Raw genomic sequence first — 56977 nt, forward strand, 5'->3', positions numbered from 1 at the left:
CCACGTTACGGCGGCCCTGTCGTCGAGCCTGCTGGCGGCGCTGGCCATTGCCGAGCAGATGCGCCAGGAGCACGTCAAGCGCCTGGAGGTGCAGGCCCAGCTGCAAGATGCCTACGAGGCCATGCCCATCGGCCTGTTCACGCTCGATCTGCAGGGGCGCTTTCTGAGCGCCAACCCTGCGCTGGTGGACATGCTGGGCGACGGCCTGCTGGAGAACGGCGGGCGCACCTGGCGCGCGCAGTTCGGTGACGCGGCCTGGCTGCAGCTCGACCAGATGGTGCACAGCCAGTCCGAAACGGAAACCGAGTTTGCGGTGAACGGCCGCGATGATGGCGAACTGACACGGCGCTTCATGGTGCGTGCCACCCAGGCGCGCGGCCGCATCGAAGGCTCGCTGCAGGACGTGACCGAGAAATCGCGTGCCACCGAGAACCTGCGCGTGCTGGCCCACCACGATGCGCTCACGCGCGTGCTCAACCGCCGGGGCATCGAGCAGGTGCTCGAATCGGCCCTGGCGCAGCGCAACCAGGGCAAGCCGCTGGCGCTGGCCTACCTGGACCTGGACCGCTTCAAGCTCATCAACGACCTGTTTGGCCATGCGGCCGGCGACGATGTGCTGCAGCAGGTGTGTGCGCGCGTCTCGCAGATGCTGTCGGGCAACATGCAGATCGGGCGCGTGGGGGGCGATGAGTTCCTGATCGTCTTTCCGGACACCCACATCACGCTGGCCCGGCTCATCAGCCAGGGCATTGTTGCCAGCATCTGCACCAGCCCCTACCGGGTGGGGGCGCGCTCGTTCCACGTGCGCGGCTCCATCGGCCTCATCGAAGTGGCGCCGGGCAGCACCATCCGCGACGTGGTGTCCACCGCCGACCATGCCTGCCGCGATGCCAAGCGCGGTCTGCAGCAGGGCCTGGCGGTGTACGAGCGTGATGCGCCCGGCCTGATCGCCCACGAGACGGAGATGAAGCTGGTGGAGCGCCTGTCGTCCGACGAGCGCATCGAGGGCCTGTACCTGGAGATGCAGCCCATCATGTCGCTCACCGCGCCGACCGAGTCGCTCAACTTCGAGGTGCTGCTGCGCATGCGCGATGCCAGCGGCGCGCTGGTGCCCACGCCGCGCCTGATTGCTGCGGGCGAGCACAGCGGGCGCATGGGCGTCATCGACCGCTGGGTGCTGGGCACAGTGTTCGAGTGGCTGGGCAAGCACCATGGCCAGCTGGGGCGCACCCAGTTCGTGTGCCTGAACCTGAGTGGCGCTTCGCTCAACGACGAGGCTTTCATCGACGACGTGTTCGCGCTGTTCGACGAGCACCCCCACCTGGCCAGCTGGCTGTGCCTGGAGATCACCGAAAGCGTGGCCCTGCACGACCTGGAGAACACGCGCCGCTTCATCAGCCAGGTGCGCTCTTACGGCGCCAAGGTGGCGCTCGACGACTTCGGTGCCGGCTACACCTCGTTCTCGTACCTCAAGGACCTGCCGTCCGATCTGCTCAAGATCGACGGCAACTTCATCGTCAACATGAACCGCCACCCGGCCAACGTGGCCATCGTCGAAGCCATCGTGAGCCTGGCGCGCAACCTGGGCATGAAGACCATCGCCGAATGGGCCGAGGACCAGGCCACCGTGCAGACGCTGGCCGAGATCGGCGTGGACTACGTGCAGGGCTTCATCGTGGCGCGGCCCCAGTCGCCCGAGGTGCTGCTGACCGCATCCTCCGCCGCCAGTTTCATCGAAGACCCGCAGCTCCTGCAGTTCGTGCAGATGCTCGGTGCCGCGGGCCCGTCATCGGGGCAGGCCGGGTTGTTCGGCGAGCGCCGCTCCGACTCCTCTGGCCACTGACTCCCGCAGCTGCGGCGGTCAGGGCACGATCAGCCGCGCCACATCGCGCGCCATGCCCGCAGGCTCGCGCCCCAGGTGATCGACCAGGCTGCGCCGGTCGGCCTCGGTGCGCTGCTGCGACAAAAATCGCTTGCCTTCCAATGCCGTGATTTCGATCTCGAACCCCACCAGGTGCCGTGCGGCGCTTTCCACGTAGTCGGGTGCGGCCATGTCCAGTGACCACGGCGCGGCGCGGCCGGCCTCTTGTGAGGCGGTGAGGGCCGCCAGGTGGGCGAGTACCCATGCCGGGTCATCCTCCACCCAGCGCAGGCGCCCCCGCGCTTGCACGGCCACGTAGTTCCAGCTTGGGGCCAGGCGTGCGCTGCGCTGGCCATTCACGTACCAGCGCGGCGAGATGTAGGCGTTGGGGCCCTGGAAGAGCGCGAGCACGCTGTCGCCTTCGCCAACCTCCTGGTTCATGGGATGACTGCGTACCACGTGGCCCCGCAGGCTTGCCGTATCACCCTCAGGGGTGTGCAGCTCCAGCGGCAACAGGTGGACGTTGGTTGTACCTGGCGCGCTGGTAACCAGGGTGGCCAGCGGGTAGGCAGTCACCAGTGGGTAGAGGGTGGCCGGATCGTTCTCGGCGAAAAGGGGCAGGACGTGCATGGCGATGGAAAATCTGGCGTCAGTGGTGGCGCCCAGTATGGGCCGCCGCGCTCCCGGCGTATTGAACGTTGCGGCCAAGCCCGGATTGTGTCCCTCATGCCAGCACCAGCGTGCGCGCCAGGTGGGCATACACCGTGGCCACGCGGCGCAGGTGGCGCGACTCGGGGTGGGTGAGCAGCCACAGCCCGGTCTCGCACTCATCGAGCGCACCGGTCAGCGGCAGCAGGCCGGGGTGCGGCTGGGCCAGGAAGACCGGCAGCACGCCCACCCCCAGTCCCAGTGCCACGAGTTCCATCACGGTGAGGATGCTGTTCACACGGTAGCTTGCCACCGCCTTCGGAAAATGCCGCTTGCGCCACAGCACTGAGGGGTGGTCGGGCAGTGCATCGTCGGGCGCCACCCACAAGGCCTGTCCTGCCTGGACATCGGCATAGCGCTGCATGGGCCCCTGCCGGGCGGCGTACAGGGCCATGCGGATGGGGCCCACCTGCCGGCCCACCAGGTGGGGCGGTGGGCGGCTCGTGGCGCGTACGGCAATGTCCGTGTCGCGCCGGGTCAGGCTGGCAAGGTCGTTGCCGGCATGCAGTTCGAACTGAAGCAGCGGGTGCTGCCCCTGCAGCGCCGCCAGCGCAGGCGCCACCAGGCCGTGCAGGATGGTGTCGGTGGTGGTGATGCGCACGGTTCCCGACACACGCTCGGGCTGCGCCTGCGCGGCGGAGCGGGCCGATTCAAGGGCCGACTCCAGTTGCTCGGCATGCCCGGCCAGGGTCTGGGCCAGCTCCAGCGGCTGGTAGCCCGTGCGCGAGCGCGTGAACAGCGCCTGCCCCAGCCCGCGCTCGATGCGCTTCAGCGTGCGGAACACCGTGGACGGGTCCACCCCCAGGCGTTCCCCGGCACCTGCCAGCGTGCCGGCGCGCACCAGGGCCAGCACGTTCTCCAGATCGCTGGCAGCCAACTGGTACGGCGTGGCTTGTTGTTGCGTTGGTGCAATCATGGTTTGCGGTGCTGCGTATTTTGATTTCGTTGGCGCAATCATAGATTCAGTGCTCCCCACCCTTCAAGGACCGCCATGCCGCACCCACTCAGCCTCATCAGCCACCCCCTTTGCCCCTATGTCCAGCGGGCCGCCATCGCGCTGGCGGAAAAGGGCGTTGCCTTCGAGCGCATCGACATCGACCTGGCCGACAAGCCCGCCTGGTTCCTGGCAATCTCGCCACTGGGCAAGACGCCGGTGCTGCTGGTGGATGGCCAGCCGGTGTTCGAATCGGCCGTGATCTGCGAGTACCTGGAGGAGACCACCGCGCCCCCGCTGCACCCGCAGGACGCGCTGGCCCGGGCGCGGCACCGCGGCTGGATGGAGTTCGGCTCGGCCGTGCTTTCGGCCATCGGGTCGTTCTACAACGCCCCTGACGAAGCGGCGCTGGCCAGCCGGGCCGGGGAGATCCGGCGCCTGCTCGCACAGGTCGAGGTGCAGTTCGGCATGCACCAGCAAGCGGGTCCTTACTTTGCCGGAGAGACCTTCACGCTGGTCGATGCGGTGTTCGGCCCCGTGTTCCGCTACTTCGATGTGTTCGACCCGATCGGCGACTTCGGCGTGTTCACAGGCCTGCCGCGCGTGGCGGCCTGGCGCTCGGTGCTGGCGGCCCGGCCTTCGGTGCAGTGCGCCGTGGGTGCAGATTATGCGGACCGGCTGCGCGTGTTTCTGCGTGCGCGCCAGGGGGCGCTGGCCCGGCGGATGGAGCTTGCCAGGCCGCTTCCACCACCACCGGCACGGCTTCGGGCTGCGCAGGTGTGAAGCCACCGAGCCGGCGGAACTGGCGCGTCATGTGCGCCTGGTCGGCATAGCCCGCATCGTGCGCCAGGCCGGTGAGCGAGGGCGCTCGCCCCGCCTGCACCAGCGCCATGGCGCGCTGAAAGCGCAGGATGCCCGCCAGGCTGCGCAGCGGCAGGCCCACGGTGGCCAGCATGTCGCGGCGCAGGGTGCGCTCGGGCACTGCCAGGGCGCTGCACAGTGCCTGCAGGGGGGCGCCAGGGTGCATGCGCCACCAGCGCAGGGCCCGCAGTGCGCGGGCCTGCATCGGCCCGGGCGGACCCGCGCGCTGCGACAGGCGGTGCGCCGCCTGCACCAGGGCGGCCTGCAGGGCAGAGGTGTCGGTGGCGGCCAGCAAGGCAGACGCCAGGTCGTCGCCCAGTGCGCTCAGGTGGCGCTCCACCGCCGCGCCGGTCATTACCTGGTTGAGCAAGGCGGCCGGGTCCAACGCCAGGCAGGCGCCGCCCCAGCCGAGCTGGAAGCGCACACCCGCGCTCCAGACCGGGGCGCGGTGGGCCACGGTGCCAGGGCGGTCCGCCGGGCCGGCGATGGCCAGGCGGACGGTGGCGATGCGGCCGTTGGCATCCAGCAAGGCATGGGCCACCAGGTCCATGCGCCCATCGGGCAGCACGGTCTGCCGGCGGGGAGCGCCGGGCCGGTAGCACCACATCGCCTCGACCCGCTCCGGATCCAGCGGGCCCAGAGGCAACTCTTCGTAGGGCAAGGGTTCCTGCGACGGGCGGCGCATGGTGTTGCGTCAGGCGCTTGCCTGCCGACGCAGGGGCGGCTTACATGCCCAGCGACTTGAGCAGCTCGTCCGTGGCGGAGTCGCCGCTTGGGGCCGCCGGCGCGGGGGCCGGGGCGGTCGCGTTCTGCGTGCCCTGGGCGTTCTGGGACATCAGTGCATCGGCGTCGGGCGTTTCCTGCGCCTCGAAGTCCACCATCTTGATGAACTCGGTGCGGTCGATGGCCAGCTCCAGGTAGAAGATGTTGTTGCTGGCGGTGTAGAAGGTCACGCGCCGGGCCTCGGGCTTGTCCAGGTTGGCGTCCACGCTGAGCATCACCTGCTTGTTGAGCACCAGCATCTTGGGCTGGTTCTGGGTGATGTGGGTCTGCAGCTCGCGCCGCACCTTGCCGGTGAAGTCGCCTACCACCTGGTTCATGAGCTCGCCCATCACGTTGCTCACCTCGTCCGAGGTGTAGGAGGAAACCAGGTCGTCCTTGGACATGCCCATGTTCAGCAGGTAGCTCGAATACAGCTCCATGGCCGCCTGGGCCGAGAAATTGATGATCACCAGCCCCGAGAAGCCGCCGTCGAACAGCACGAAGCAGCCGATGTCGGGTTTCAGGCAGGTCTTGCTGATGCGCTGCACCATGCCCGAGTAGTGGATCTGGCTGTGGGTGGCGACGTTGAGCACGCGGGTGACCGAGTTGCACAGGCTGATCAACAGGTCTTCGGTGCCGTAGATGACGGAGGTTTCGGTGTGGCTCATGGTGTTCGCGGGGGTGCGCTCGGGAAAATGGGGCTGTACAGAGCATAGGCGATGCGGCCGCACCCGGCCAGAGTGCTTTCCAGGCGCTGTGGCGCCGCTGTATGCTGCGGGTTGACAACCAGACGGCATGGCGTATCGTGCCAGCCATTCAAAAGGGAGGATTGCAATGGGCGCCGTGTATACCTATGGACTGGACGATCTGGAGGCCATCGCAGCGGGTGCTGCAATTCTTGCAAGTGGCGGCGGGGGCAGTTACGGCGACGCCTGCACCATCCTCGGGCAGCTCGCGCAGCAGGGCACCTTTACGCCGGTGACCGTCAAGGACTACGATGGCGCCACCCCTGCCTGCGTGCTGGCCATCATGGGCTCGCCCGATGCCGCCGACGGGCTGACCCTCGCTGCCATCCAGAACTCCATCACCAACACCTCGCAGGTGTTCGAGCAGGCCACGGGATGGCCGCTGGGTTGCGTGATTCCGGTGGAAATCGGCCCCATCAACTCGCTGGTGCCCCTGATCGGGGCCGGAATGTCGCGCGGCATGATCTACGTGGTTAATGGCGATGGCGCAGGCCGCGCGGTACCCGAGCTGCCGCAGACCACCTTCACGGGCAGCCCGCAACTGGCACCCTGCCCCTGCGCGCTGGCCAGCGACGCACCCCCTTCGCCGCTGGTCGAATCGGCCGTGCTGGGTGCGCCCACAGCGGACAAGGTGGAAACGCTGGCGGGCGGGGTGGTCGGCGGCTTCGGGGGGTACTCGGGCATTGCCATGTGGCCGTCCAACAAGGGCAATGGCTATGCGCTGTCGGGCAACTACATTCCCGGCACGCTGGAGCAGGCGCGCCAGCTGGGGCTTTCGCTGCTGAAGGCGCAGACACCGCCTTCCACTGCGGCAGTGGCCGCCAACATCACCCAGCTGACCGGGCGCGCGGCCCAGGCGGTGCTGACCAATTTCTACATCACGGCGGTCACGCAATCCACCTCCAGCACGTCCTCGCTGGACTCGGGTGTCATTCGCCTGGACAATGCCCAGGATCCCAGCCAGAGCACGGCAACACACTACCTGTACAACCTCAACGAGAACCTGATCATGTACAGCACGGCGAGCACCTCGCCCGACATCATCGCGCCCGACTCGATCTGCTATTACTCCGAAAGCACGGGCCGGGGCTTCTCCAACGCCAGCGACGACCTGGCGATCTACTTCAATGCCGCCACCGGCCAGAGCACAGGCAAGCAGGTCAGCGTGATCCAGGTGGCCACGGCGCAAGAGCTGTACAACACGCCGGGCGTGGTGGCATCGTTTGCAGCGCTGCTGCGCAACATCGGCTACGCAGGCGCGATGCCTTCGGCCTGAACCGACTGGCTGTCATGGGTGAAGCAGACCTGAACCGGGAGCGGCTGGAGCTGGCCCTGGAAGCGGCCGGCCTGGACCTGTGGGAGAACGACCTGGTCACCGGCAACGTGACCCGCAAGGCCACCAAGACCTTCCTGGAGCTGGGCTTCACCGAGGAGGAGATCGTCTCGGGCCTGCAGGACGTCTACGGCCTGTTCCACCCCGATGACCTGGGGACGGTGCAGCAGGCCGTGTCCGACCACATGTCGGGTGTCACGCCGCAGTACCGCTGCGAGTTCCGGCTCCGCGCCAAAAGCGGTGAGTGGGTCTGGTATGCCAACTACGGCCGCATCATGGACGGCCATACCGATACCCCGGGCAAGCGCCTGATCGGCGTGACCTTCAACATCGACGACCGCAAGCGCAAGGAAGACGAGATCGCCCAGATCAACCGCCAGTTGCGCGAGCAGAACGCCCTGCTGCAGCAGCTCAACACGGCGCTGGAGCAATTGGCCGCCTGCGATGCGCTCACCGGCCTGTCCAACCGGCGCACGCTGATGGACCTGGGCGCCCGCGAGTGCCTGCGTACTGCCCAGCTGTGCCAGCCGCTGTCGCTGATGGTGGTGGACATCGACCATTTCAAGGCCGTCAATGACGCCTGGGGCCATCTGGCGGGCGACCGGGTGATCTGCGCGGTTGCCCAGGCCTGCCTGGCGCGCTCGCGCATGGCGGTGGACATCGTGGCCCGCTACGGGGGCGAAGAGTTCGTCATCGTGCTGCCGGGCATCGATGCCCCCGGCGCCCTGCGCCTGGCCGAGCTGCTGCGCCAGGGCGTATCCGACCACAACGTGCCCGTGGATGCGGAGGGTGCCTGCGTCACCGTCACGGTGAGCATCGGCTTGGCCACCCTGTACGCCGAGCCCGGCGCGGGCTTCGAAGAGCTGGTCAACACCGCCGACAAGGCGCTCTACCGGGCCAAGCAGGCGGGCCGCAACAACGTGCAGGTGGCTCCACCGGCGCCCCCCGCCCGCGCTGACCTTCTCATCGTGCTCGATCCCGATCCAGACCCCGCCCAGGGCCGGGCGCTGGCCAACTAGTCCGCCTTGCCGCCAGCGGCCTGGTGGATCGCCGCGCGGATGCGCGGATAGGTGCCGCAGCGGCAGGCATTGCCCGACATGGCTGCGTCGATGTCCGCGTCGGTGGGGCGCGCGGTCTTGCCCAGCAGCGCGCAGGCCGACATGAGCTGGCCACTCTGGCAGTAGCCGCACTGGGCCACGTCCAGCGCAATCCAGGCGTTGCGCAGGGCTTCGGCCTGGGGGCCGACCAGGCCTTCGATGGTGGTCACGTCGGCCTCGCCCACGGCCGACAGCGGCGTGGTGCAGGCGCGCGTGGGCTCGCCGTTCAGGTGCACGGTGCAGGCGCCGCACAGCGCCATGCCGCAGCCGAACTTGGTGCCGTTCATATGCAGTTCGCCGCGCAGCACCCACAGCAGGGGCGTATCGGGCTCGGCGTTGACGGAGACGGCCTTGCCGTTGATGCGAAGGGTGGTGGGCATGGATGGGGCTCCTGTAAGGGGGTCAGGCCAGGCGCAGCGGCAGGCTGCGCAGGCGCTGGCCATTCAGAGCGAAGAGGGCATTGGCCACGGCGGGGGCGATGGGCGGCACACCCGGCTCGCCCACGCCCTCGGGCGGCTCGGCGCTTGGCACGATGTGCACCTCGATGCGCGGGCACTCGGCCATGCGCAGCAGCGGGTAGTCGTGAAAATTGGCCTGCTGTACCTGGCCCTTGTCCACGGTGATCTCGCCATGCAGCGCGGCCGTGAGGCCGAAGACCACGGCGCTCTCCATCTGCTGGGTGATGAGGTTGGGGTTGATGGCCGCGCCGCAGTCGATCACGCAGACCACGCGGTGCACGCGGATGGCCTTGCCGTCCGCCGCCACCGACACCTCGGCCACCTGCGCCACGATGGAGCCGAAGGACTGGTGCAGCGCAATGCCGCGTGCGCGTTTCGCGCCCGATGCATCGGCTGCCAGCGGCTGGCCCCAGCCTGCCAGTTCGGCCGCCTTCTTCAGCACATGCAGGTGGCGCGGGTGCTTTTGCAGCAGGCTGGCACGAAAGGCCACCGGGTCCTGCCTGGCCGCAGCGGCCGCCTCGTCCATGAAGCTTTCCTTGAAGAAGGCCTGGTGCGAATGCCCGACCGAGCGCCAGAAGCCCACCGGCAGCGGCAGCGCGATGATCTCGTGCGCAATGCGTGCGTTGGGCCATTCGTAGGGCTGGTCGAAGGCGCCTTCCGAGGTGGTCTTGTCCGGCCCGGCCCCGGGAAGGCCGAAGATGCGCCCGAGCACCTGCGGCACGATGGCCTGGCCCACCGAGAGGTTGTCCCAGGCCACCAGCCGGCCCTCGCCATCAAAGCCGGCCTTGAAGCGCGCCATGCACGCGGGTCGGTAGAAGTCGTGCTGGGTGTCCTGCTCGCGCGTCCACAGCGTCTGCACCGGCGCGCCTCCGGCCTCGCGCGCAATGGCAGCGGCCTGGGCCACGTAGTCCACCTCCAGCCGGCGGCCGAAGCCGCCGCCCAGCAGCAGTTGCTGCACGTCCACCTTGTCTTCGGCGATGCCCAGCAACTTGGCCGCAGCCGTGCGTGCCAGGTCGGGCACCTGGGTGGAGGTCCACACCGTCGCCGCTCCGTCCTTGAACTGCACCGTGCAGTTGATGGGCTCCAGCGCCGCATGGGCCAGGTAGGGCGCGCGGTAGTCGGCCGTGAGAGTGCGGGCTGCGCCCTGCATGGCCACCTCGGCATCGCCGCTCTGGTGGTAGCCAAAGCCCTTGGCCTGGTCCAGCGCCTGGGCCAGCTGCGTATATACCGCCGCGCTCGACAGGGCGGCCGCCGGGCCGTGGTCCCACTCCACGGTGACGGCGGCCACGGCCTTGCGCGCATGCCAGGGCGTGTCGGCGATCACGGCCACGGCGCCGGTGCCGCCGTTCAGTGCATTTACGGCCAGCACCTTCTTCACGCCGGGCAGCTTCTCGGCCGCCGCGCCGTCCATGCGCGCCACCTTGCCGCCGCGCGTGGGGCACATCACCACGGCGGCATGCAGCAGACCGGGCGGATTCGCGTCGATGCCGAACACCGCGCTGCCGTCGAGCTTGCTGCGCGCCTCGATGCGCGTGAGCGGCTTTCCGATGAGGCGGAACTGCGCCGCCTCCTTGAGCGCCACCTTGCCCGGCAGCGGCTGCTGCGCCGCCAGGGCCGCCAGTTCGCCGAAGCTGGCGCGCTGGCCAGCGGCATGCTCCACCACGCCGGCCTGCACGCTGCACTCCGTGGCCTGCACGTTCCACTGCGCGGCCGCCGCCCGCACCAGCATGGCCCGGGCGCTGGCCCCGGCCTGGCGCATGGGCAGCCAAAGGTCCTTGATGCTGGAGGAGCCGCCGGTCATCATCACGCCCACCTCGCGCATGGTCTTGGCGGTTAGCCAGCCGGCCACGGCCTTCATGGAGCCATCGTTGTCGGGGTGGAAGGGCAGGCCGTCGACCACCGTGGCCAGGTTGTTGTAGATGTCGTCGATGGGCGCCATCTCCAGCCGCACCTGGGCCCATTCGGCATCGAGCTCTTCGGCCAGGATGGCGGCCAGCCCGGTGTGCGTGCCCTGTCCCATCTCGGCCTTGGCCATCATGACTGTGACGGTGTTGTCGGCCCCGATCTTGAGCCAGCCATTGAGCGCCGCCTGGCCGCCCGCCGTGGGCAGCGGCGCGCCCGTGCGCAGTCGCTGGCGCGGGGGCATCGCCCCCCAGCCGATCACCAGCGCGCCGGCTGTGGCGGCGCCCCCCCAGAGCACTGTGCGTCGTTTCACCATGGTTGTTGCCTGCCTCTCGTCGGAGCTATGGGTATGGGGCCATCGTATACCGGCGGGGTGTCGGGCGCGATGCGCCCAGGCGCCACACGGGTCCGATTCAGCGCGCAGGCAGTGCCGCAAAGGCCTGCAACCGCTCCGCCTGCTCTGCATAGGCGGCCAGCGCAGGGTAGCCCGCTGCCGCTACGGTGTCCGGCACCATCATTTGCATGAAGCCCCAGGCCACGGCGCTGGTGATGCCCGCATCGCCGATCTCGTTGGCGGGTGCAGGCAGCGGTTCGCGCACCAGTTCGGCTTCTAGCAGGTCGCAGGCGGCCAGCAACTGACCGATCACGCGCTCCAGCCAGGGCGTATGCAGCTTCTCGGCGGGCCGCAGCTGGTGCTCGTAGACGATCTGCACCGCCTTTTCGCATGCGGCCAGCGCCAGGCCTGTGAGGTGCAGCGCGCGCTGCAGCCCCGGGCCGCCTGCGGGCTGCAGCCGGTGCGCTGACAGCGTGGCCGCCCACTGAAGTATCAGCGTCGAATCCATGAGCACGCCCCCGTCGCCGCAGACCAGGGTGGGCGCCTTCACCACGGGGTTGATGCGGCCGAACGCTTCGAAGGTGCTGAACACCGATAGCGGCAGGTGCGTGAACGGCACATCGAGCACCGTGAGCGCGATGGCGACGCGGCGGACATAGGGCGAATCGAGCATTCCAACCAACTGCAGCATGGGTTTGTTTCCTGAAAAGACCGTGAACACGCTCCAGACGATAGGCCTCCACGCGCTGCACGAGAAGGGCAGGGCATCGGAATAATGGGCACCAAACCGATGGATGATCGGCCCCGGCGCAACCCCTTTTTAGCCCGCAGCACCATGCAACTCGACAAGAAAGACTGGCTCATCCTCGAAGCCCTGCAGACCGACGCCCGCCAAAGCCTGGCTGCCCTGGGCAAGCGCATCGGCCTGTCGCAGCCGGCCATGAGCGAGCGCGTGCGCAAGCTCGAAGACGCGGGCGTGATCGAGGGCTACGGCGCCCGGGTCAACCTGCGCGCCTTCGGCGTGCGGCTGCAGGCCCTCATCCGCATACAGACCACGCACGCCGGTATCGCGCCCTACGTGAAACTGTTCGAGGCCATGCCCGAGGTGCTCGAAGCCGACCGTATGACCGGCGAAGACTGCTTCTTTGTGCGGTGCGCCATTGCCGAGCCCGAGGACCTGCAGCGCGTGGTCGATGCGCTGGCCCGGCACGGCGGCGTGACCACCTCGCTGGTGCTCTCCAGCCCGGTGCGCAAGACCACCACCGTGCACGCGCTCAAGCGGCCGGCGCGCTGAGCGGGTGGCCGCGCGGCCTGTGGCGTATGCGGTGGATACGAATTTCACTCACTTTCTGATAGCTGAAACCGACCGCCTCGCATGGGTCAGGAGGCGTTCTTTGGCCTGCATGTAACCGGCCGTGTACGCCACCCGGCGTATTTCCCATCCGGTGGGCTGTCTCCAGAATCCATTCCATCGACCGATCCATCAGCCCCACAGGGCCATTCGGGCGAAGCGGTTTGAACCCCTCTACTGGAGAAGCACACATGCAACGTCGTTATTCCCTCAAGGCCCTTGCGGCCGTCGCTGCGCTCGCTGGCCTGTCTGCCCTGCCAGCCCATGCCCAGGACACCATCAAGGTCGGCATTCTGCACAGCCTGTCGGGCACCATGGCCATCTCGGAAACCGTGTTGAAAGACACCGTGCTGATGGCCATCGACGAGATCAACGCCAAGGGCGGCGTGCTCGGCAAGAAGCTCGAACCCGTGATCGTCGACCCCGCCTCCAACTGGCCCCTGTTCGCCGAAAAGACCAAGCAGCTGCTCGGCCAGGACAAGGTCTCGGTGATCTTCGGCTGCTGGACCTCGGTGAGCCGCAAGTCGGTGCTGCCCGTGGTCGAGGAAATGAACGGCCTGTTGTTCTACCCCGTGCAGTACGAGGGTGAAGAACTCTCCAAGAACGTGTTCTACACCGGCGCCGCGCCCAATCAGCAGGCCATCCCCGCAGTGGACTACCTGATGAGCAAGGACGGCGGCAGCGCCAAGCGCTGGGTGCTGCTGGGCACCGACTACGTGTACCCCCGCACCACCAACAAGATCCTGCGCGCCTACCTCAAGTCCAAGGGCGTGAAGGACAGCGACATCGACGAGAAGTACACCCCCTTCGGCCACGCCGACTACCAGACCATCGTCGCCGACATCAAGAAGTTCAGCCAGGGCGGCAAGACGGCCGTGGTCTCCACCATCAACGGCGACTCCAACGTGCCCTTCTACAAGGAACTGGGCAACGCCGGCCTCAAGGCCAAGGACGTGCCTGTGGTCGCCTTCTCGGTGGGCGAGGAAGAGCTGCGCGGCGTGGACACCAAGCCGCTGGTGGGCCACCTGGCCGCCTGGAACTACTTCCAGTCCATCAAGAGCCCGGCCAACACCGAGTTCATCAAGAAGTGGGGCGACTACGCCAAGGCCAAGGGCATCGCCGGCCACAAGGACAAGCCGCTGACCAACGACCCGATGGAAGCCACCTACATCGGCATCAACATGTGGAAGCAGGCTGTCGAAAAGGCCAAGAGCACCGATGTCGACAAGGTCATCGCCGCCATGGCCGGCCAGACCTTCAAGGCACCGTCGGGCATCGTCTCCAAGATGGACGAAAAGAACCACCACCTGCACAAGAGCGTGTTCATCGGCGAGATCAAGGCCGACGGCCAGTTCAACGTGGTGTGGAAGACGCCCGGCCCGGTCAAGGCCAAGCCATGGAGCCCCTACATCGAAGGCAACGACAAGAAGCCTGACGAACCTGCCAAGAAGTAACGGCATCGCCCAAGGCGGACAGGCGCCTTGCAAGGGGAGGGGCGCTGCCGTGCCCCTCCCTTTTTTCTTTCCGGGCGCGCCCCGCCTTGCGGGGTGCCTCCACAGGCATTGACTGACGCACTATGTTCAGATTTCTTTCGATGGCATGGCTGTGCCTGCTCGCGTGGGCCGGCCCCGCGCAGGCACTCACGGCCGAGCAGGCGCTGGCCATGGCGGCCGGCGACACCGACGAGCGCGTGGCCGCCGTGCAGCAGGCCATCGTGCAGCCCGACGAGCGCATCGCCGACTTCCTGAAGGCCCTGGCCGCGGATGAGGTGAAGATCGCGGCAGGCAAGGCCATCGTCGTGCGTGACGGCAAGGGGCAGGACCCTGTCACCGGCACCGAAGTCCCTGTGCCCGAAGACGCCGAGGACATCATCAACAACAACCGCATGCGCGGTGAGATCGACACCGCCATGGCCGGCTTGGCCCTGTTCGGCAAGGACGACGCCAGGCGCCTGGCCGCCGCCAAGGCCCTGACCCGCGAGCCCGACGCCGGCCGCCTGCCCCTGCTGGACAAGGCCCTGGCGCAAGAGACACAAGCCGCCATCAAGGCGCAGCTCGAATTGGCCCGCTCCGCCACGCTGTTGGGCAGTGAAGACGCGGCCCAGCGCATCGCCGCTGCGCAGGCCCTGTCGCTGAGCGCCACGCCCGACACGCGCTTGTTGCTCAACGAGCGCGTCACGGTGGAAGAAGACGCCAAGGTCAAGGCCGCGCTGCAGGCTGCTTTGAAAGCCATCGACGGCGAACTCGCCTGGGGCGAGCGCCTGGGCGCTGCGTTCTCGGGCATCAGCCTGGGCTCCATCCTGCTATTGGTGGCGCTGGGCCTGGCCATCACCTACGGCCTGATGGGCGTGATCAACATGGCCCACGGCGAGCTGATGATGATCGGCGCCTACGCCACCTACGTGGTGCAGGGCCTGTTTCAGAAATACCTGCCCGGTGCCTTCGACTGGTACCTGGTGGCTGCGGTGCCGCTGGCCTTCGGCGCATCGGCCCTGGTGGGCGCGGTGCTCGAACGCAGCGTGCTGCGCTTTCTGTACGGCCGCCCGCTGGAGACGCTGCTGGCCACCTGGGGCATCAGCCTGGTGCTGATGCAGCTGGTGCGCACCGTTTTCGGCGCGCAGAACGTGGGCGTGGAAAACCCCGCCTGGATGAGCGGCGGCGTGCAGGTGCTCTCCAACCTCACGCTGCCCTACAACCGCCTCGTGATCATCGGCTTTGCGATTGCGGTGCTGCTGTCCATGGGCTGGCTCATCGGGCGCACGCGCCTGGGCCTGTTCGTGCGCGGCGTCACGCAGAACCGGCCGATTGCCTCGTGCATGGGCGTGAACACTGCGCGCGTGGACACCATGGCCTTCGCGCTGGGCTCGGGCATCGCGGGTCTCGCCGGCTGCGCGCTCAGCCAGGTGGGCAACGTCGGCCCCGACCTGGGCCAGAGCTACATCGTCGACGCCTTCATGGTCGTGGTGCTGGGCGGCGTGGGCCAACTGGCCGGCACCGTGTACGCGGCGCTGGGCCTCGGAGTGCTCAACAAGTTCCTCGAAGGCTGGGCCGGTGCCGTGCTGGCCAAGATCGCCGTGCTCGTGTTCATCATCATCTTCATCCAGAAGCGGCCGCAGGGCATCTTCGCGGTGAAGGGCCGTACGGCCGACTGAACGGGCAAGCCATACCATGACTAACAACCCTTCCCTCCAACTGCCCGCCCCGGCCCCGCTGCTTACGCGCACCGGCTGGTCGGCCTTCATCGTCGCCCTCATCGTGGTCTGCGCCCTGGCGCCGCTGCTCAACCTGGTGGTGCCCGCCGGCAGCGTGTTCCACATGAGCGACTACGCCGTGGCGCTGCTCGGCAAGATCATGTGCTACGCCATCTGCGCGCTGGCCATGGACCTGATCTGGGGCTACACCGGCATCCTGAGCCTGGGCCACGGTTTGTTCTTCGCGCTGGGCGGCTACGTGATGGGCATGTACCTCATGCGCCAGATTGGCCGCGACGGCAACTACAAGAGCGAGCTGCCCGACTTCATGGTCTTCCTCGACTGGAAGGAGCTGCCCTGGCACTGGATGCTGTCCGACAGCTTCGTGGCCACGCTCATCCTGGTGGTGGCGGTGCCCGGCATCGTGGCCTTCGTGTTTGGCTACTTCGCCTTTCGCTCGCGCATCAAGGGCGTGTACTTTTCCATCATCACCCAGGCCATGACGTACGCGGCCATGCTGCTGTTCTTTCGCAACGAGACGGGTTTTGGCGGCAACAACGGCTTCACCGACTTCAAGCGCATCCTGGGCCAGCCGATTGCCACGCAGAACATGCGCATGCTGCTGTTCGTGTTGACGGGGCTCACCCTGCTCGGCTTCTTCTTGCTGGCCCGCTGGCTTGTGCGCAGCAAGTTCGGCCGCGTGCTGCAGGCCGTGCGCGACGCCGAAACGCGCGTCATGTTCTCGGGCTACTCGCCGCTGCCCTACAAGCTCACCATCTGGACCATCAGCGCCATGATGTGCGGCGTGGCGGGCGCCCTGTACGTGCCCCAGGTCGGCATCATCAACCCCGGGGAGATGAGCGCCGCCAACTCCATCGAGATCGCGGTGTGGGCCGCAGTGGGTGGCCGCGCCACGCTGATCGGGCCCATCGTCGGCGCCTTCATCGTCAACGGCGCCAAGAGCTGGCTCACCGTCACGGCGCCCGAATTCTGGCTGTATTTCCTGGGGGCGCTGTTCATTGCCGTCACCCTGTTCCTGCCCAATGGCGTTGTGGGCCTGGTGAAGAAATTCGGTTTCGGCAAAAAGAACGATGACAAGAAGGGAGGCACCGAATGACCCCGGACCTGATGGAAGAGGGCGCACGCCGCATTGCGGCCAAGGCCGCCCCGGTGGCCCCGGGCCAGACCGAATCGGGCGGCCGCGCCGCCGGCTTCTCGCGCATCGCCACCCCTGGCGAAGTGGACGTCACGCACGGCCGCATTTTGTACCTTGAAGACGTGAACGTGAGTTTCGATGGCTTCAAGGCCATCAACAACCTGAGCCTCGATATCGCCCCCGGCGAGCTGCGCTGCATCATCGGCCCCAACGGCGCCGGCAAGACGACGATGATGGACATCATCACCGGCAAGACCCGGCCCGACAGCGGCACGGTGTTCTTCGGCAGCACCATCGACCTGCTGCGCCACAACGAACCCGAGATCGCCAGCCTGGGGATAGGCCGCAAGTTCCAGAAGCCTACGGTGTTCGAGCAGCTCACGGTGTTCGAGAACCTCGAACTCGCCCTCAAGACCCACAAGGGCGTGTCGTCGAGCCTGTTCTTCAAGCTCGACTCCGCCCAGTCCGACCGCCTGGCCGAGATCCTGCACACGATTCACCTGGCGGGCAGCGTGGCGCGCATGGCTGGTAATTTGAGCCATGGGCAAAAGCAGTGGCTGGAGATCGGCATGCTGCTGATGCAGGACCCGAAGTTGTTGCTTTTGGACGAACCGGTTGCGGGGATGACGGACGACGAGACGGCTCGAACGGCCGAGCTGTTCCTCACGCTCAAGGGCAAGCATTCGCTGATGGTGGTGGAGCATGACATGGGGTTCATCCGCACTATTTCTGAGATTGTGACGGTGCTGTGCGATGGAGCTGTGTTGGCGCAGGGGACGCTCGACCAGGTGCAGTCGGATGAGCGGGTGATTGAGGTTTATTTGGGGCGGTGATGGGTTCGTCTGTGCTTCCTGTTGTTGCTGCATGCCTTTGCCAAGGTCGGAAGCCGGGTCTCGGCCCGGCGGCCGAGGTACCTTTCTTTGCTTCGCCAAAGAAACGTACCCCAAAGAAAGGCGACCCCGCTGCCCGTGTCCCCACTCGCCCGGTGGGCGAGTGGGGCAGCCTGCGATGCTCGTGCCTGGGGTGTGCCGCAGAACTCGCTGCGTTCTTCGAACTCCGCTCAAACAGCTGCGGCAAGTTAGACAACGATGCGCGTGTCCTTCGGCACGCGCTCACCCCAGGCCCTGTGCTTCTCGGCACGGTCAGAAGGGGGTGGGAGCGGGCTCCATACGGGCCATTGCTTCGCTCGGCCTGTGGTCCTTCGCTGCGCTCGGCTCGCCAGGATGATCGCGCCAGTTTCGTCGGCAGCGCGCAGCGCGTAACCGACCCCAGGCGTAGCTGCGCAGCAGCAGCCGTCCCTGACCCCGCTCCTCACCCCTGCTGGCTGCGCCGAGAAGCGCAGGGCCTGGGGTGGGTGCGTGTGCCGCAGGACACACGCACTTCGTGCTCTGGCTCGTCGCGGATGTTTGAGCGGAGTTCGCAGAACGCAGCGAGTTCCGCGACGCCACCCCAGGACCGAGCATCGCAGGTTGCCCCCATCGCCCGACAGGGCGATGGGGGACGCAGACTGGGGGTCGCCTTCTCTTTGGTGACTCTCTCTTGGCGACGCAAGAGAAAGTTACTGCGCCGCCGGGCGCACACCCCGGCTCCCGCCCTCGGCCAAGCAACAGCAACAACCATCGGCCCCGCCCGCTGCAGAACCGCATAAACACAGGCAAGACCCATGCTCACCGTCCAAAACATCAACCAGTACTACGGCGGCTCCCACATCCTGCGCGACGTGAGCCTCACCGCCGAACCCGGCAAGGTCACCGTCCTGCTGGGCCGCAACGGCGTAGGCAAGACGACTCTGCTCAAGAGCCTCATGGGCCTGGTCCCCATCAAGAGCGGCGCCATCAGCTTCGACGGCAAACCCATCGACAAGGCCACCCCCTACGACCGCGCCCGCGCCGGCATCGGCTTCGTGCCCCAGGGCCGCGAAATCTTCGGCCGCCTCACGGTGGAAGAAAACCTGCGCATGGGCCTGGCCTACAAGAGCGGCTCCACCCCCGTGCCGCCGCACCTGTACGAGCTGTTTCCGGTGCTCAAGCAGATGCTGCGCCGCCGCGGTGGCGACCTCTCGGGCGGGCAGCAGCAGCAGCTGGCCATCGCGCGCGCCCTCGCGCCGGGGCCGCGCCTCTTGATCTTGGACGAACCGACCGAAGGCATCCAGCCAAGCATCATCAAGGACATCGGCCGCGTCATCCGCATGCTCGCCGACAAGGGCGAGATGGCCATCCTGCTGTGCGAGCAGTACTACGACTTCGCACAGGAACTGGCCGATCAGTACCTTGTTATGGAGCGTGGCGAGGTTGTCGCGCGGGGCCCTGGCAGCGAGATGGAAAGCAAAGGAATCCGCAACCTGGTCGCGATCTGACCGGACGGCGAACCGCCCTCAGCTGGACTTGGTGCGCTTTGTCGGCCGCTTGTCTTCAGCAGAGGTGGGCAACACCATCGCCTCCACCAGCAAGCTGGTGAAGGTGTCGTGCAAGGGCGAGACCGGCGCATTGCTCAGCGTGGCAATGCCCAGCTGGTAGCCGATGTGCGGCCGGAACGGGCGCGCGCTGATGCCGCCTTGCGGGCAATGCCGTGCCAGCAGCGCGTTGACGATGGACACCCCCAGGCCCTGCGCCACATGGGCGCAGGCCTCGCTGACCGAGTGCACCTCCAGCGCCACGCGGGGCTGCACGCGCTTCTGGCGGAACGCCATGTCGATCTCGTGGCGTATCTGGCGCTGGCGGCCCAGCAGGATCAGGCTGCAGTCGATCAGGTCGTCGGGGCTTACCTGCGCGAGGTGCTCCAGCGCATGCCCCTTGGGCATGATGCAAACAGCCTCTGAGTCGAGGGTTGCGAGCGTGCTGAGCCCCTGCATCTCCATCGGCAGGCGCACCAGGCCGATGTCGGCCTCGCGGCCGAGCAGGGCGTGCTCCGCGTCGCTGTACGAGCCCGAGAGCACCTCCAGCACCACATCGGGGTGGGCCCGCATGAAGCGTCTGGCCAGGGTCGGCATCAATGTGGTGGCCAGTGTGTTGGGCACGGCCACCTTGAGCAGCCGCCGCTTGAAACCACCCAGGCGCAACTGCTCGGCATGCCGGCGAAAGCACTGGGCCGAATCCATCAAACCCTGGGCGTCGTTGCGCAGGGCCTGCGCTTCGGCTGTCGGCGTCAGGCGCCCCTTCTCGCGCACGAACAGCCGCAGCGCGAGGCTCTCCTCCAGCTGCGCCAGCAGCCGGCTGATGGCTGGCTGCGACAGCCCCAGGCGCTCGGCCGCACCGGTGGTGGAGCCGCTGAGCATGATGGCGTGGAAGGCCTCGAGCTGCTTGAAATTCATGGGCGGGTAGACCGTGTGTGTGCCATGTGCGTGCATCTTTGCACCGGCACCGCGCGGGCGCAAACACACAGCAATCTGCATAGGGTAATACGGCTTCGTCATAGCGTTGTGAGGACCTCCTTCGCTCCTCAGAATTCGTGGCGTCAGAACCCACACCCCATTCGAGGAGCGAGATTCCATGAGGTCCATTTTTCCTGTGGCACCGGCTGCCAGCGGCCTGTTGCTGTTCATTTCTGCCGGTGCACCCGCCATGGCGCAAGACCTGCAGGTCTATGGCCAGGTGCGGCTCACCGTCAACAACACCAAGACCGGAAATGCCGGCTCCGTCATGGAGGAGCGTGACAACGCCTCCCGCCTGGGCTTTCGGGGCAAGGAGGACCTGGGTGACGGCATGGCCGCCCTGTTCGGCCTGGAGATGGGGCTTGAAGCCGACTCCGGCGCCGCCACCACGCCCGCGTTCCGCAACAGCTACGTGGCCCTGCGTGGCGGCCTGGGCACGCTGGCGCTGGGCCGTTTGGATTCGGCGAACCCCACGGGCTCGCCCCTGTACTCGCAGGTCACGCGCATCACCTCGTTCGCGGCCAACGATGCCGGGGCCACGGCCATCGGCACGTCCATCCTCAATGCACGCAACCGCACGTCCAACGCTCTGGGCTATCAAAGCCCCAGCTGGAGCGGCGTGAACCTGCGTGCGCGCTACTACTTGCGCGGCGATACCAAGACGCCGGACCAGGAAAACGGCGCCAAATCGCTCGACCTGGGCCTCAACTATGCCGACGGCCCCTGGACCGCAGGCATCGGCTATGGCACCGACCGGCGACCGGGCGGCCTCCTGGCCAACGAGTTTTCCAGCAAATGGCAACTGGGGCTGCGCTACGACTTCGGTGCCGTCGAGCCCTATGTGCTGCTGGGCCGTGACCGCTATGCCGCATCCTCCGCCACCGCCACCGCCACCGCCACCGCCCGCGCCGACGTGGACTACTGGCTGGTGGGCAGCCGCTTCTCCACGGGCCCGCACGCCCTGGTGGTCAACCTGATGCAGCGCGACGTGCAGGCCTCGCAGCGGGGGCTTCGCAAGCGCCAGCAGATGGCTTATACCTATGCACTGTCCAAGCGCACAGAACTGCAGGCCTTCATCGACCGCGACGGCATCGACTCCAGCCGCAGCAACGTGGCCGTGCGCGTGGTGGGTGCGGGGATGCGCCATGATTTCTAACCAGCCAGAACGCCTCGCCGCGCAACAACCGTACCAGCCATCTTGCAGGAGTTTCTTCATGCCCCGAATCCAGCGAGCCATCGTGTCGATGCTGCTCCCTCTCGTGTTGTCCCAGCCCCTGCTCGCAGGGGCGGCCGAGTTTCCCGAGAAGCCCGTGCGCATCGTGGTCCCGTTCCCGGCAGGGGCAGCTGCCGATACGGCCATGCGTGTGGTGGCACGCAAGATGTCGGAACAATGGCGGCAACCCGTTGTTGTTGACAACCGGCCCGGTGCGCACGGTTTCCAGGCGGTCACCTCGTCGGCAGCGGACGGGTACACGCTGCTCTTGGGCGCGGGCTCGGGCATGGTGACGGCACCACTGCTGTCCAGCAAGCTGCCCTACAACCCCTCGCGCGACTTCATGCCCGTGGGGCGCGTGGTGGTCAACGTCCCCATCCTGACCACGCACCCAGGCCTGCAGACGCGTACAGTGCGCGAACTGGTCGAGCTGGCCCGCAAGAGCCCCGGCACCCTGAACTACAGCACCAGCGGCAATGGCAGCCCCGGGCATTTGTCGATGGAGATGTTGCAGGCGGCGACGGGCACCAAGATGGTCCAGATCCCCTACAAGGGCGGCGGCCCCGCCGTGAACGAACTGGTGGGCGGCCATGTGCATCTGGGCATGAATGCCGTGCCGAGCGTGTTTGCGCACATCAAGGCCGGCAGGCTGGTGCCCCTGGCGGTGGCCAGTGCCAAGCGTTCGCGAGCCTTTCCCCAGGTACCGACGATGGCCGAGGCCGGCGTGAAAGACTTCGAGTACGACATCTGGTACGCCCTGTTCGCCCCCACGGGCACGCCCCCTGAGCTGGTCGCCCGCATCAGCAAGGCGCTCAACACCGCGCTGGCCGATGCGCAGGTGAGCGAGCTGCTCGTGACCCAGGGCGCGGAGCCGGCACCCACCACGCCACAGGAGCTGGCGCGCTTCATCCAGGAAGACACCGCGCGCTGGGCCAAGCTGGTCAAGGAACGCAATCTCAAGCTCGACTGAGCGGGGCCATTCCATGAACACGACTTCGACGGCTGCCGCCCACGGCAGCGTGACCCGGTACACCCACCGCGTGCCAATGCGCGACGGGGTGCACCTCGCCACCGACCTGTACCTGCCCGCGCAATCCTCCGGGCCCTGGCCTGTGCTGCTGGAGCGCACCCCCTACGGCAAGGATGCCGAGACCCGGCGCGAACGCACGGCCGCCAACCCCTCGCCCCTCCGGCGCGGCGAGGTGGCCGCCCGCTTTGCCGAGGCCGGCTACGCCGTGGTGGTGCAGGACTGTCGCGGCCGCTTCGACTCCGAAGGCCAGTTCACCAAGTACTTGGGCGAGGCCCACGACGGTGCCGACACCCTGCAGTGGATCATGGCCCAGCCCTGGTGCAACGGCACGGTGGGCACCTACGGCCTGTCGTACGCGGCCCACACCCAGACGGCGCTGGCCAGCCAGCGGCCGGCGGGCCTCAAGGCCATGTTCCTCGAATGCGGCGGCTTCGCCAACGCCTACCGGGGCGGCATCCGCCATGGCGGCGCGTTCGAGCTCAAGCAGGCGGTGTGGGCGCTGCGCAATGCGCGCAGCGGCAGCAACCGCATCAGCGAGTCCGCACGCCAGGCCCTGGACGCGGCCGACATTGGCGACTGGTTCCTGCGCTTGCCCTGGTCGCGCGGTGACTCGCCGCTGCAATGGGCGCCCGAGTACGAGGACTACCTCTTCGGGCAATGGGAGCGTGGTGCCTTCGACGACTACTGGCGCCAGCCCGAGCTGTATGCGGCGGGCCACTACGAGGCCTTCGACGGGGTGGCCGCCATGATGGTGTGCGGCTGGTGGGACCCCTACGCCCAGACCACGACGGACAACTACCTGGGGCTCTCCCAACGTGGTCACAACGGCCTGCGCATGGTGCTTGGCCCCTGGACCCATGGCGAGCGCAGCGTACCGTACGCAGGGGACGTGGACTTCGGCCCTGCCGCCGTGCTCGATGGACAACTCGCGCCCGACTATGTGGCCATGCGGCTGGCGTGGTTCGACCACTGGCTCAAGGGCGTTGCCCTGCCGCCGGCTATGGACGACACCGTGCGCTACTTTCGCATGGGCGGCGGCACCGGGCGCCGCACGCCGGCCGGCCGGCTCGACCATGGCGGCAGCTGGCGCAGCGCCGGCCACTGGCCCCTGCCCGGCACCGCCTTCGTGCCCTGGTACTTGGGCGCGGACGGTGCGCTCGCGCCCGTGCACCCCGACCGCGATGAAGCGCTGGGTTTCGATTTCGACCCGGCGTCCCCGGTGCCCACCATCGGCGGCTCCATCACCTCGGGCGAGCCCCTGATGGTGGCGGGCGCCTACGACCAGCGCACCAGCGAACAGGTCTTCGGGGCCCGGGCACCCCATGGCCCCCTGGCGCGGCGGCCCGATGTACTGGTCTTCCAGACGCCTGTGCTTGACGAGGATATGGAGGTTTCGGGGCCGATCACCATCGAGTTGTGGGTTTCCTCCACGGCCCCTGACACGGACTTCACGGCCAAGCTGATCGACCAGTACCCGCCCAACGAAGACTACCCCGAGGGCTATGCGATGAACCTCACGGATGGCATCCTTCGCTGCCGCTACCGGGGCTCGTGGGAGACCCCCGAGATGATGCCGCCCGGCGAGGTGGTGCAGATCACCATCGAGCCCATGCCCACCTCCAACCTGTTTCGCAAGGGGCACCGGATTCGCCTGGACATCTCGAGCAGCAACTTCCCGCGCTTCGACGTCAATCCCAACACCGGCGCGGCAGAGGGCAGTGCCGGGCCGCGCGTGGTGGCCCGCAACAGCGTGCACATGGGGCGCAACTGGCCGTCGCGGGTGGTGCTGCCGGTGATTTCGGCACGGCCCTGAACCGGGGCGGGGCCCGGCTCAGGCGTGTGCTGGCGCGCCGTCACCCCGGTGCCGCCAGCGCGCCACGCTCTCGATCACCAGCACCGTGCACACCATCCAGGTGCCGCCCAGCAGCCAGCCGGCCAGCACGTCGCTGGCGTAGTGCACCTGCAGCACCATGCGGCTCCAGCCGGTGGTGAAGACCAGCATGCCTGCCAGCACCACGCAGGGCACATGCCAGCGCGGTGGCAGCAGGCGCGTGGCCAGGTAGGCCAGCAGGGTGTAGGCCACCATCGAGGCGCTGCTGTGCCCGCTGGGAAAGCTGTAGCCATCGGCCTGCGCCACGCCATGGTGCAGATGCTCGGGCCGGGCGCGTTCAAAAATGCTTTTCAAAATGCGCGTCAGCGCCCCATTGCCCGCCAGGGCCGCCAGCCAGCCCGTGGCCAGCAGCCGGTGGCCGCGCCACCACAGGGCGGCTGCCACCAGGGCCGTGAGCGTGGTGAGCACGGCGGTGTCGCCCAGGTGGGTGAGGGTGGCAAAGAAACGCAGCACCCCGGTGGCGGCATGCAGGCGCAGGGCGTTGGCAATGGCGTCGTCCACCGCGCCCCAGTCGCCGTCTTGCTCGCTGCCGCTTTCGGCCAGCTCGGCGATCACGCTGCCCGCCAGCACCATGGCACAGGCGGCGCCCAGCATGCCCGCCAGCAGGGCCCAGCGCGGGTCGATGGCCATGGGCAGCGTGCGCTGCAGCAGCGGGCCGCAGCGCTGGCGCACGGTGCGCAGGCCCCACAGGGCCAGGGGCCCGGCCAGGCTGGCCAGCACCAGGCCGGCCAGCCACCAGCCCAGAGGGTGGTTGGAGATCAGGGTGCCGATGGCGGTGGCTTGCATGGGATCGGTTGGCAGCAGCAGCAGTTGTAGGTGGGTGACGGGTCGATGCTGCCTGTTGTACCGCAGCGCGCATCACCCCTTCGCGCCGGGCGTGAATGTAGGACAAGGCGCCGACAGATTCACAGCGCCGTGGCTGACAATGGCGGGCCGGTGACCAGGGCACCATAGGTACAGCGGCGCCATGCCGTCTTATCGGAGCCTGCCTTTCATCCATGACCACTGCCCCTCGACCCCCTGCCGTCCACCCCCATGGGCGCATTCACCTCGTGGTGCCCAAGCGCCCGGGTGCTGATTTCGACCTGGTCCGCGCCAAGCTCGAAGGGGCCTTTGCCGCCCATGCGCACGACGTGGTGTGGCATGTGCCCGACGAGCGTGGCGACATCGTCGATCTGGCCCACAAGGCCGTGCGCGATGCGCAGGCCGATGGCGGGCTGGTCGTGGCTGCCGGGGGCGACGGCACCATCAACGCAGTCGCTGCGGCGGCCCTGCGCGAGGCGGTGCCCATGGGCGTGATACCCATGGGCACCTTCAACTACTTCAGCCGCGAGCATGCTCTGGCGCTCGACCCCGAGGTGGCCGTGCAGGACATGCTGCACGCCATGGAGCGCGGCGACATGCGCCCGGTGCAGGTGGGCTTCGTCAACGACCGCATGTTCGTGGTGAACGCCGCCGTCGGCCTGTACCCGCGCCTGCTGGCCGAGCGCGAGATGGCCTCCAAACGCTTTGGCCGCTCGCGCATGGTGGCCATCCTGTCGGCAGTGTGGAGCATGTTCCGCCCCGCCGGCGGGCGGCGCTGGCGCGTCATCATGCGCACGCACGAAGGTGCCCAGGCCCAGCAGGAGGAGCACCTGGTCACCACCCTGTTCGTCGGCAACAACCCGCTGCAACTGGGCCGCATGGGGCTGGAGCAGGCCCAATCTGTAGCCGATGGCGGGCAGCTCGGTGTCGTGCTGCTGCAACCGCAGGACCGCTGGGCCGTGGCCCGCACGGTATGGCACGCCGCCACCGGCCAACTGGCGCGCGACAGCGCCGTGATGAGCATGGCCTGTGCCGAGATGACCGTGGCCCCCGCCAGCTGGCGGCCCGCGCAGGTGAAAGTGGCTTTCGATGGCGAGCGCGAATGGATGGCGCCGCCGCTGCGCTTTCGGGTACACGACCAACCCCTGTGGCTGGTCACGCGCACCACGCTCGACCGGGATGGCGCCGCCGCTGCGCAGCATGAGCAGGTGGCCGTGGCTGTCGAACCCGCTGCTCCCGCTGTCGTCCCCCTGCCTGCGCTGGGTGCAGCGGCAGCCGTGGCGGCTTCCTGATCTCCTGCCGCCCCTGTACCCTACGCCCCATGTCCGTTCTGATGCACCTGTCCGACCTGCACTTCGGCGCGCACGAGCCCGTCGTCTGCCGGGCGGTGCAGGCCCTGGCGCGCCAGCTCGGGGTGTCGGTGGTGGTGGTCTCTGGCGATGTCACGCAGCGCGCCACCGCCCCCCAGTTCGCGCAGGCGGCCAGCTTCATCCGCGGGCTCGATGCCGGTGCCTCGGTGGTGCTGCCGGGCAACCATGATTTGCCGCTGTTCGCTTGGTGGCTGCGCTGGGGTCGGGCCTACAAGCGCTTCGAGCACGAGTTCGGCAAGGACCTGGAGCCCGTGCGGCACCTGGGCCGTTTCTTCATCGTCGGCGTGAACACCACGCGCCCCTGGCGCCACGAGCGCGGCAGCCTCTCCAGCGCGCAGATCGCGCGGGTCGAGAAACAGCTGGCCGAGGCCTACGAAGAGCCCTGGCGCATCGTCGTCGCCCACCACCCGCTCGCCGCCCGCAATACCCAGGACAAGGAACACCGCCCCGCGCGCGCCGACGAGGCCCTGCTGCGCTGGCGCGATGCCGGTGCGCAGATGCTGCTGTCCGGCCACGCCCACGCCGCCGGCCTGCTGCAGCCGCTGCCCGGCCTGTGGGTCAGCCAGGCCGGCACGGCCGTATCGCACCGCCTGCGCCATGGCTACCCCAACAGCCTGGTCATCCTGAGCCACGAGGCCGACGCGCACGACTCCGAGAAAGTGCTGCGCTGGGCTGCGCGCTGGGACTACGACCCCGAGCGTGCCGCCTTCCACTGCGTGCAGCGGCAGTGGGTGGACGACCCGACAGGGGCTTTGGCAGTTTGAATGCCCGCACAGTGCGCACGCGCACGAGCTGCTGTGCCAGGCCCGTCGCGCCCACTCGCTGGTTGTTTTTCCTGGTCGTTTTCCCGCGGGCGGCTTGACCGATGGCCCGGCGCACCCCTATTCTGGCTGGCGGGCGCCTCCATGGCCCCGGCCCTTCTCATTGGAACCATTGCGCTTGCCGCCCATGCACAAAGAATTCAACCACGATGCCCTGCGCCGCCTGCAGGCGCTGATTGCCCGCGAAACGGGCGCCCCGCTCAACGAGGCGGCCACGGCCGAGATGGCGGCCATCCTGCGCGGCAGCGAGGGGCCTGATGGCGTGCTCAATGAAAGCCTGTCGGTGGCTCCGCGCGAGGTCACCATCCTGTTGGCCGACCTGCGCGGCTTCACGGCCTTGTCGGCATCGCTGCCTGCGGGCGTGGTGATCCCTGCGCTCAACCGCTGCCTGGCCATGCTCAGCGAGGTGGTCTTCAAGCACGGCGGCGCCATCGACAAGTTCATGGGCGACTCCATCATGGTGCTCTTCGGCGCACCCGTGGCGCGTGAGGACGATGTGGACCGCGCCCTGATGTGCGCCGTCGAGATGCAGATGGCCATGCGCGACCTGAACCTGGCCCACATGCGCGAGCGCCTGCCCGAGGTGTTTCTGGGCATTGGCGTGAACACCGGCACGGTGATGGCCGGGCGCTTCGGGTCGGACGTGTACTCCGAATACACCGTCATCGGCGAAGAGGTCAACCTCGCCTCGCGCATCGAGGCCTTCAGCCTGCGCGGGCAGGTGCTCATCAGCGAGGCGACCTACCAGCGCTGCTGGGGGCTGGTGTCGGCATCGGCCCCCATGCAGGTCTACGTCAAGGGGCGCCAGCAGCCCGTGGGCCTGCGCGAGCTGGTGGCCATCCCCTCGCGCAAGCTCAAGGTGCCGCGCCAGGAGTTTCGCCGCAGTCACCGCGTGGACACGCGCCTGCCCTGCCTGTGCCAGCGCATACAGGACAAGATCATCGTGCCGCAGATCGTGCATGCCGCCATCCGCGACATCGGCTACCACGGCCTGCTGGTGGAGCTGACCGAAGAGCTGGCCCTGCACAGCGAGCTCAAGCTTGAATTCGACCTGACCCTGGTCGAATACCACGCCACCGACGTCTACGCCCGCGTCATCACCTTGAAGCCCGAAGGTGGCCAGTGGCTGGCGGGCCTGGAGTTCACCTCCATCAGCCCCGAGTGCCATGCCAAGGTGCAGATGTTCGTGCAGTTGCTGGTGGCGGCGCGATAGGTTCCGAGGCCTGTGCTCAGCAACCCAGCCGCTGGGCAAGGTCGAGGATGCTGGAGGTGTGCAGGTCGTTGCCCGGCTGTGGCGTGCCATCCTTCGGCCGGGCTGCGCCCAGCTCCAGCGGCCGCTCCACATAGATGGTGCGCAGCCCGCAGGCGCGCGCAGCCTCCAGGTCGTCATGGTGGGTGGCCACCAGCGCCACCTGGGCGGGTTCCAGGTCAAAGGTGCGCGCCACGCCCAGGTAGGTGTTCGGGTGGGGCTTGTACGCGCGGAACACCTCGGCGCTCAGGATGCAGTCCCACGGCAGGCCTGCGCGCTTGGCCATATGGGTCAGCAGGCTGATGTTGCCGTTCGACAGCGTGGTGATGGTGAAGCGCGACTTTAGCTGCGTGAGCCCGGCCACGCTGTCTGCCCAGGGGGCCAGCCGCTGCCACACGTGGTTCAGGTGCCAGCGCTCGGCCTCGGTGAGGTGGGCCAGGCCGAATTTAGGCAGTATCTCGTCGAGGATGCCGCGGTGCAGCGCGTCGATGCGCGTCCACCCCTGCTCGCCACGCATCACGCGCGCCATGGCCGGCTGGTAGCCGCTGCGCCAGGCAATCGCAAAGGCATCTCCATCCACGGCGGGGTGCAGCGCCTGCATCTCGCGCACGATGGAGCCGTGCCAATCCACCACGGTGCCAAAGATGTCGAAAGCCAGCACCTTCACGGTGTCGGCAAGCTCGTCTGCGGTGCTGAGTGGTGTGGTCATTCGCTGGCCCGGTTGGAAACGAAGACCCCAGCGTAGCAGCCCCGCTGGCGAGGCCTGTTCACCAAGGTTACAGATATCCCCGCCCCTGCAGCGCAGCGCGGGGCGTGCTATGGTTACATGAATCGGGTTTACCCCCGTAACTCCGTTTCTTCCCCACCCCGTGCTTCTTCTGCGCCGCTTGCCAATGGCCGGTGCGGCGTTGCCCTGTTGCCGTTGCTGCTGCCGCCATGACCGCGCCCCTGTCGCCCTCCACGTTGCCCATCGCCCACACCCCCACAGACGACCGCACCCTGGTGCGCGCCGTTCTGGCCCTCGGGGTGGGCGGCTTTTCCATCGGCACGGGCGAGTTCGTCATCATGGGCCTGCTGCCCGAGGTGGCGCGCGACATCAACGTGAGCATTCCGCAGGCCGGCCACGTCATCAGCGCCTATGCGCTGGGCGTGGTGGTGGGCGCGCCCGTGCTGGCCGTGCTGTGCGCCAACTGGGGGCGGCGTGCGCTGCTCATGGCATTGATGGTGGTGTACGCGCTGGGCAACTTTGCATCGGCCCTGGCGCCGGGCTACGGCTCGCTCAGCGCCATGCGCCTGTTCACCGGCCTGCCGCACGGCACCTACTTCGGCGTGGCGGCCCTGGTGGCTGCGGCCCTGGCGCCCCCGGGGCGCCGCGCGCGCGCCGTTGGCTGGGTCATGCTGGGGTTGACCACCGCCACGCTGGTGGGCGTGCCCATTGCCGCCGCGCTGGGCGAGCATTTCGGCTGGCGCGCGGCCTTTGTCTTCGTGGGGCTCATCGCCGTGGCCGCCGTGGTAATGGTGCGCCTGTGGGTGCCCGAGATGCCTGCATCGCACGGCGCCAGCCCGCTGCGCGAGCTGGGCGCCCTGGCGCGCAAGCAGGTGTGGTTCACCCTGGGCATTGGCGCCATCGGCTTTGGTGGCATGTTCGCCGTGTTCAGCTACATCAAGCCCACGCTGCTCGAGGTGGCCGGCATGCCGCCCGCGCTCATGCCCTTCGTGCTCGCGCTGTTCGGCCTGGGCATGGTGGTGGGTAACATCGTCGGCTCGCGCATGGCCGACAAGGCCCTCATGCTCACCGTGGGCAAGGTGCTGCTGTGGTCCATCGTGGTGCTGGCGCTGTCCGTGCCTGCGGCCCACCACCCCATCACGGCTGCGCTCTCCACCTTCTTCCTGGGCACGCTGGTCGCCATCGGCCCCGCACTGCAGATCCGCCTGATGGATGTGGCGGGCCATGCGCAGACCCTGGCCGCCGCGCTCAACCACTCGGCATTCAACGCCGCCAACGCCCTGGGCGCCTGGCTGGGCGGCATGTCCATCGCGGCCGGCCTGGGGTGGACTTCCACCGGCTGGGTGGGCGTGGTGCTGGGCATCTGCGGCGTGGGCATCTTCGCGTGGTCCATGTCGAGCGAAAAGGCCACCACACGCACCAGCGCAGGCCTCAAAGCCTGAGCGTAGCGGCGGTGCGACAACGCCGCAATGTGAGGAACGAACGCCGCGTTTGATGTACATTGAATGCGGGCCGGCCTTTCTGCCAGCCACGTCGCTCGGACGGTTCCGGGCGCTTACGTGAAAGTTCACCAGCATGTCTGCTTCTCAGGGCAAGCGCCGCTTTGCGCGCATCGATCGCCTACCCCCCTACGTCTTCAACATCACGGCCGAGCTCAAGCTGGCCGCCCGCCGCCGTGGCGAGGACATCATCGACATGAGCATGGGCAACCCCGATGGCGCCACCCCGCCGCACATCGTGGCCAAGCTCACCGAGGTGGCCCAGCGGCCCGACACCCACGGCTACTCTGCCAGCAAGGGCATCCCCCGCCTGCGCCGCGCCATCAGCCACTGGTACAAAGACCGCTATGCGGTCGACATCGACCCCGACACCGAGGCCATCGTCACCATCGGCTCCAAGGAAGGGCTGGCCCACCTCATGCTGGCCACGCTGGACCGGGGCGACACCGTGCTCGTGCCCGACCCGAGCTACCCCATCCACATCTACGGCGCGGTGATTGCCGGGGCCGATATCCGCAGCGTGCCCGTGGCGCCCGATGTCGACTTTTTTGCCGAGCTCGAAAAGGCCATCCGCGGCAGCTACCCCAAGCCCAAGATGATGATCTTCGGCTTCCCCAGCAACCCCACCGCGCAGTGCGTGGAGCTGTCGTTCTTCGAACGCGTGATCGCCCTGGCCAAGAAGCACGACATCCTGGTAGTACACGACCTGGCCTATGCCGACATCGTGTACGACGGCTACCGGGCCCCCAGCATCATGGAAGTGCCCGGCGCCAAGGACGTGGCCGTGGAGTTCTTCACCCTCTCCAAAAGCTACAACATGGCCGGCTGGCGCATCGGCTTCATGGTGGGCAACCCCGACCTCGTGGCCGCGCTCGCCCGCATCAAAAGCTACCACGACTACGGCACCTTCACCCCCCTGCAGGTCGCAGCCATCGCCGCGCTCGAGGGCGACCAGCAGTGCGTGAAAGACATCGCCGCCCAGTACCAGCGCCGCCGCGATGTGCTGTTCAAAGGCCTCACGGAATCCGGCTGGGCCGTCGATTGCCCCAAGGCCAGCATGTACATCTGGGCCCGCCTCCCCGAACCCTACCGTGCCCTGGGCTCGCTCGAATTCGCCCGCCAGCTGCTCGACAAGGCCAAGGTCTGCGTGTCGCCCGGCATCGGCTTTGGCGACCAGGGGGATGAGTACGTGCGGTTTGCGTTGATCGAGAACGAGGCGCGTATCCGCCAGGCTGTGCGCGGCATCCGTGCCATGTTCAAGGCCGATGGGTTGTTGAAGGTGCCTGGGGTGGCTGCGATCTGAGGAGTCAGACCCAGAAAAACGTCTGCTTGTCGCGGCGGCAGCGGAGCTTCAGGGCCATCGCGCGGACGAGCGTTAGGCAGCGGTCTCGGTCAGCCGGTGCCACCCATTTGGCGCTCGATGACCGGCTGACAACGGTCATCTAGGGGTGACCTTAGCCGGCGCGCCAGCGTGCGGTCAGCGACCTTGAGCCGCCGTTCGCCCATGCGCTCGCTCGAGTAGGCCACGATCGAGTGGTCGCTCTTTACCGCTTGCGAACTCGCGGACCTCTGACCGGAAGGTGAGGCTTGGTCTGCCAGTAGTTTGCAGCCCGTTTCACAGAAGGAATCAGGACTACGAGCGTACCGTCGTTCTTTCACATTTTCACCGCGCCGCAAATCGGAGCCTCGTTGAGCGCAAAAGTGCCAATTACCCCGATGTTGTCGTGAACCTGTCCCGAGTGCTTGATCGACCCCGTGTCTTTCCGAAGTTCACAGTGTTGGACTGCGTCAACGACATCGTTGATCAGCTAGAAATCCGGGCAAGCCTGCACGATCTTCTTGCGCACGTTATCGAACGTTGGATGCGTGCCAACAGCTGTCCCAATAGTCAGTCGGACAACGTCGGCGACGTAGCCGAACCTAAGGGTATGGTCCGCGCTCAAAAATACTGGGCGGCTGCGTCTACCACATTCCATCTTCACCGGCATCGGGTGAACAACCTAGTTGAGAGCGACACTTGGCCAGGATATGTGCCGAGCAGACGCCCTTGAATGCGTAGATGCGCTCAACGCTGCACTTTGTGACGTTACGATAGCAAAACACTCCAACGACTCCATACACCTGCTATGCCCGACAGCGATATCGTGATCGACCTGAATTCCAGTAATCACAACCGACCAGTGAGCTCAGGTGCAGAGTTAATTCAGCGTGAAGCCTTTGACGCGCTGAGTCTTCAGATCAGCAAGGACTTGGCTCAAGCCGAATTCAAGGCATCCCTGGAGGCGCGCCAAAACAATGTCGAAAGAGAAGACCTGTACCCGCATGGAAGCGGCCTGACCTACTTCATTGACGGTACGCGGGGCGCAGGAAAATCCACCTTTCTGCGCTTTACATACAACTATCTGAATGAACGCCCGGGAGTGAAAAAAGAAGGCGTTGCAGTGTCTGTCACGCCCTTGCTGTATCTGGACCCTAGCCGCATCGAATCCGGCGAAATCCTATTGCTGCACATCCTCAAGCACCTGAAGCGCCTGATGGAGAACTGCCCCCACCGCGGGCAGGACTGGGGCAGGCACCAAGAGCAGTTCAGGGACCTTTTCAAGCAGATGGCCGGTGGTTTGCACCTGTTCGTCTCCAAGACAGACAGCCTCAAAGACCTGGATGCCGAACTGTTCCTGGATTACGGCCTGGACCGTGCGGCCGACAGCCAGCGTCTGCGCCACCTGCTGCATCAGACCATTGAACTGGTCTGCTCGGTATATAAAACGCGAGCTTTTCTCTTAGCCATCGACGACGCGGACACCAAGTTCGCCCATGCCATCGATGTGCTGGAATGCATCCGCAAGTACCTGGACACGCCACAAATCGTGGTGCTCGTCACCGGCGACATGGAGATGTACTCACTGCTGGTGCAAAACCACTTTCAGCAAGACTTCGCCAGCAATGACAAGGGCTTCTCCCCTGATCGCAAGACCCAGCAGACCCGCATGGTGGCGCACCTGGAAGAGCAATACCTGCTCAAGCTCTTCCCCATCCAACGGCGGGTCCAGTTGAAAACTCTGCACACGCTCACCGAAAGAAAGCGCAAAGACAGTAAGCCGGGCGTGCCCGCCGGCCCACCGGCCTTCGTCGTCAAAAGGCCTGGGGATGGCGACGCGGTGCCTTTGCTCGCGGCGATTGACGCCATCGCCACCGCAGGCCTGCGCCTGCGTGATCGCCTCGACCTCGACTTGTTCCGCGAGTACGTCCTGAAGCTGCCCGTACGTTCCGTGCTGCAGCTCTTGTCCTCCTACTACCAATTTAGCGCCGGTGGTACCGCCTCTGAGCGTGAAGCCGCTTCCGAGGCATTGCGTGCCACGGCGCTGAGCAGCCTGTACCGGCATGACATCGATGTCGAGAGCATCGCGGAAGGCGATCTGCATGCGGTCATCAATGCCGCCTTCGACCTGTGCCAGTTGGATGGTGAGCCGGATACCGCCATCTACCTACGACCACAGTCGCGGGATGCGACTTTGCGCAATGCCTACGTGTCACTGGCGGCGGATGTGGCACGGCTGTGCGAACACGATCCGGCCAAGGCCATCACCTACATGGTGAGCATGGCTGGCAGCAACAATATCCTCCACTTGGTGATGGGCAAGGCTACCCAAAAGCCGGGTGGACGCGGAGCCGGCGATGCTAGGGATGAAAGCGCGCTGCAGCGGAAGGTCAAGCAGTATCTGTCTGTCGGCCGCAAGGACAACGCACTCAATTGGTCCTTGCATGCCACCGCTGCACTGATGGGCGCGAGCACAACTGCAGGTCTGCAATTGCGCCAAGGCATCATTGGAGTGCGCACCTCAAGCAAGAGCGATGCCGTCACTTTCGACGCGAAACTGGTCACCGCACTCAAACTGGAGTCAACGGAACTCTACCCTGCTATCGCCTTCAGCCAGTCGGCCGTCAAAAAGCCCAGCCACACCCTGCGTTATCTGTCTATCTTCAACACCCTGGGCCTGATTTCCAATCTGCTGGATATTGACGCAACGGACACAGACGGCAGTCGTAAGCAGCTATTCAAGCAACTGAACAAGATCAAGAGCGTGCAGACCGTCTCTCTGCCAAACTGGGACGATCTGGCTGCTCGCGACGATGAGGCCGATACAGAGGCTGGCGAGGCCGAATATGAGGACGATGACCAACCTGCAGAACTCGTCAAACTGGTGACTCAGATCACAAGCTGGCTTGACATATGCCAAGGGCTCAAACAGCATTTCCACCCGTCAGCCGTACTGATGGGAAAGATCTGGAATCGGTTGTACTTCAGCCTAGACAATATTTCAGCTGCCATGCGCGCTGGCAACCAGATCAACGAGCGTAGCTGCAAGGCCATGGAACTGTTCGCCTGGGCCTTGATCAACGCCTGCCTAGTTGAAGAAGTTGATTATCACCACCGAGCAGGCGAGCCGGCGGGCGCGACTTTGAACAGATACAACCCCAGAACTTCGGGTGCGTTAGTGATCAAGAAGTTCCAGTCCCCTGCCAAGAGCGCTTCACAGGCCAGCTTGGATGTCACTGCAGACATGGCCCCCCTGGCCTTCATGATCGCGTCATGCCCGCTTGTGCTGGGCTTGATCAAGCACGATGCCAAGAGCAGGCCATTCATCGACAGCCTGAATGCTAAGCTGACAGATTTCCGTGGCAGTCACCAGATTCCCCACGAGGTATTGTGCAACCAGAAGGTATGGGACTGCGTTGGCCAAACAACGGTCTCTGAATAAACAACCTTCCAATATCCCCATAGGCGAAAGCCGCAGCCTGCGGTTCAAGCCCATGGGGTCCCCCGGCGCAATGCCCGCATCACACACCCCCCAACTTGCCCTGCTTTGCTGCCGCACGTTGAGCAGCTCGCTGCTCCGTCAGCACCTGCTGACCAGCGACTGGTCCAGGCCTCAAGACGAGCGTGAGCTACGTCAACAGCTCTACCTCAGCAACCAGCCCTGGCAAGCGCGCTTGCCGGACCATGTTTTCGATCTCGGTTTCAAAGCAGCGCAATCGCAGGGGCTCAAGGACGGTCAACTGGCCACCACCGCCTTGCGGATGCTGGCCGAGCGCTACCTGGAGGTACAGCACGGTCAGGTGCATGTGCGGCTGACTCTGTATGGCGAGTGGCAGCAAAGCGTTCTGAGTCGCGTGAGCGGTATGCCAATCATGGCGGCCATGCAGGCGCTGCGCCTTCAGCATGGCGGCTATATGGCGGCCGACATGGTGACGCTGAAAATCCCTGCGCGTACCCGGCATCTACCATTGCCGAGCATCGCGCCGTGCGATGGTGCGGTGGAGGATTACATCAGCCGCGAAGGCCTTCATGAAAGCCACTTGCACCTGAACGGCAGCAGTTTTGCCGAGCAATGCTGGTTGCGCGCCATGGCCTGGCCAGAACAGGAGGTCAAGCAATTCAGCGGCTTGTGGCAGGCTGCCCAGCGAAGCGCTGCCAGTGACCGGGTGCGGGAACTGGCTCGACTGTACGACACGGATTTCAACCCGACGCAGTTTCGGCATGACCTCATGCTGGCGCGGCAGTTGCGCGGCTGGTTGGTGTATTTCGCTCAGCAGCCGTCCTCGAATCACCCACCCTTGCCGTGGCGGGCAGACGATCTGCGCGGCTGGCGCCGACCGGCACCGGCTCCCGAGCTACCGAAAAAGTTCAATCCGCTGCATAGCCCCTCCAGCGAGGGCCTGACCGCAGAACTGGCATGGATGACGCATTTGCTGCAACAGCACGCCCTGCCCCCTCAGGTAGATCGTATGCTGCACTTATACCTGCTGTTGCAGCACCAGTACCGTGCGTTGATGGTGCAAGGCGAAGAGTTGTACGGCTTCGATCAGTTCCAGAAGTTCACCCACACCGAGCTGCGGAGCCCCGCCGAGAAGCGTTATCTCCAGCGGCTGCGCGATATGCACGGCCCGCACTTGCAGCGCAGCCAAAGCGCCTATCTGGAAGGACGGTTCGCCCCCAAATCCACGGCCACCGACAACACCCAGCTGCTGAAGATCATCCTGCTGGACTATCTGGAGTACATGCAGGAAGGTAACGACTGCAAGGTTGACGTCGACAAGACCTCTCTGCGTAGCGTGCTCAAAGCGCTGGACACCGTGTGCGAAAGCGCCGATGTGCGATGGCCGCGTCGCCAGCAATTGGCCCTGGTGGCGCATTTCATCAAGGAAGACTGGGACATCAAGAAAGGCGGGTCCTACCGCCACTACACGCTACGGCGCAAGCTGGAGGCCCAGATGGCACAGCTGCGTACGACGCTGAAAGATCATCCAAGGCTGCACCGCTGGGTTCGTGGCGTCGATGGCGCAGCCAACGAATTGCATGCGCCCCCAGAGGTGTTTGCCAGCGTCTTCCGGCAAGCCGCGCGCACCGGGCTTGGGCACCGCAGTTTCCACGTCGGCGAAGATTTCCCTCACCTGTTGACCGGACTGAGACACATGCTGGATGCGCTGGAGCTGCTCGACCTTCGCGATGGGGCGCGCATCGGCCACGGCACAGCCCTCGGCATTGCGCCTGCACTCTGGTTGGACCGCATGCCCAGCACGCTGCACCTGAAGCGCAGTGAGCGGCTACTGGACCTCTTGGCAGCTTGGCAGTTGCTGCGCGAGCTGCAGGACACCACAGCGCAAGCGTACCAGGTCGAGCTGGAGCTTCAACGCCTGCTTCCTCAGGTGTTCAGGGTGCCGGTCTCTGCTCACCTGTTTGAGCGTGCGATGCGTCTGCGCGGCCTCCACATGGGCTTCGTGGCGTCGCTGCAGCAACGCCCTGACTGGCGCGGGGCTTCTGCCTCGTTGGTCGACAGTCTGCGCGAAGAAGCCCGGCTGGTGAGTGAAGCCAAGGAGCGCGACGAGGAGGCCCTGTCGCTGTTTTGGCAGTGGCAGAACGACCGCGAGCTCTGGCAGCGAAGCGAATCGCTGTTAAGCATCGAAACTCGAGACGCGCTCTTTACGCCTGCCATCTACCTTCGACTTCAGCAGGCCCTGATGAAATGTGTGGCCGATCGGCGGGTCGTCATTGAAACCCTGCCCAGCAGCAACGTCCGCATCAGCCAATACGAACGATTTGAGGAGCACCATGCCCTGCGCTGGATGGGCATTCCAGGCCATGTGCAGGATGGCGACACGCCCATCATGGTATCCCTCGGCTCTGACGATCCAGGCATCTTCGCCGGCAACCTCAAGGGCGAGTTCTACCAACTCTATGCCGTGCTTAGGCAGCAAGGCCTCTCAGACGCTGACGCCCTGCGCCATGTCAGCATCGTCAATGAGCGGGGGCGCCAGTATCGGTTCCATGATCCAGCGTTTTGACTGCTGCGGGAATGGTGATGCTCATTGCTGCCGCTTTGCGAGGATGCCCTCACTGGAATCAACCCGGTATTTCCGATCCCAGGCGCAATTTCCTCGGACCGGCGATACCGGCAACTTGTTGCCGTCGCCGTCGGCTTGTTTGCGATGTTCACGCTTTTCTATCGCCACATGCCGCTTGAGCCGCAGTGAATAGTACTAAGGTGGAGTACGGTGGCCAGCCTGTTGCTCAACAAGACCTGCTATCGCATAGCTACATGCGGGCCGGTTCGCTTGAAGTTATACCGATCGAGGACGCGGTGCGCTTCTATGAGTCGCAGCTCTCACTGCCACGAGTCACATGGCGTTGCTGAAGTCAGAGGTTGGATGTCTGCTCCGCTATGGTCAGCAAGGTGCCGGAAATGCGAGGCGCGCTTTTGTCCGGCACGCATGACGAGTGCCGAGGTCGCATTTTTTCATTTGGGCTGATGGCCGCCGCTGCTTCCTCCAATGCGTGGGTCGCGGCGCTCTTCATCATCAGCTTTCTCGTCGCATTTACCACGGTGCGGGCGTTTGCGCCGTTGGTCGAGGTGTCGCCACCGCAGACAAGGAGCGTTCAGTGAATCTGTCCGCAAAACGTGCAAAGCGGCGTAATCGCCTCTGTCAGGCTGACCTGCGCCAGCTGCGCTAGTTGATACCAGCCGCATGCATCACATCGCCAAAATCCGCCGCGCCTCCCCCTCCAACGCCCACAACACCTCCCCCCAAGCCACCCGCACCGCCTTCAGCTTCATCGCCGGCTCCTTTTGCGGCGCCAGCAGACGCACCACCACTATCTGCGCGTTCGGGCTCGTGGCGCCCGCAGTCGCGGTCAGGGTCGGGTGCACGTCCGTTACCGCGCGCGCCGGTTGCGCTCCAGTGCGGTGCCGGCGGCAAAGAATATGCTGGCCACGCGGCATGGGGCCGGACCATGCAGTCGCGTCACCCCTTCCGCAACCCCTGCACCGTCTGCAACAGCACCACCCGTGTCTGCCCCAGCACCATACCCTTCCATTCCTCGTTGTCGCAGTAGAACGCATCACGCAGCTGGGTGCGTATCTCGCGTTGCTGCGCGGCCGGTGCCTCGGGGTGGCTGCGCAGCCAGGTGTCCGCGCGCAGGCGCAGCAGCATGTCTGCCTCGGGCAGGGTGCCGAACTCCAGGCCCATGGGGGCGATGCGGGCGTTGGGGCATTCGTCGAAGGCGGTTGTGACCACGGGGCCCGACACGTCGGCCGAGGCGGAGTCGCCGGAGAAGGGCGAGAACACGTCGGCGCCCCACCAGGATTGCGCCAGCGCCAGGTCTTCGGGCGTGTTGCGACCGGGGTAGATCTTCTCGCCGTGGCCGTAGGGCCCCAGGCCCGTGTGCACGTCGATCCAGCCCAGGTGCGTGGCGGCAGCCGCGTACTTGCGCAATATGGCGCGGATGGTCTGGTTGCTCCACGATGGCGCGGTGCCCCCGTAGAACAAGCCGTCGGGCGAGGTGTACTGCCCCTTGAAGACGGCATTGCGGAAGGCGGCTGTGCCGTGCTGGGCAATGTAGGCGGCCACGGCCGCGTCGTCGGCTGGCGTTGGCGGCCAAGTGGCGGGCAGCATCAGCGGCTCCACGTCGGCATACGCCGCGTTCACCGGCAGTGGCGCGGTGAAGTCGATGTGGTTGCGGTTCAGGTCGATGTTGTCTTCGTTCGTGCGGTGCAGGTGCGAAAACCCGTGCGGGTTGACCGCATGCACCAGCAGCAGTGCCACGCCGGCCTGCTGCAGCCGCGCAAGCAGGTCGGCATCGTGCAGCGTGGCCACCTGCGTGCCCGATCCGCAGAAGCCTTCGGGCCCGTGCGTGCCCGAGGTGACGAGCAGGATCTTCTTTGCATCCATCGCGCCGATCAGCGCCACGTCGGTGGCCAGCTCTTCGCCCAACGCGCCGAGGTGATCCGGGTGCACGAAGGATTCGACGGCCGCGCCGCTCTGGGCGGCGGCCTCCAGGAACTTGGCGCGGGCTTCGGCATACGTGCCCGAGAAATACCGCGTGGCGGCGCTGGGTTGTGTGGGCATGGTGCGTGGGGTTCCTGTGCTTTTGGAGAAGAGGGTGGGCATGAAGCTGAAGATTGTGGCCAACTCGCAGCGTGCTTGCCTGCATGCTTGCGAGCTTGCCCGCCGGTGCTTCGATGCTCGGCCCGCAGGGTCGCGCGGCTGGCGAAGCGGGCGCATCACAAGCAGCAAGATTAACGCCATCGCCAGTCATGGCTTTCGCCATGCCATAGCCAAGGCAGACACCCTCCCCGATGCGGTAGGCCAGGTAGTCCGGGTCCATCGCTTCTTCCAGGCCCAAGGCCAGCGCCTCTATGTGGCGGCCCGCCAGGCCGCCGTAGGTGATGAAGCCCGCTCACCACGCAACGCTCCTGCACCGCGCGAAACAGTTCCTGGTCGTCGTGAAAGGTGCAAAACCCGCCGAGAGTGACCAGCCCATCCTTTTTGGACCACACGACTGCGATGTCTGCGCAGGCCGTCATTTCGCGCACGGCCTCGGGGATGCTGTGCTGCGCATATTCGGGCTCGCGTTGCTGGATGAACCAGGCGTTCTCCACGAAGCGGGTGGTGTCGATCACTACCGGAATGCTTGCCTGATCAGGGCTGCCCTTGCCCGATTAGGGCTGCGTCCATCGCGCTCGCTGCGCCGTTGTCGGGCGTGCGAGCGCGACGCGGGGTGGGTGGGCGTGAGGCGTTTGAGAAGGCTCCGGTGCATTGGCAATGCAGCGGCCAGGCAGGCATGCAAGCCGTTTTGCGCGCCGCCTACCAAACGGTCAGTTGGTAACCGCGGCAGCGCCGTTTGCAGACCCGGGAGCAGAACTTGGAGCAAGGGGCGCCTGAACCTTGTCGCCCCCAACAGGTCTGGATGCAGCACCCTCTCGGTCATCGCTTCGGGGACCGAAGTAGTAGAAGGCGATGAACGCAAAGAACAGGACGATGGCCACTGCAGCCCCCCACTTCACTGCGGTAGGTGTTCGCACGCTTTGAAGAGGCTTCGAGCCGGATTGGGGTGCTGCAGCGGGGGACGTGTCGGTTTTCATATCAGCCGCCGTGCTTAACGTGTGCCGCCCGAATTGGCCTGGCGCGCCTGCAGCGCCGGGCGGGGCAGAGTCGATGCGTCGAAGCGAGGGGATGGGGTCTTCATGAAATGCCTCCAGGTAATGGCATGGCAGAGCGCCAGGAGTTTCCATTAAGTATTTGGCCCGCCAACTCCACAGTAGGACAGCAGCACATCGCCAGGTCAGCTTTGGCAGCCAGTCCACCGCGTGTGGCGCAGGCATACCAGCACCGGCAGGAGAGGAGGATGGCAGCCGCGTGCCAGCCCCGGGAGCCAGGCACCAGCCAGGCCCCGTGCAATGTGGTGGTCTGGCCATTTAGTTCTTGCGTGCAGATCGTGAATTCAGACAATCGGTGGAATATCAGCCACCCATGGCTTGTCTGGCAGTATGTCGTGCGAATGCGTTCTAAACGCTGGCGCCCACTGCCTGATGTGCTGCAGGCTGTTGTTCGAAAGCAACCAGGTACGGCTCTGCCTTGGCTGGGTTGCTGCCGGCGCCCACCCGTGGCGCAAAGACCCAAAACTGTGAGCAGGAGGGGGAAGCCATGGCAGTCACGCAGCGCTACCTGGTGAAGGTGTCAGTGGGGAGCAGCGGCAAGCCGCTCAGATTGGGTGGGGTCGAGGTGGGTACCGACGACTCCGTGCCGCTATTCAAGAGCATCCAGCCCCAGGCCGCAGGGGGAACCTTGGGCGTTGGTGGCCAGCAGGGCGCAGTCTGGCATATCGTCCGGCCGGGTTTTGCAATCGCCGACACACCCAACCCGTGGGATGTCTGCCACGAAATGGTGTCCCAGAAAATTGGCCTGTCCGGCAACGGGATGGTGGTTTACGCCGAGCCCGACCTGGCGCAGCAGTGGGAGCCAGATTCGGCCGAAGGCCCCTTGCAAGCACTCCAGGAAGAATGCGAGGCGACCGGCCAGGACCCGGACTCTCCAACCCAGCCACAGAACGACTGGTACCGCGACGAGAACCATGGCCAGTATGCGACGCTGCCGGCGCAATGGAACGGCACCGGTGTGCGCATCGCCCACCTGGATACGGGGTTTGATCCGAACCACTCCAGCCGGCCGGCGAATCTGAATGTGCAGCTCGGCAAGAACTTCGTCGATGAAGACGCAGGGGACGATGCTTCGGATACAACCTCCTCGATCTGGAACAACCGTGGGCATGGGACGGGCACCCTGAGCATCCTGGCTGGCGCTCCAGTGGCCCCGGGTGGCATCCCCGGGGTTGCGCCCCAGGCCGAGGTGGTTCCGATCCGCGTGGCCAACCGCGTCGCGCTGTTCTACAACAGCGCCATTGCGAAGGCGCTCGATCACGTGCATTCCCTGTGCCAAAGGCCCGAGACCTTCGTGGACGTGGTCACCATGAGCATGGGCGGACTGCCGTCGCAGGCATGGGCAGAGGCGGTGAACGCGCTGTATGACGCGGGGGTGTTCGTCGTCACCGCAGCCGGAAACAATTTCGGCAATCTCCCCACTCACCAGATCGTCTTCCCTGCCCGGTTCAACCGGGTGGTGGCGGCCTGCGGCGCCATGGCCAACCAGCGGCCGTATGCGGACCTGGGGCCTGGCAAGATGGCGGGCAACTACGGGCCCGATTCCAAGATGCGCACGGCCATGGCGGCCTACACGCCGAACATCCCTTGGGCGCGTTTCGGTTGCGGTGGCGTCGTTCGTTTCAATGGGGCCGGAACATCGTCCGCAACGCCCCAGGTGGCCGCCACGGCCGCGCTCTACATCCAGAAGAACCGTCAGGCACTCAAAGCGCTGCCCCAGCCATGGATGCGGGTCGAGGCCACGCGCAAGGCATTGTTCTCCTCGGCCGAGAACCTGGACCGGGCAAAGTTCGGCAACGGCATCATTCGCGCGGCAGTGGCATTGGGCAAGCCGGTACCTGCAGCCTCCGGGCTGGTGAAGGAGGAGCCGGACAGCGCCAGGCTCGGTTTCCTGAAGGTGCTTACGGGCTTGGGCCTGGGCATGACCGGTGGGCCCGATGTACTGCAGATGCTTGAATTGGAGGCGCTGCAGCTGACCCAAAGTGCTGAAATCGAGCTGCTGCTGCCCGATCCGGCCGATTGGCCCACGCTGCCCGAGGGCCGCAAGATGGCCGTCCTCAAGGCGCTGGCGGACCATCCCAGGGCGTCGCGTGCGCTTAGGGCCGCCCTGCAGCCCGTGGTACCTGGAACGGCGCCGTCCACGGTGGCGGCGGCGGGCGCAAGCGCCCAGGTCCCTGGCATGGTGGGCTCATTGCTGCCTGCGCAACGCCATGCGCCCGTGCCTTCGGTGCGCCGGCTGCGCATCTACACGTTTGACCCATCGCTTGGCCAGCGGGTCGAAACGCTGGCCCTCAACGAGACGGTGGCAACCATACGGTGGGAAGAAGGCTTGTGTCCCGGCCCGGTGGGGGAATACCTGGAGATAGTCGACGTAGACCCTGCCAGCGGACGTTGCTACCACCCGGTGGACCTCGATCATCCCCACCTGCTGGCTTCGGACGGGCTTGCGCCGTCCGAGGCCAACCCGCAGTTCCACCAGCAGATGGTCTATGCGGTGGCCATGCGCACCATAGAGCACTTCGAGCGCGCGTTGGGCCGGCGCGCTCTGTGGGCACCGCATTTCGAGCGCGTCAGGACGCCGGCCGGGGTGCGCCTGGAGTCGCGCTACGTGCAGCGACTGCGTGTGTACCCCCACGCGCTGAAGGCCCGCAATGCCTACTACAGCCCGCAGAAGAAGGCGCTGCTGCTGGGATACTTCGCGGGCAGCGACGCGGAGCACCGGGGGAGCGAGGAGACCGTATTCACCGCCTTGTCGAGCGACATCATTGCGCATGAAACCACGCATGCCCTGCTCGATGGCCTGCACAGCCGGTTCAGGGAGCCGACGAACAAGGACGTGCTTGCATTCCACGAGGCATTTGCCGACATCGTGGCGCTGTTCCAGCACTTCTCGCTGGAAGGCGCACTGCGGGATGCGCTGCGCCATCAGATAGCCACCAACCGGGCCAGCCTGGAACAGCAAAGTCTGCTCAGCGGAATCGCCGTGCAGTTCGGCAAGAAGACGGGGCACCATGGCGCGCTGCGCAGCTTCGTGGGGAAGCCGCCAACCCCGCAGGACTACAGCGAGCATGACAAGCCGCACGAACGTGGCGCGGTGCTCGTGGCGGCCGTCTTCGACGCCTTCCTGCAAATCTACATGCGCAAGGCCGTCACGCCCATCCGCCTGGCCACCGCCGGCTCGGAGGTCCTGCCGCAGGGCATGCTGCAGGGCGATCTCGTCGACGAGCTGGCCAGGGTGGCAACGAACGTGGCCCACCAGGTGCTGCTGATGTGCATCCGCGCGCTGGACTACTGCCCGCCGGTGGACATCACCTTCGGCGATTTCCTGCGCGCCATCATCACTGCGGACAAGGACCTGGTGCCCAATGACCCGCTCGGCTACCGCGTTGCCATCGCATCGGCATTCCGCGCGCGCGGCATCTACCCGGAAGGCGTGCGAACGGTGTCCGTCGACACCTTGAGCTGGGATCCTCCGCCGGCGCAGTTCGAGAAACTGGGCAAGGTACTGTCGGTCCTGTCTTTCAACTGGGACAAGGAGTCTGACCGGCACCGGTCGTGGACCAGCTCCATGGCCAATGCGCGCATGGTGCATCGATGGCTTTGTGATCCCAAGCGCGTCTCCGACGCGGAGCTGGCGATGCTCGGGCTGCGCCGAAAGGCGGACCCGAATTTCCAGGTCGCCATGAAGGATGGCTCCGTGGCGACCATGGACCTGCGGGGCATCGAGGTCCACTCGGTTCGGCCGCTGCAACGGGTTGGGCCTGACGGTCAGTTGCTGTCTCAGGTCGTGGTCGAGCTGACCCAGTCCCTGCGTTCCAAAGAGAACGAACCGCTGGTGCTGCGCGGCGGCTGCACGCTCATCATCGATCTCAGGAAAAGCATGGTGACCTACATGGTGCGCAAGCGCGCAGACCAGTTCGCCCGCATGGAGCGCCAGCAGGAGCTGTGGGGCCACAACACCCCGCAGATACGCGATCTGTACCGGGCCCATGATGGCTGGGGTGATGAGCCATTCGCCTTTCTCCATGGTGTGCATTGAGGGAGACCAGAGCATGAAAAAAACACGCGCGACGATCCGCACCTACCGCCATGGCCTGGGCGACTGCCACCTGATCACGCTGCGGGGCAAGGGCAAGGCGGCTTACCGCATTCTGATCGACTGCGGCGTCATCCTCGGCACGCCGGATGCCAAGGCCGTCATGACCCGTGTCATGGACGACGTGGTCAAGGAATCCAAGGGCAAGGTCGACCTGCTGGTGGCTACCCATGAGCATTGGGACCATGTCTCTGGTTTTGGCCAGGCGGCGGAGTCGTTCGCCCGGCTGCAGGTCGACAAGGTCTGGATGGCCTGGACCGAAGACCCCGACGACGAGGGCGCGCGGGAACTGGCGCAGTCCAAGGGCCAGGCATTGAAGCTCCTGCAAGGCGCGGCACTGCACCTGCAGGGCTTCGGGGATGTGCAGCAGACACCGCTTTTCCTGTCGCTGGCCGAATTCTTTGGTGCTGCGGGCAGGGTAACAACCAAGAGCGCGCTGGAGGCCGTCAGGGCCAAGGCCCTGCCGGGCGAGCCGCGATACTGCAGGCCTGAGGACCCACCGGTGGAGCTTGCGAAGTACGGCGCGCGCATCTACGTGCTGGGCCCACCACGGGATGTAGCGCTTCTCAAGCGCTTGAACCCCAAGGCCAACACGGATGAGGGCTACGACCATGCGCTCGGGCTTTTCAATGCAGACATCAAGCCCTTGTTGGAGCAGGGCGAGGCCGACAACCAGGCGCCCTTTGCCGCGATGGACGGCCTGGCCATCGCTGACGCCCGCAAGCATGGCTTTTTTGCCCAGACCTACTTCGATGGACCCGAGTGGCGGCGAATCGATGCCGACTGGATGCTGGCCGCCGACAGCCTGGCGCTGGCTCTGGACAACATGACCAACAACACCAGCCTGGTGCTGGCCATCGAGCTGGGCGGCGAGGACGTCCTGCTGTTTGCGGCCGACGCCCAGGTAGGCAACTGGATGTCCTGGCCGGCCTGCCATTGGGAGGTTGGTGGCAAGACGGTTACCGGAGAGGACTTGATGCGCCGGACCACCTTTTACAAGGTCGGCCACCACGGCAGCCACAATGCAACGCTCAAGGAGCGCGGTCTGGAACTGATGGACTCCCTTCAAACTGCGGTCATCCCGGTGGACCAGGAGATGGCGAAGACCAAGAAATGGGGTGCCATGCCACTGGCCCCCCTGGTGTCTGCCCTGCAAAAGAAAACCGCCAGCAAGGGCTTCGTCGTGCGGACCGACCGCGACCTGCCGCCTGGCGCAAACGAGGCCGGCATTGTCTCCACGCCCGAATACGTGGAGATTTCAGTTTAGATCAGTCGATAGCCAGGACCATCTGACCGGCAGGTTGCCCGCCGGGCCAAGGCGCAAGCCTACATCGCCCAGATCCTTGGTACCTCGCCCTGCAGCGCCCACATCTCTTTCCTCCACGCCATGCGCACGGCCTTGAGCAGCTGCATCGCCGGCTCCACCTGCGGTGCCAGCACGCGCACCACAACCATCTGCGCGTTGGGGCTGGTGGCGCCTGCGGTGGCGGTCAGTGTCGGGTGCGCGTCCATCACCGCACGCGCCGCATCCAGCGCCGCATCGCGTCGATTGCGCTCCAGTGCGGTGCCAGCGGCAAAGAACATGCTGGCCATGCAGCGCTGGCCGGCCAGGCCCAGTGGGCTTTGCAGCAGGCGCTCGTCGGCGGCGTCGATCACGCCGCGCTCCAGCCACAGGCCGGGCACGGTGAGGTGCTGCACGAAGCGGCCCTGCACGAAGGGCTGGTCGGCATGGGGCAGGCCCAGGGCGGTGACGTCCCAGCCCATGCATTCGGCACCGGGGGCCAGGTTCAGCGTGAGGTGGTTCTCGGCATTGCAGGCGCTGTAGCACAGGGCCTCCAGCGGCAGCCATTCCAGGCGCCCTCCGTCGGCCACGCTCAGGTGGCTGCGCTGCAGCGCCAGCGGGCCGGTGGAGCGGTAAAAGCGCGTGGCGCCCGGCGTGGTGACCAGGCCGTGCGCGCCCGGGCCCACGGTGGCGGTGATGTCCAGCGTGTCGCCGCCCACCAGGCCGCCGGGCGGGTGCACCAGCACGTTGTGGCAAATGCCGTCGCCCTCGGGGTACAGGCTTTGCAGAATGCGCAGCGGCCCGTCGTGCTGGTAGCGCGCCACGGTGCGGGTGGTGGGGCCTTCAACGGTGTAGTCGAGCTGCAGGCGCGCGTGCCAGGACATGGATGGAAGCTGCTATTAAATGAATAGCTGATTATGCCTTTGCACTTGCCGCAGCCTCTGTGCCAGGGGGCTATGCGGCTTTCGCAACCGGCGGCACCCAGCTGCGCAGCTTGCCGGGGTTGAGCAGGCCCTGCGGGTCAAAGCGCTGCTTGATGCCCACCACCGCAGGGTCCAGGTTGTTCTGCTTGCCATCTTCCACGATGTAAACATGGGGGTTGTTGATCTGCACGCCGTTATCGCGGTAGATCTGCATGATCTGGTTCAGCCGCTCTTCGGTGCTGTAGCGGATCAGCTGCAGCCCGCTGCAGTTGAAGGCGCCCTCCTTGGTGCGCAAGAACTCCAGGTGCATCATCACCTCGCCGCCCAGTGCTTTTTCCAGCGCCTTCACCTGCTCCAGCCGGGTTGCGGGGGTGAAGCCGCTCTGGATGTAGGTGAGCGATTTGTCCACCTTCAGCGCGTGCAGGGTGGTGTGGTTCCAGGTGTATTCGAGCAGGGTCTTGTGGCTCTTGTCCACTTCGTCGGCGGTCTTGCGGTAGCTGACGCTGCCGCCGTATTTGGCGGCCATGTCGCGCATGCCGTCTTCGGAGTGCGGGGCCACCAGCAGCATCACCGCATGGCAGCCCTTGGGCAGGTGCTCGGCCAGGGTGGTGAAGTAGTCGGGAATGGGCGCTGCCAGAAAGCACACCTCTTTTTTCTCCAGCCCCGGTGCGGCGCCGAAGCGGTCGGCAAACTCCAGCGCGGAATCGAATTCGGTGAAGGTGACGATGCACTCCGTCCACGCCACGGTGGGGGTCAGCGCCACTTCGAGCTCCAGCACGATGCCGTTGGTGCCGTAGGTGTGGTGCAGCAGCATGGCCTCGGGGCCGCGCAACTCGATGATCTGGGGCTCGGGCTCCACCGTCATGGCGCGCACGGCCAGCACGTTGCCAGGCGCGGCCAGCGGGCCGTGGTTGATCGACCCGGCCCCGCCGAAGCCGCCGCCGAACAGCCCGCCCAGCGTGGCGCTGCGGTAGGTGGAGGGCAGCCAGCGCAGCTCCTGCCCCTGGGGCTTGGCCTGCGCGTCGAACTCCGACAGGCGGATGCCCGCCTGCGCCCGGCCCACGCCGCCGCGCACCCAGCCAAAGGCGTTGTAGCCCGACAGGTCCAGGATCACCCCGCCATGCAGTGGCGTGCTCTGCCCGTAGTTGCCGGTGCCGCTGCCGCGCACGGTCAGGGGGATCTGCGCCTTGGCACAGGCCGCCACCACCTGGCGGATCTCGTCCTCGGTGCGCGGGCGCACGGCAATGTCGCCGCGCTTGCCGGCCAGGTCGCGCTTGAGCACGGGGCTGAACCAGGCGAAGTCCTGCGACAGGCGGCCCACGCGCAGCGGGTCGGCAATCCAGTCCAGGCCGGGCAGTTGTTCGGGCAGTTGGTGGGCGGTGGTGGTCATGTCTGTCTCTCCTGTCGGCGCGGCGGGTGGTAGGCAAAGCGCGGCCCCCACCACGCGTGCGCGGTGTCAAAAAATGGATGCAGTCCGAGTGAGTGCTGGGGTTAGTCGTGCGAGTTTTCGCTGGCGTGCCAGCTGCCCAGGGCCACGCGGGTGCCCCAGGCCATCAGCGCGAACAGCGCCACGCCGGTCAGCGATATCAGCAGCAGCGCGGCGAACATGCGCGGTATGTTGAGCTGAAAGCCGGCCTGCAGAATCTGGTACGCCAAACCCGCGCCCTGGCCGCCGGTGCCGGCCACGAACTCGGCCACCACGGCGCCGATCAGGGCCAGCCCGCTGGAGATGCGCAGCCCGCCAAAGAAGTAGGGCATCGCGCTCGGTATGCGCAGGCGCAGCAGGGTCTGCATGCGCGTGGCGCGGTTGAGCTGGAAGTAGCTTTGCAGGTCGGGCTCCACGCTGCGCAGGCCCAGCGTGGTGTTGCTGATGATGGGGAACAGGGCCACGAGCGCGGCGCAGATCACCATCGACGCGGTCGGGTCCTTCACCCAGATGATGATCAGCGGTGCCACGGCCACGATGGGCGTGACCTGCAGCAGCACGGCGTACGGGAACAGGGCCGTCTCGATGCGCTTGCTCTGCACGAACAGGAACGAGATCAGCACCCCGGCCACGGTGGCCACGCCAAAGGCCAGCACCGTGATCTTGACGGTGACCCAGAGCGAGCCGCCCAGGGCCGCCCAGTCGGTGAACAGCGTCTTGAGCATGAGCAGGGGCGACGGCACCAGGTACGGCGGCAGCTCCAGCGCCGTGACCATGCCCTGCCACAGCGCGATGAGCACCAGGCCCACCAGCAGCGGGTAGACCACGCGCTGCACGCGCGGCTGGGCCATGAGGGGAATGCGCGGCTTGGCGGGCTTGGCTGGGGCTGGTGCGCGCATGGGTGTGCTGCGCTCGGCGGTGGCGGGCGCCGCGATGGGCGCTGCAGGTGCAGTAGGGTAGGGGGTGCTCATGCTGCGGTCTCCTCGATATCGGCGCTGGCGCGCAGCAGGCTGTCCTGCAACTGCTTGGCGTAGCGGCTGAATTCGGGCGACACCATGAAGTCGGCCGTGCGTGGGTAGGGTGCGTCGATGGTGAACTGCTCCACCACACGCCCGGGGCGCGCGGCCATCATCACCACGCGGCTAGACAGGAACACCGCTTCGTGGATCGAGTGGGTCACGAAGATCACCGTGAGTTTTTTCTTGCGCCACAGGTCCAGCAGGTCGGCGTCGAGCTTGTGGCGCGTGATCTCGTCGAGCGCGCCAAAGGGCTCGTCCATCAGCAGCAGGTCAGGCTGGGTGACCAGCCCACGTGCGATCGATACGCGCATCTGCATGCCGCCCGACAGGGCGCGCGGCAGCGCGCTGGCAAATTTCGACAGGCCCACCAGGGCCAATGCCTCGGCCACGCGGCCATCGGCCTCCTGGCGGGGCACGCCGGCCAGGTCCAGCGGCAGGCGCACATTGGTCTGCACGCTGGCCCAGGGCATGAGCGTGGGCGACTGGAAGACGAAGGCCATCTTCTTGCCGCTTTCGTCGAGCTGGGCCACGGGCTTGTGCCACAGCTGCAGGCGGCCGTCGGTGGGCTCCAGCAGGCCGGCCACCATCTTCAGCAGCGTGCTCTTGCCGCAGCCCGAGGGGCCGAGCAGGGTGACGAACTCGCCTTCTTCGATGGTCAGGTCCACCGGCAGCAGGGCCTGCGTGCCGTTGGGGTAGGTCTTCTCGGCCGACAGCACCTGCACGGCGGGCGTGGGGCGGTGGGCCGTTGTCGGAGGAGTGGTGGGCTCGGCGGAATGCATGGGATGGCCTTTCGATGGATGCGGCCGGCCCCGCTGCGCGCGGGGCAGGGCCGCTGTTTCAGGGCAGGGTGGGCTTACGGAAGAACCTTGAGGTCCTTGACGAAGCTGGTGCTGTAGGTGTCGGCCAGCTTCACCTTGGCGGGGTCGATCAGCTTGGACTCGACCAGAAAGTCATAGCTCGCCTTGGCGCGTGCGTCGGTCATGGTGCCGATGCCCATGCTGGCCGCGTCGCCGCCCGTCACCATGCCCATCTCCTTGAGCTTGGCCACGCTGTAGGTCAGCTGTTCGTCGGTCATGTTGGGGTTGTCCTTCTTGATCAGGGCGTTGCCGGGGGCGGGGTCGGCCAGGTAGCTCTTCCAGCCTTCCATCGACGCCTTCACGAACGAGGCCACGGCGGCGCTGCGCTCCTTGAGCGTCTTGTCCATGCAGCTCACGGTGGTGGCGTAGGCGGGGTAGCCCTGGTCGCTGAACATCAGCGTGTTGGCCTTCACGCCGGCCTTGGCGATGGCGAACGGCTCCGACGTCAGGTAGCCCTGCTGGGCGGTGTTCTTGTCGGCCACGAAGGGCTGGATGTTGAAGGTGTAGGGCCGCGTCTGCGAATCGGTGAAGCCGTACTTGGCCTTCAGCCAGGGCCAGTAGCCGCGCTGGGCCGACGAGGCGATGAGGATGGTCTTGCCCTTGAGGTCCTCGAACTTCTTCACGTCGTCATGCGCGATGAGCACCTGAGGGTCTTTCTGGAACACTGCGGCCACCGTGGTCACGGGCACCCCGCCCTCGCGCATCTGGATCATCTGCAGATCGCTCGATCCCATCACGCACTCGGCCTGGCCTGCCGCCATCATCTGCACGATGTTGACCTGCGGGCCACCCATCTTGATGCTCACGTCCAGGCCGTACTTTTTGTACAGGCCCGTGGCCACCGCCTGGTAGAAGCCGCCGTGCTCGGCCTGCGCGTACCAGTTGGTCATGTAGGTGAACTTTTCCTGCGCGTGCGCAGTGCCCGACATGGTGCCGACGGCACCAACAGCGAGCAGGGCGGCTGCACCAAGTTTGGAAAGGCGGGGGGCGGTCTTCATCATGGCAGTACTCCGTTAGGTGGGGAGAAGGGACGAAACAGGTGGCGAAAAGGGGTGTGGGGGTGCGGCTGCGTCGCAGTTTTCAGGCCAGAGCGGTGGAGTTTTCCACATGGCCCGTGTGGTTGGCGCGGCCCCAGGTGGGCTCGGGGCGCGCGGCCCACTGCAGGTGGTGCAGCTCGGTGATGGCGGCGGCCCAGCTCACGGCCAGCGAATCGAGGATGGCGTGGCCCTGCTCGGCCGTGGCGGGCAGCGGGTCGCCGATGATGCCGCTGGGCCCGAAGTCGCGGGCGCTCCAGGCACAGGCGGGGCGGCCGTCGGGCGAGAGCAGGGGCGACTCGAACACGGGCGGGTAGTTCACCACCGCGCGCTCCATGTGCACGGTGTCGGGGGCCAGGGCCAGCATCAGCGCCGTTTCGGCATGGCCGGCGTGCATGGCCAGCTTCTTCTCCTGCTCCGACAGGTACTTGCCGGCCACGTGCGGCACGCGCCAGGTGAAGCTGGGCACCACGATGAAGTCGCCATGGCGCAGGCGCAGCTCGCGCGCGCACATCTCCATCACCTGCGGTTGGCCGCCGTGGCCGTTGACGAACAGCAGCTTGCGAAAGCCCGCGCGGTAGACCGACTCGCCCACCTCGTTCATGGTGGCCAGCAGGGTCTCGCCGGAGAGGGTGATGGTGCCGGGGAAGTGCAGGTGCTCCTCCGACTTGCCGTAGGTGATGGGCGCCATGGCAAAGGCCGGCACCTCGGCCGGCAGGCGCGCCAGGGCATGGCCCACCACGCCGGCGCTGATCACCGTGTCCACCGCGCAGGGCAGGTGCGGGCCGTGCTGCTCGGTGGCGCCCGTGGGCAGCACGATGACGGTGTTCTCCTTGTCCGGCAGGTCGACGATCTCGGTCCAGCTCAGGTAGGGCAGGTAGCGGTGGGGCGGGTTGTAGCCGTGCAGCATGGGTGGGCTTTCGTGAGGAGGGTGTGGGGGGCGATGGGTCAGCGCAGCGGCAGGTACGCCGTGGCTTCCACCTCGATCAGGATGTCGGGCGTGGGCAGCATGCCGCTGACCTCGACCACAGTGGAGGCCGGCGGCTCGCCCGGAAAGAACAGCTTGCGCACGCGGCTGTACTGGGGAAAGTGGTCCAGGTTCTTGAAGTACTGCACCAGCTTGAACACGTCGGACATCTGGCCGCCCGCGGCCTCGATGGTCTGGCGGATGCGGTCGAGCACGTACCAGCTCTGCGCGAGGATGGGCCCCTCCTTGGTGTCGCTGCTGAACTCGCCCGTGCGGCCGACCAGCGTGGCCGCCTCGTCGGGGATGTCGGCATAGCCGCGCACGATGCGGCTGGCGGCCGGGTCCACGGCGATGATGCCGGAGAGGAACACCAGGTCGCCCGCGCGGCGCCAGGCGGCGTAGCGGGCCAGGGGCTGGGCGATGCCTGGGGTGTTGGGTGCGTTGTCGCTCATGCAAGGCTCCGTGCAGGGATGGGGGTGGATGGGGCGGGCGTGGCACCGGCCGCAAGGGCTGGGGTGGTATCCGCCACGTGCCATGCAGCGCTGGCGTGGCCGCTGCTGACGCGACCGTCGCGCAGCACCACGCGGGGCTGCGTGCGCGAGGGAAAGCCCCAGCGGTCGGCCTGGTTGAAGACGATCAGGTCTGCCGCGCTGCCGGGCTGCAGGGGCAGGGCGTCGGGGCCGCGGCGCAGCCAGTCTGCACGGCACAGCGCTTCGGACCAGCGGTCGAATGGCGCATCGAGCTGCGCGGCCAGCACGCCGGTGGCCAGGGCCTCCAGCGGGTCGAAGCTGCCCACGGGGCAGAACGGGTCCTGCACGTTGTCGCTGGCCACCAGCACGGGGATGCCGCGCGCATGCGCCTCCTTCACCAGCGTCAGGCCGCGCTGGCGCGGCGTGCGGCCGGTGGTAGCGTCCTGCAGCAGCAGGTTGGTGATGGGCAGGGTGACCAGGGTGATGGGGCTTGCCGCCACGGCGTCGAGCGTGGCCAGGGCTGTCGCCTCGTCCTGCGCGGCCAGGGCGCAGGTGTGGCCACAGACCACGTGGCCTTCGAAGCGCAGCTCCTTGAGCAGCGCGGCGGTGGTGGCCAGGCCCAGGGCGCCGGGGTGCAGTTCTTCGTCCACATGCAGGTCCACATTCAGGCCGTGCTGCTGCGCGGCCTCGAACAGGTGGCGCAGGGCCTGTGGGTCCCAGTTGGTCGAATGCACGAAGCCGCCCAGCAGTGCGCCCGGGCCGCTGGCGGCCACGGTGGCGGCCAGCTGCATGGCGGTGGCGCGCTCTGTGTACAGGTGCAGGGGGATCAGGCCCACGCGCTCCAGCGTGATGCGGCCGGCCCACTCGTGCGCCAGCTCGCGCAGCACGCCCCAGGCCAGGGGCTGGGCCTCGGGCTCCCACCAGTCGCAATGGGTGCGCACATGCACCGTGCCGGCCTCGTAGGCCCATTGCAGGGCGCGGCTGGCGCGCTGGCGTATGTCGGCCTCGGTCCAGCCCTGGCGGTCGACCATCATGGCCTCGATGGCGCCCAGCAGCCCGGGCTTGACGGTGCCCATGCGCGGCAGGGTGAAGGCCTTGTCCAGATGGGTGTGGGCATCTACCAGGCCGGGCAGCACCAATGCGCCGGCCAGGTCCCAGGTGGTGCCGGCGGGCAGGGTGCGCGCGGGGTCGTGCGGCACCATGGCCTGGATGCGGCCCTGGGCCAGGTGCAGGTCGGCCAGGGCGGGCTGGCCGGCGCTGGTGGGCCAGGTGCGGGGCAGCAGCCAGAGAGGCAGGCGGGCGTTCAGGATGTGGTCGGGGGCGTTGGAGGCGTGCATGCTGTCCCCCTTATGCAAAGCGCGCCATGGCCTGGCCTACACGGGCCTTGAAGGCCTCCAGCCGCCGCGGCGTGGCCACGTTCATGTGGTAGTAGGCGTGGTAGTCCACCCGCGCCTTGCCGCCGGTGAGCAGGCGCATGTAGCGCGTGACGGACTTGCGCGGCGGGTCGCCCATGAGCAGCGCGGTCCAGCGCGGGCGGCCATAGGTCACCACGGCCGAGATGCGCCTTATGTGCGTGAGCGAGGGCTTGACGTTGTGCGGGTCGCTGATGTCGAAGGCCACGCCGGGCATCAGCACCCGGTCGAAAAAGCCCTTGAGCATGGCCGGCATGCCGAAGCACCAGGTGGGAAAGCAGAACACCACGGCCTCGGCCTTGAGCAGCCGGTCCACATAGCCCTGCACGGGCAGGCGGTTGCTCGGCACCTCGTGGTAGCCCAGGCGCTCCTCGCGGCTGAGCACGGGGTTGAAGTCCTCGGCATACAGGTCGCAGTCGTCCACCTCATGGCCGGCCGCGCGCAGGTTGCGCACCACCTCGTCGTGCAGGGCGGCGTTGTAGCTGGTCTCCACCGGGTGGCAATAGATCACGAGGATGCGCATGGCGGGGTGTCCTTCTTCAAAGGTCGAGCGTGAGCGTGGGGCCGTGGCTGCGCGCGCAGCACACCGCCACGTGCGTGGCCTGTTCTTCGGGGCTCAGGCAGCTGTCGCGGTGGTCGGGTGTGCCATCGAGCCAGCGCGTGGCGCAGGTGCCGCACACGCCCTGCTCGCACAGCGTGTCGATGGCGATGCCGGCGAGCTGCAGCACGTCGGCCATGCTCTCGCCGGGCTCCACGGGCAGCCGCAGGTGGCTGCGCGCGAGCACCAGTTCAAAAGCCGGTTCCGTGGCGGGCAGCGGCGCTGCCGTGGCTGGGTTTTGCATGTTTGACCACTTGATTTGATCGATTGGTCAAACTATTGCAAGTGCTGTGCCAGGGGGGTGACCTGGATCAAGGCACTGTTGTGGGGCTTCTGCTGCTTGCCTATGCAGGGTGTGCGAGGCAAGGCTGCGCAGGTCTTTGCGATGCGGCGCGCCTTGATTTGGGATGGGCTGCTAGGCGCAAAGCACAGCCATAGCCCGTGCTATGGCGAGCATTTGCAACGACGCAGACCGCCCAAAGCGAGGTGTGCCGCGCGCAAGGGACCTGTGCAGCCTTGCCTTAGTCTGGTGCGAGGCCGCAGCCCAGCAGCACAAATGTGGTGAGCTGGCGCACGATGGGCTCACGGTCGATGGCTTCGTCGGGCGCCAGGCCCAGCATGATGTGCACCTGCACGCCGTAGTCGGCGTAGTGCTGGGTCATGCCCCAGATCTGCATGAGCAAAAGGCGCGCATCCAGCGGGCGCATGCGGCCCTCCGCGATCCAGCGGTCGATCAGCTCCACCTTCTGCTGGGTCGACTTGACGGCCACGGGCCAGTACTTGCCCAGGTTGCGCCCACCGCCCAGCACCTCGGTGGTGAAGATGCGCGACAGGCCGGGGTTGTCCAGCGCGTAGTCGAGCTTCTTGCGCACATAGCTGCTCAGCACCTTCTTGGGGTTGTCGCTCTGGCTGTCGAACTGGAAGGCGCCCGACCAGCCGTTGAGCACCGAGTACAGCAGCTCTTCGTACAGCTCTTCCTTGCTGGCGATGTAATAGTGCAGCTGCGGCTTGGTCAGGCCCGCGCGCTCGGCAATCGCCTTGGTGGACGCACCCTTGAAGCCGTGGCGGCTGAACTCGGCAATCGCCGCCTCGCGGATCGCGCCCATGATGCGCTCGCGCCCCTGCTTGGAGCGGCTGAGCAGGGTGCCCGAGACGACATTGCTGCCGGTCTCGATGTCGGCTTCGTTCACGGGCGGGGCGTTGGTCGGCATGGTGGGCGATTGTCGCTGCTCACGATTTCCAGAAGCCCACATGGGGTGCGCTGGCCTCTTCGATCAGTGCCGGGCCGATGCACTCGATGGCGTGTGGCGAGGCGGCGAACACGTCGCGGCACGAGAGCTCGGCGTCGCGCTGCTCGGCCCGTTCGCCGCGGAACTCGCGCAGGCGCACTGCGTCGATGCCGAACACCACGCGGCCGATGCCCGACCAGAAGATGGCGCCCGCGCACATCACGCAGGGCTCTGCCGATGAGTAGATGGTGGCCTGGGCCAGCATCTCGCGGCTGAAGCGCGGGCTCAGCTGGCGCACGGCGTTGGTCTCGGCGTGGCCGGTGCAGTCGCCGGTCTCGGTGGTGTTGCAGTAGGCCTCGGAGATCAGTTCGCCGTCGCCGCTGATCACCACCGCGCCGAAGGGCCGGTTGCCGCGCGCGCGTGCGGTGCACGACCAGGCGATGGCCTGGCGCAGGTAGGTGCCGTCGGTGGCATCGATCACCGCAGGGTCGTCGAGCTCAT

The 56977-nt window shown here is 66.5% G+C and carries 47 protein-coding genes and 2 pseudogenes (2 of these 49 running past the window's edge); 24 read left to right on the forward strand and 25 right to left on the reverse strand.

Annotation, left to right across the window (positions count from 1 at the left end; genetic code table 11):
• A protein-coding gene (locus QYL93_RS05345; RefSeq protein ID WP_305742672.1) for an EAL domain-containing protein crosses the window boundary here: on the forward strand, nt 1-1843 show its 3' portion. 1142 nt of this gene lie to the left of the window's left edge; 1843 of the gene's 2985 nt are visible here — the last part of the coding sequence; its start codon lies off the left edge, out of view; it ends in the stop codon at nt 1841-1843.
• An 18-nt stretch (nt 1844-1861) separates the two neighbouring features.
• Here QYL93_RS05345 and QYL93_RS05350 read toward each other — a convergent pair whose 3' ends face one another.
• Both QYL93_RS05350 and QYL93_RS05355 read right to left on the reverse strand, forming a co-directional pair.
• Nucleotides 1862-2491 (reverse strand): FMN-binding negative transcriptional regulator, encoded by a 630-nt coding sequence (locus QYL93_RS05350; RefSeq protein ID WP_305742673.1) that lies wholly within the window; start codon nt 2489-2491, stop codon nt 1862-1864.
• A 94-nt stretch (nt 2492-2585) separates the two neighbouring features.
• Nucleotides 2586-3485 (reverse strand): LysR family transcriptional regulator, encoded by a 900-nt coding sequence (locus QYL93_RS05355; RefSeq protein WP_305742674.1) that lies wholly within the window; start codon nt 3483-3485, stop codon nt 2586-2588.
• Nucleotides 3486-3560: 75 nt separating this feature from the next.
• Here QYL93_RS05355 and QYL93_RS05360 point away from each other — a divergent pair, with 75 nt between their 5' ends.
• Nucleotides 3561-4286: a glutathione S-transferase family protein gene (locus QYL93_RS05360; RefSeq protein WP_305742675.1), complete on the forward strand. Its 726-nt coding sequence runs from the start codon at nt 3561-3563 to the stop codon at nt 4284-4286.
• Between the two features lie 46 nt (nt 4287-4332).
• On the opposite strand, the pseudogene QYL93_RS31915 reads toward QYL93_RS05360, so the two are convergent.
• Nucleotides 4333-5049 (reverse strand): annotated as a pseudogene (locus QYL93_RS31915) (DUF6597 domain-containing transcriptional factor); the annotation flags it as partial.
• Nucleotides 5050-5089: 40 nt separating this feature from the next.
• Entirely contained in the window at nt 5090-5794 is a 705-nt protein-coding gene (locus tag QYL93_RS05370; protein ID WP_305742676.1) for a DUF3334 family protein, read from the reverse strand.
• 166 nt (nt 5795-5960) lie between these two features.
• Here QYL93_RS05370 and QYL93_RS05375 point away from each other — a divergent pair, with 166 nt between their 5' ends.
• Nucleotides 5961-7148 (forward strand): DUF917 family protein, encoded by a 1188-nt coding sequence (locus tag QYL93_RS05375; RefSeq protein WP_305742677.1) that lies wholly within the window; start codon nt 5961-5963, stop codon nt 7146-7148.
• Between the two features lie 14 nt (nt 7149-7162).
• Nucleotides 7163-8224: a sensor domain-containing diguanylate cyclase gene (locus tag QYL93_RS05380; protein WP_305742678.1), complete on the forward strand. Its 1062-nt coding sequence runs from the start codon at nt 7163-7165 to the stop codon at nt 8222-8224.
• On the opposite strand, the gene QYL93_RS05385 is transcribed toward QYL93_RS05380, so the two are convergent.
• From QYL93_RS05385 to QYL93_RS05395, 3 genes are all read right to left on the reverse strand, one after another.
• Nucleotides 8221-8682 (reverse strand): (2Fe-2S)-binding protein, encoded by a 462-nt coding sequence (locus tag QYL93_RS05385; protein WP_305742679.1) that lies wholly within the window; start codon nt 8680-8682, stop codon nt 8221-8223. The genes QYL93_RS05380 and QYL93_RS05385 overlap by 4 nt on opposite strands.
• 22 nt (nt 8683-8704) lie before the next feature.
• Nucleotides 8705-10978 carry a xanthine dehydrogenase family protein molybdopterin-binding subunit gene (locus QYL93_RS05390; RefSeq protein ID WP_305742680.1) on the reverse strand — a complete coding sequence of 758 codons (2274 nt, stop codon included), beginning with the start codon at nt 10976-10978 and terminating at the stop codon, nt 8705-8707.
• A gap of 97 nt (nt 10979-11075) precedes the next feature.
• Nucleotides 11076-11684 carry a glutathione S-transferase gene (locus QYL93_RS05395; protein ID WP_305742798.1) on the reverse strand — a complete coding sequence of 203 codons (609 nt, stop codon included), beginning with the start codon at nt 11682-11684 and terminating at the stop codon, nt 11076-11078.
• A 147-nt stretch (nt 11685-11831) separates the two neighbouring features.
• Between QYL93_RS05395 and QYL93_RS05400 the strand changes: the two genes are divergently transcribed.
• From QYL93_RS05400 to urtE, 6 genes are all read left to right on the forward strand, one after another.
• A complete protein-coding gene (locus QYL93_RS05400; RefSeq protein ID WP_305742681.1) occupies nt 11832-12290 on the forward strand; it encodes an Lrp/AsnC family transcriptional regulator in 459 nt (152 codons plus the stop codon).
• Between the two features lie 248 nt (nt 12291-12538).
• Nucleotides 12539-13801, forward strand: coding sequence for an urea ABC transporter substrate-binding protein (gene urtA / locus QYL93_RS05405; RefSeq protein WP_057201488.1), 1263 nt, complete (start codon nt 12539-12541; stop codon nt 13799-13801).
• A 122-nt stretch (nt 13802-13923) separates the two neighbouring features.
• Nucleotides 13924-15498, forward strand: coding sequence for an urea ABC transporter permease subunit UrtB (gene urtB, locus QYL93_RS05410; protein ID WP_305742682.1), 1575 nt, complete (start codon nt 13924-13926; stop codon nt 15496-15498).
• A gap of 16 nt (nt 15499-15514) precedes the next feature.
• Nucleotides 15515-16654 (forward strand): urea ABC transporter permease subunit UrtC, encoded by a 1140-nt coding sequence (gene urtC / locus QYL93_RS05415; RefSeq protein WP_305742683.1) that lies wholly within the window; start codon nt 15515-15517, stop codon nt 16652-16654.
• Complete coding sequence (gene urtD / locus QYL93_RS05420) at nt 16651-17526, forward strand: urea ABC transporter ATP-binding protein UrtD (RefSeq protein ID WP_305742684.1); 876 nt, start codon at nt 16651-16653, stop codon at nt 17524-17526. Before urtC ends, urtD begins: the two co-directional genes overlap by 4 nt.
• 830 nt (nt 17527-18356) lie before the next feature.
• Complete coding sequence (gene urtE / locus QYL93_RS05425) at nt 18357-19049, forward strand: urea ABC transporter ATP-binding subunit UrtE (protein ID WP_305742685.1); 693 nt, start codon at nt 18357-18359, stop codon at nt 19047-19049.
• A gap of 18 nt (nt 19050-19067) precedes the next feature.
• Here the strand turns inward: urtE and QYL93_RS05430 are convergent, their stop codons facing one another.
• Complete coding sequence (locus QYL93_RS05430; RefSeq protein WP_305742686.1) at nt 19068-20003, reverse strand: LysR family transcriptional regulator; 936 nt, start codon at nt 20001-20003, stop codon at nt 19068-19070.
• 178 nt (nt 20004-20181) lie between these two features.
• On the opposite strand from QYL93_RS05430, the gene QYL93_RS05435 reads away from it, so the two are divergent.
• Genes QYL93_RS05435 through QYL93_RS05445 form a run of 3 tightly spaced genes read left to right on the forward strand, consistent with a single transcriptional unit; the run spans nt 20182 to nt 24119 of the window.
• Nucleotides 20182-21219, forward strand: a complete 1038-nt coding sequence (locus QYL93_RS05435; RefSeq protein WP_305742687.1) for a porin — start codon at nt 20182-20184, stop codon at nt 21217-21219.
• Nucleotides 21220-21277: 58 nt separating this feature from the next.
• The gene (locus tag QYL93_RS05440; protein WP_305742688.1) at nt 21278-22246 is read left to right on the forward strand and encodes a tripartite tricarboxylate transporter substrate binding protein; all 969 of its coding nucleotides are present in this window, start codon (nt 21278-21280) and stop codon (nt 22244-22246) included.
• Between the two features lie 13 nt (nt 22247-22259).
• Entirely contained in the window at nt 22260-24119 is a 1860-nt protein-coding gene (locus QYL93_RS05445; RefSeq protein ID WP_305742689.1) for a CocE/NonD family hydrolase, read from the forward strand.
• Nucleotides 24120-24137: 18 nt separating this feature from the next.
• Here QYL93_RS05445 and QYL93_RS05450 read toward each other — a convergent pair whose 3' ends face one another.
• Nucleotides 24138-24983: a phosphatase PAP2 family protein gene (locus QYL93_RS05450; RefSeq protein WP_305742690.1), complete on the reverse strand. Its 846-nt coding sequence runs from the start codon at nt 24981-24983 to the stop codon at nt 24138-24140.
• Between the two features lie 212 nt (nt 24984-25195).
• Here QYL93_RS05450 and QYL93_RS05455 point away from each other — a divergent pair, with 212 nt between their 5' ends.
• The 3 genes from QYL93_RS05455 to QYL93_RS05465 all read left to right on the forward strand — a co-directional run bounded on the left by QYL93_RS05455 (nt 25196) and on the right by QYL93_RS05465 (nt 28405).
• Nucleotides 25196-26293: a diacylglycerol kinase family protein gene (locus QYL93_RS05455; protein ID WP_305742691.1), complete on the forward strand. Its 1098-nt coding sequence runs from the start codon at nt 25196-25198 to the stop codon at nt 26291-26293.
• A 29-nt stretch (nt 26294-26322) separates the two neighbouring features.
• Nucleotides 26323-27135 (forward strand): metallophosphoesterase, encoded by an 813-nt coding sequence (locus QYL93_RS05460; protein WP_305742692.1) that lies wholly within the window; start codon nt 26323-26325, stop codon nt 27133-27135.
• A 184-nt stretch (nt 27136-27319) separates the two neighbouring features.
• A complete protein-coding gene (locus tag QYL93_RS05465) occupies nt 27320-28405 on the forward strand; it encodes an adenylate/guanylate cyclase domain-containing protein (RefSeq protein WP_305742693.1) in 1086 nt (361 codons plus the stop codon).
• A 16-nt stretch (nt 28406-28421) separates the two neighbouring features.
• Here the strand turns inward: QYL93_RS05465 and QYL93_RS05470 are convergent, their stop codons facing one another.
• Entirely contained in the window at nt 28422-29150 is a 729-nt protein-coding gene (locus tag QYL93_RS05470; RefSeq protein WP_305742694.1) for a haloacid dehalogenase type II, read from the reverse strand.
• A gap of 227 nt (nt 29151-29377) precedes the next feature.
• Here QYL93_RS05470 and QYL93_RS05475 point away from each other — a divergent pair, with 227 nt between their 5' ends.
• The 5 genes from QYL93_RS05475 (at nt 29378) to QYL93_RS05495 (ending at nt 38610) form a co-directional block, all read left to right on the forward strand.
• Nucleotides 29378-30610 (forward strand): MFS transporter, encoded by a 1233-nt coding sequence (locus QYL93_RS05475; protein WP_305742695.1) that lies wholly within the window; start codon nt 29378-29380, stop codon nt 30608-30610.
• A 133-nt stretch (nt 30611-30743) separates the two neighbouring features.
• Complete coding sequence (gene alaC / locus QYL93_RS05480) at nt 30744-31970, forward strand: alanine transaminase (RefSeq protein ID WP_305742696.1); 1227 nt, start codon at nt 30744-30746, stop codon at nt 31968-31970.
• 823 nt (nt 31971-32793) lie between these two features.
• Nucleotides 32794-35427 (forward strand): hypothetical protein, encoded by a 2634-nt coding sequence (locus tag QYL93_RS05485; protein ID WP_305742697.1) that lies wholly within the window; start codon nt 32794-32796, stop codon nt 35425-35427.
• A 118-nt stretch (nt 35428-35545) separates the two neighbouring features.
• The gene (locus QYL93_RS05490; RefSeq protein WP_305742698.1) at nt 35546-38011 is read left to right on the forward strand and encodes a hypothetical protein; all 2466 of its coding nucleotides are present in this window, start codon (nt 35546-35548) and stop codon (nt 38009-38011) included.
• A 377-nt stretch (nt 38012-38388) separates the two neighbouring features.
• Nucleotides 38389-38610, forward strand: a complete 222-nt coding sequence (locus QYL93_RS05495; protein ID WP_305742699.1) for a hypothetical protein — start codon at nt 38389-38391, stop codon at nt 38608-38610.
• Nucleotides 38611-38697: 87 nt separating this feature from the next.
• Here the strand turns inward: QYL93_RS05495 and QYL93_RS05500 are convergent, their stop codons facing one another.
• Together QYL93_RS05500 and QYL93_RS05505 are read right to left on the reverse strand one after the other, a co-directional pair.
• Nucleotides 38698-38874: a hypothetical protein gene (locus QYL93_RS05500; protein ID WP_370876939.1), complete on the reverse strand. Its 177-nt coding sequence runs from the start codon at nt 38872-38874 to the stop codon at nt 38698-38700.
• A gap of 94 nt (nt 38875-38968) precedes the next feature.
• On the reverse strand, nt 38969-40072 hold the full coding sequence (locus QYL93_RS05505; RefSeq protein WP_305742700.1) for a M14 family metallopeptidase: 1104 nt from the start codon (nt 40070-40072) through the stop codon (nt 38969-38971).
• Nucleotides 40073-40112: 40 nt separating this feature from the next.
• Between QYL93_RS05505 and QYL93_RS05510 the strand changes: the two genes are divergently transcribed.
• Nucleotides 40113-40478, forward strand: coding sequence for a hypothetical protein (locus QYL93_RS05510; RefSeq protein ID WP_305742701.1), 366 nt, complete (start codon nt 40113-40115; stop codon nt 40476-40478).
• A 7-nt stretch (nt 40479-40485) separates the two neighbouring features.
• Here QYL93_RS05510 and QYL93_RS31920 read toward each other — a convergent pair.
• Nucleotides 40486-40626 (reverse strand): annotated as a pseudogene (locus tag QYL93_RS31920) (tyrosine phenol-lyase); the annotation flags it as partial.
• A gap of 1024 nt (nt 40627-41650) precedes the next feature.
• On the opposite strand from QYL93_RS31920, the gene QYL93_RS05515 reads away from it, so the two are divergent.
• A complete protein-coding gene (locus QYL93_RS05515; RefSeq protein WP_305742702.1) occupies nt 41651-45202 on the forward strand; it encodes a S8 family serine peptidase in 3552 nt (1183 codons plus the stop codon).
• A 13-nt stretch (nt 45203-45215) separates the two neighbouring features.
• A complete protein-coding gene (locus QYL93_RS05520; RefSeq protein ID WP_305742703.1) occupies nt 45216-46526 on the forward strand; it encodes a hypothetical protein in 1311 nt (436 codons plus the stop codon).
• A 59-nt stretch (nt 46527-46585) separates the two neighbouring features.
• Here QYL93_RS05520 and QYL93_RS05525 read toward each other — a convergent pair whose 3' ends face one another.
• The 12 genes from QYL93_RS05525 to QYL93_RS05580 all read right to left on the reverse strand — a co-directional run.
• Complete coding sequence (locus QYL93_RS05525; RefSeq protein ID WP_305742704.1) at nt 46586-47425, reverse strand: urease accessory protein UreD; 840 nt, start codon at nt 47423-47425, stop codon at nt 46586-46588.
• Nucleotides 47426-47495: 70 nt separating this feature from the next.
• Nucleotides 47496-48854, reverse strand: a complete 1359-nt coding sequence (locus tag QYL93_RS05530) for an FAD-binding oxidoreductase (protein ID WP_305742705.1) — start codon at nt 48852-48854, stop codon at nt 47496-47498.
• A gap of 101 nt (nt 48855-48955) precedes the next feature.
• A complete protein-coding gene (locus tag QYL93_RS05535; protein ID WP_305742799.1) occupies nt 48956-49789 on the reverse strand; it encodes an ABC transporter permease in 834 nt (277 codons plus the stop codon).
• A 68-nt stretch (nt 49790-49857) separates the two neighbouring features.
• Complete coding sequence (locus QYL93_RS05540; protein WP_305742706.1) at nt 49858-50688, reverse strand: ABC transporter ATP-binding protein; 831 nt, start codon at nt 50686-50688, stop codon at nt 49858-49860.
• Nucleotides 50689-50762: 74 nt separating this feature from the next.
• Nucleotides 50763-51767 (reverse strand): ABC transporter substrate-binding protein, encoded by a 1005-nt coding sequence (locus QYL93_RS05545; RefSeq protein ID WP_305742707.1) that lies wholly within the window; start codon nt 51765-51767, stop codon nt 50763-50765.
• A 79-nt stretch (nt 51768-51846) separates the two neighbouring features.
• Nucleotides 51847-52710, reverse strand: a complete 864-nt coding sequence (locus tag QYL93_RS05550) for a creatininase family protein (protein WP_305742708.1) — start codon at nt 52708-52710, stop codon at nt 51847-51849.
• A 38-nt stretch (nt 52711-52748) separates the two neighbouring features.
• On the reverse strand, nt 52749-53219 hold the full coding sequence (locus tag QYL93_RS05555; protein WP_057264872.1) for a RidA family protein: 471 nt from the start codon (nt 53217-53219) through the stop codon (nt 52749-52751).
• Nucleotides 53216-54574: an amidohydrolase family protein gene (locus tag QYL93_RS05560; protein WP_305742709.1), complete on the reverse strand. Its 1359-nt coding sequence runs from the start codon at nt 54572-54574 to the stop codon at nt 53216-53218. The genes QYL93_RS05555 and QYL93_RS05560 overlap by 4 nt, the downstream gene beginning before the upstream one ends.
• Nucleotides 54575-54584: 10 nt before the next feature.
• The gene (locus QYL93_RS05565; protein ID WP_305742710.1) at nt 54585-55172 is read right to left on the reverse strand and encodes an NAD(P)H-dependent oxidoreductase; all 588 of its coding nucleotides are present in this window, start codon (nt 55170-55172) and stop codon (nt 54585-54587) included.
• A 16-nt stretch (nt 55173-55188) separates the two neighbouring features.
• Nucleotides 55189-55491, reverse strand: coding sequence for a 2Fe-2S iron-sulfur cluster binding domain-containing protein (locus QYL93_RS05570; protein ID WP_305742711.1), 303 nt, complete (start codon nt 55489-55491; stop codon nt 55189-55191).
• 277 nt (nt 55492-55768) lie between these two features.
• On the reverse strand, nt 55769-56353 hold the full coding sequence (locus QYL93_RS05575) for a TetR/AcrR family transcriptional regulator (RefSeq protein WP_057265004.1): 585 nt from the start codon (nt 56351-56353) through the stop codon (nt 55769-55771).
• Between the two features lie 124 nt (nt 56354-56477).
• A protein-coding gene (locus tag QYL93_RS05580; RefSeq protein ID WP_179683766.1) for a nucleoside deaminase crosses the window boundary here: on the reverse strand, nt 56478-56977 show its 3' portion. Its footprint extends 28 nt past the window's final position; 500 of the gene's 528 nt are visible here — the last part of the coding sequence; its start codon lies beyond the right edge, outside the window; its stop codon occupies nt 56478-56480.

The organism is Acidovorax sp. A1169 (genome assembly GCF_030704685.1).
GTDB lineage: Bacteria > Pseudomonadota > Gammaproteobacteria > Burkholderiales > Burkholderiaceae_C > Acidovorax.

What these genes read in the sequence shown, in the direction of transcription:
- QYL93_RS05475 (WP_305742695.1), top strand. Translation starts at nt 29,378, where the DNA reads ATGACCGCGCCCCTGTCGCCCTCCACGTTGCCCATCGCCCACACCCCC.
- QYL93_RS05465 (WP_305742693.1), top strand. Translation starts at nt 27,320, where the DNA reads ATGCACAAAGAATTCAACCACGATGCCCTGCGCCGCCTGCAGGCGCTG.
- QYL93_RS05550 (WP_305742708.1), bottom strand. Translation starts at nt 52,710, where the DNA reads ATGCTGCACGGCTACAACCCGCCCCACCGCTACCTGCCCTACCTGAGC.
- QYL93_RS05370 (WP_305742676.1), bottom strand. Translation starts at nt 5,794, where the DNA reads ATGAGCCACACCGAAACCTCCGTCATCTACGGCACCGAAGACCTGTTG.
- QYL93_RS05560 (WP_305742709.1), bottom strand. Translation starts at nt 54,574, where the DNA reads ATGCACGCCTCCAACGCCCCCGACCACATCCTGAACGCCCGCCTGCCT.
- QYL93_RS05350 (WP_305742673.1), bottom strand. Translation starts at nt 2,491, where the DNA reads ATGCACGTCCTGCCCCTTTTCGCCGAGAACGATCCGGCCACCCTCTAC.
- QYL93_RS05545 (WP_305742707.1), bottom strand. Translation starts at nt 51,767, where the DNA reads ATGATGAAGACCGCCCCCCGCCTTTCCAAACTTGGTGCAGCCGCCCTG.
- urtA (WP_057201488.1), top strand. Translation starts at nt 12,539, where the DNA reads ATGCAACGTCGTTATTCCCTCAAGGCCCTTGCGGCCGTCGCTGCGCTC.
- urtB (WP_305742682.1), top strand. Translation starts at nt 13,924, where the DNA reads ATGTTCAGATTTCTTTCGATGGCATGGCTGTGCCTGCTCGCGTGGGCC.
- QYL93_RS05470 (WP_305742694.1), bottom strand. Translation starts at nt 29,150, where the DNA reads ATGACCACACCACTCAGCACCGCAGACGAGCTTGCCGACACCGTGAAG.
- QYL93_RS05555 (WP_057264872.1), bottom strand. Translation starts at nt 53,219, where the DNA reads ATGAGCGACAACGCACCCAACACCCCAGGCATCGCCCAGCCCCTGGCC.
- QYL93_RS05460 (WP_305742692.1), top strand. Translation starts at nt 26,323, where the DNA reads ATGTCCGTTCTGATGCACCTGTCCGACCTGCACTTCGGCGCGCACGAG.
- QYL93_RS05540 (WP_305742706.1), bottom strand. Translation starts at nt 50,688, where the DNA reads ATGCATTCCGCCGAGCCCACCACTCCTCCGACAACGGCCCACCGCCCC.
- QYL93_RS05430 (WP_305742686.1), bottom strand. Translation starts at nt 20,003, where the DNA reads ATGAATTTCAAGCAGCTCGAGGCCTTCCACGCCATCATGCTCAGCGGC.
- QYL93_RS05385 (WP_305742679.1), bottom strand. Translation starts at nt 8,682, where the DNA reads ATGCCCACCACCCTTCGCATCAACGGCAAGGCCGTCTCCGTCAACGCC.
- QYL93_RS05565 (WP_305742710.1), bottom strand. Translation starts at nt 55,172, where the DNA reads ATGCGCATCCTCGTGATCTATTGCCACCCGGTGGAGACCAGCTACAAC.
- urtC (WP_305742683.1), top strand. Translation starts at nt 15,515, where the DNA reads ATGACTAACAACCCTTCCCTCCAACTGCCCGCCCCGGCCCCGCTGCTT.
- QYL93_RS05450 (WP_305742690.1), bottom strand. Translation starts at nt 24,983, where the DNA reads ATGCAAGCCACCGCCATCGGCACCCTGATCTCCAACCACCCTCTGGGC.
- urtE (WP_305742685.1), top strand. Translation starts at nt 18,357, where the DNA reads ATGCTCACCGTCCAAAACATCAACCAGTACTACGGCGGCTCCCACATC.
- QYL93_RS05535 (WP_305742799.1), bottom strand. Translation starts at nt 49,789, where the DNA reads ATGCGCGCACCAGCCCCAGCCAAGCCCGCCAAGCCGCGCATTCCCCTC.
- QYL93_RS05510 (WP_305742701.1), top strand. Translation starts at nt 40,113, where the DNA reads ATGAAGCTGAAGATTGTGGCCAACTCGCAGCGTGCTTGCCTGCATGCT.
- QYL93_RS05445 (WP_305742689.1), top strand. Translation starts at nt 22,260, where the DNA reads ATGAACACGACTTCGACGGCTGCCGCCCACGGCAGCGTGACCCGGTAC.
- QYL93_RS05400 (WP_305742681.1), top strand. Translation starts at nt 11,832, where the DNA reads ATGCAACTCGACAAGAAAGACTGGCTCATCCTCGAAGCCCTGCAGACC.
- QYL93_RS05575 (WP_057265004.1), bottom strand. Translation starts at nt 56,353, where the DNA reads ATGGGCGCGATCCGCGAGGCGGCGATTGCCGAGTTCAGCCGCCACGGC.
- alaC (WP_305742696.1), top strand. Translation starts at nt 30,744, where the DNA reads ATGTCTGCTTCTCAGGGCAAGCGCCGCTTTGCGCGCATCGATCGCCTA.
- QYL93_RS05455 (WP_305742691.1), top strand. Translation starts at nt 25,196, where the DNA reads ATGACCACTGCCCCTCGACCCCCTGCCGTCCACCCCCATGGGCGCATT.
- urtD (WP_305742684.1), top strand. Translation starts at nt 16,651, where the DNA reads ATGACCCCGGACCTGATGGAAGAGGGCGCACGCCGCATTGCGGCCAAG.
- QYL93_RS05570 (WP_305742711.1), bottom strand. Translation starts at nt 55,491, where the DNA reads ATGCAAAACCCAGCCACGGCAGCGCCGCTGCCCGCCACGGAACCGGCT.
- QYL93_RS05530 (WP_305742705.1), bottom strand. Translation starts at nt 48,854, where the DNA reads ATGACCACCACCGCCCACCAACTGCCCGAACAACTGCCCGGCCTGGAC.
- QYL93_RS05440 (WP_305742688.1), top strand. Translation starts at nt 21,278, where the DNA reads ATGCCCCGAATCCAGCGAGCCATCGTGTCGATGCTGCTCCCTCTCGTG.
- QYL93_RS05515 (WP_305742702.1), top strand. Translation starts at nt 41,651, where the DNA reads ATGGCAGTCACGCAGCGCTACCTGGTGAAGGTGTCAGTGGGGAGCAGC.
- QYL93_RS05355 (WP_305742674.1), bottom strand. Translation starts at nt 3,485, where the DNA reads ATGATTGCACCAACGCAACAACAAGCCACGCCGTACCAGTTGGCTGCC.
- QYL93_RS05495 (WP_305742699.1), top strand. Translation starts at nt 38,389, where the DNA reads ATGGTCAGCAAGGTGCCGGAAATGCGAGGCGCGCTTTTGTCCGGCACG.
- QYL93_RS05360 (WP_305742675.1), top strand. Translation starts at nt 3,561, where the DNA reads ATGCCGCACCCACTCAGCCTCATCAGCCACCCCCTTTGCCCCTATGTC.
- QYL93_RS05435 (WP_305742687.1), top strand. Translation starts at nt 20,182, where the DNA reads ATGAGGTCCATTTTTCCTGTGGCACCGGCTGCCAGCGGCCTGTTGCTG.
- QYL93_RS05505 (WP_305742700.1), bottom strand. Translation starts at nt 40,072, where the DNA reads ATGCCCACACAACCCAGCGCCGCCACGCGGTATTTCTCGGGCACGTAT.
- QYL93_RS05520 (WP_305742703.1), top strand. Translation starts at nt 45,216, where the DNA reads ATGAAAAAAACACGCGCGACGATCCGCACCTACCGCCATGGCCTGGGC.
- QYL93_RS05375 (WP_305742677.1), top strand. Translation starts at nt 5,961, where the DNA reads ATGGGCGCCGTGTATACCTATGGACTGGACGATCTGGAGGCCATCGCA.
- QYL93_RS05390 (WP_305742680.1), bottom strand. Translation starts at nt 10,978, where the DNA reads ATGGTGAAACGACGCACAGTGCTCTGGGGGGGCGCCGCCACAGCCGGC.
- QYL93_RS05485 (WP_305742697.1), top strand. Translation starts at nt 32,794, where the DNA reads ATGCCCGACAGCGATATCGTGATCGACCTGAATTCCAGTAATCACAAC.
- QYL93_RS05525 (WP_305742704.1), bottom strand. Translation starts at nt 47,425, where the DNA reads ATGTCCTGGCACGCGCGCCTGCAGCTCGACTACACCGTTGAAGGCCCC.
- QYL93_RS05380 (WP_305742678.1), top strand. Translation starts at nt 7,163, where the DNA reads ATGGGTGAAGCAGACCTGAACCGGGAGCGGCTGGAGCTGGCCCTGGAA.